Annotated in this window: 70 protein-coding genes and 1 other annotated feature (1 of these 71 running past the window's edge); of the genes, 62 read left to right on the top strand and 8 right to left on the bottom strand. The window is 40.6% G+C overall.

Annotated features, from left to right (window positions below; all coding sequences use genetic code 11):
* The 57 genes from COJ96_RS12560 to COJ96_RS12280 form a co-directional block, all read left to right on the top strand.
* Positions 1-291 carry the 3' portion of an NYN domain-containing protein gene (locus COJ96_RS12560; RefSeq protein ID WP_098573716.1) on the top strand. 219 nt of this gene lie to the left of the window's left edge, so the window shows 291 of its 510 coding nt (coding positions 220-510); its start codon lies beyond the left edge, outside the window; its stop codon occupies positions 289-291.
* 114 nt (positions 292-405) lie between these two features.
* Positions 406-1,011 carry an RNA polymerase sporulation sigma factor SigH gene (gene sigH, locus COJ96_RS12555; protein ID WP_257148501.1) on the top strand — a complete coding sequence of 202 codons (606 nt, stop codon included), beginning with the start codon at positions 406-408 and terminating at the stop codon, positions 1,009-1,011.
* A 112-nt stretch (positions 1,012-1,123) separates the two neighbouring features.
* Entirely contained in the window at positions 1,124-1,270 is a 147-nt protein-coding gene (gene rpmG / locus COJ96_RS12550; protein WP_098573712.1) for a 50S ribosomal protein L33, read from the top strand.
* Positions 1,271-1,315: 45 nt separating this feature from the next.
* On the top strand, positions 1,316-1,498 hold the full coding sequence (secE, locus tag COJ96_RS12545) for a preprotein translocase subunit SecE (RefSeq protein ID WP_098573710.1): 183 nt from the start codon (positions 1,316-1,318) through the stop codon (positions 1,496-1,498).
* A 136-nt stretch (positions 1,499-1,634) separates the two neighbouring features.
* Positions 1,635-2,168 carry a transcription termination/antitermination protein NusG gene (nusG, locus tag COJ96_RS12540; protein ID WP_026565508.1) on the top strand — a complete coding sequence of 178 codons (534 nt, stop codon included), beginning with the start codon at positions 1,635-1,637 and terminating at the stop codon, positions 2,166-2,168.
* Between the two features lie 179 nt (positions 2,169-2,347).
* On the top strand, positions 2,348-2,773 hold the full coding sequence (gene rplK, locus COJ96_RS12535) for a 50S ribosomal protein L11 (RefSeq protein ID WP_026565509.1): 426 nt from the start codon (positions 2,348-2,350) through the stop codon (positions 2,771-2,773).
* A gap of 157 nt (positions 2,774-2,930) precedes the next feature.
* A complete protein-coding gene (gene rplA, locus COJ96_RS12530) occupies positions 2,931-3,629 on the top strand; it encodes a 50S ribosomal protein L1 (RefSeq protein WP_098573708.1) in 699 nt (232 codons plus the stop codon).
* A 53-nt stretch (positions 3,630-3,682) separates the two neighbouring features.
* Positions 3,683-3,827, top strand: a sequence feature (ribosomal protein L10 leader region).
* A gap of 33 nt (positions 3,828-3,860) precedes the next feature.
* Positions 3,861-4,361 (top strand): 50S ribosomal protein L10, encoded by a 501-nt coding sequence (gene rplJ, locus COJ96_RS12525; RefSeq protein ID WP_098573705.1) that lies wholly within the window; start codon positions 3,861-3,863, stop codon positions 4,359-4,361.
* A gap of 203 nt (positions 4,362-4,564) precedes the next feature.
* On the top strand, positions 4,565-4,927 hold the full coding sequence (gene rplL / locus COJ96_RS12520) for a 50S ribosomal protein L7/L12 (RefSeq protein WP_098573702.1): 363 nt from the start codon (positions 4,565-4,567) through the stop codon (positions 4,925-4,927).
* A gap of 118 nt (positions 4,928-5,045) precedes the next feature.
* Entirely contained in the window at positions 5,046-5,648 is a 603-nt protein-coding gene (locus COJ96_RS12515) for a class I SAM-dependent methyltransferase (protein WP_098573701.1), read from the top strand.
* 252 nt (positions 5,649-5,900) lie between these two features.
* Positions 5,901-9,458 carry a DNA-directed RNA polymerase subunit beta gene (rpoB, locus tag COJ96_RS12510; RefSeq protein ID WP_098573700.1) on the top strand — a complete coding sequence of 1,186 codons (3,558 nt, stop codon included), beginning with the start codon at positions 5,901-5,903 and terminating at the stop codon, positions 9,456-9,458.
* A gap of 86 nt (positions 9,459-9,544) precedes the next feature.
* On the top strand, positions 9,545-13,144 hold the full coding sequence (gene rpoC / locus COJ96_RS12505) for a DNA-directed RNA polymerase subunit beta' (protein WP_098573698.1): 3,600 nt from the start codon (positions 9,545-9,547) through the stop codon (positions 13,142-13,144).
* A 135-nt stretch (positions 13,145-13,279) separates the two neighbouring features.
* Positions 13,280-13,528: a 50S ribosomal protein L7ae-like protein gene (locus tag COJ96_RS12500; protein WP_098573696.1), complete on the top strand. Its 249-nt coding sequence runs from the start codon at positions 13,280-13,282 to the stop codon at positions 13,526-13,528.
* A gap of 101 nt (positions 13,529-13,629) precedes the next feature.
* Positions 13,630-14,052 carry a 30S ribosomal protein S12 gene (gene rpsL / locus COJ96_RS12495; protein ID WP_026565517.1) on the top strand — a complete coding sequence of 141 codons (423 nt, stop codon included), beginning with the start codon at positions 13,630-13,632 and terminating at the stop codon, positions 14,050-14,052.
* Positions 14,053-14,093: 41 nt separating this feature from the next.
* The gene (gene rpsG, locus COJ96_RS12490; protein ID WP_098573694.1) at positions 14,094-14,564 is read left to right on the top strand and encodes a 30S ribosomal protein S7; all 471 of its coding nucleotides are present in this window, start codon (positions 14,094-14,096) and stop codon (positions 14,562-14,564) included.
* Positions 14,565-14,612: 48 nt separating this feature from the next.
* A complete protein-coding gene (fusA, locus tag COJ96_RS12485; RefSeq protein ID WP_098573691.1) occupies positions 14,613-16,694 on the top strand; it encodes an elongation factor G in 2,082 nt (693 codons plus the stop codon).
* A 131-nt stretch (positions 16,695-16,825) separates the two neighbouring features.
* Positions 16,826-18,013 carry an elongation factor Tu gene (gene tuf, locus COJ96_RS12480; RefSeq protein WP_098573688.1) on the top strand — a complete coding sequence of 396 codons (1,188 nt, stop codon included), beginning with the start codon at positions 16,826-16,828 and terminating at the stop codon, positions 18,011-18,013.
* 503 nt (positions 18,014-18,516) lie between these two features.
* Positions 18,517-18,825 (top strand): 30S ribosomal protein S10, encoded by a 309-nt coding sequence (gene rpsJ, locus COJ96_RS12475; RefSeq protein ID WP_075689935.1) that lies wholly within the window; start codon positions 18,517-18,519, stop codon positions 18,823-18,825.
* A 39-nt stretch (positions 18,826-18,864) separates the two neighbouring features.
* Positions 18,865-19,491 carry a 50S ribosomal protein L3 gene (gene rplC, locus COJ96_RS12470; RefSeq protein ID WP_098573686.1) on the top strand — a complete coding sequence of 209 codons (627 nt, stop codon included), beginning with the start codon at positions 18,865-18,867 and terminating at the stop codon, positions 19,489-19,491.
* A 28-nt stretch (positions 19,492-19,519) separates the two neighbouring features.
* On the top strand, positions 19,520-20,143 hold the full coding sequence (rplD, locus tag COJ96_RS12465; RefSeq protein ID WP_098573682.1) for a 50S ribosomal protein L4: 624 nt from the start codon (positions 19,520-19,522) through the stop codon (positions 20,141-20,143).
* A complete protein-coding gene (rplW, locus tag COJ96_RS12460) occupies positions 20,140-20,427 on the top strand; it encodes a 50S ribosomal protein L23 (protein ID WP_180230096.1) in 288 nt (95 codons plus the stop codon). The genes rplD and rplW overlap by 4 nt, the downstream gene beginning before the upstream one ends.
* Before the next feature lie 29 nt (positions 20,428-20,456).
* Entirely contained in the window at positions 20,457-21,287 is an 831-nt protein-coding gene (gene rplB, locus COJ96_RS12455) for a 50S ribosomal protein L2 (protein WP_098573676.1), read from the top strand.
* A 60-nt stretch (positions 21,288-21,347) separates the two neighbouring features.
* On the top strand, positions 21,348-21,626 hold the full coding sequence (gene rpsS / locus COJ96_RS12450) for a 30S ribosomal protein S19 (RefSeq protein ID WP_098573673.1): 279 nt from the start codon (positions 21,348-21,350) through the stop codon (positions 21,624-21,626).
* A 17-nt stretch (positions 21,627-21,643) separates the two neighbouring features.
* Positions 21,644-21,985 (top strand): 50S ribosomal protein L22, encoded by a 342-nt coding sequence (rplV, locus tag COJ96_RS12445; RefSeq protein WP_042453964.1) that lies wholly within the window; start codon positions 21,644-21,646, stop codon positions 21,983-21,985.
* A gap of 3 nt (positions 21,986-21,988) precedes the next feature.
* On the top strand, positions 21,989-22,645 hold the full coding sequence (rpsC, locus tag COJ96_RS12440) for a 30S ribosomal protein S3 (protein ID WP_098573671.1): 657 nt from the start codon (positions 21,989-21,991) through the stop codon (positions 22,643-22,645).
* Between the two features lies 1 nt (position 22,646).
* On the top strand, positions 22,647-23,081 hold the full coding sequence (gene rplP / locus COJ96_RS12435) for a 50S ribosomal protein L16 (protein WP_026565529.1): 435 nt from the start codon (positions 22,647-22,649) through the stop codon (positions 23,079-23,081).
* Positions 23,071-23,271: a 50S ribosomal protein L29 gene (rpmC, locus tag COJ96_RS12430; RefSeq protein ID WP_026565530.1), complete on the top strand. Its 201-nt coding sequence runs from the start codon at positions 23,071-23,073 to the stop codon at positions 23,269-23,271. The genes rplP and rpmC overlap by 11 nt, the downstream gene beginning before the upstream one ends.
* Positions 23,272-23,293: 22 nt before the next feature.
* A complete protein-coding gene (gene rpsQ, locus COJ96_RS12425; protein ID WP_088084990.1) occupies positions 23,294-23,557 on the top strand; it encodes a 30S ribosomal protein S17 in 264 nt (87 codons plus the stop codon).
* 40 nt (positions 23,558-23,597) lie between these two features.
* Complete coding sequence (rplN, locus tag COJ96_RS12420) at positions 23,598-23,966, top strand: 50S ribosomal protein L14 (protein WP_026565532.1); 369 nt, start codon at positions 23,598-23,600, stop codon at positions 23,964-23,966.
* 36 nt (positions 23,967-24,002) lie between these two features.
* The gene (gene rplX / locus COJ96_RS12415; protein ID WP_098573668.1) at positions 24,003-24,311 is read left to right on the top strand and encodes a 50S ribosomal protein L24; all 309 of its coding nucleotides are present in this window, start codon (positions 24,003-24,005) and stop codon (positions 24,309-24,311) included.
* Positions 24,312-24,339: 28 nt separating this feature from the next.
* Positions 24,340-24,879 carry a 50S ribosomal protein L5 gene (gene rplE / locus COJ96_RS12410; RefSeq protein ID WP_026565534.1) on the top strand — a complete coding sequence of 180 codons (540 nt, stop codon included), beginning with the start codon at positions 24,340-24,342 and terminating at the stop codon, positions 24,877-24,879.
* A gap of 24 nt (positions 24,880-24,903) precedes the next feature.
* A complete protein-coding gene (gene rpsN, locus COJ96_RS12405; RefSeq protein WP_007085277.1) occupies positions 24,904-25,089 on the top strand; it encodes a 30S ribosomal protein S14 in 186 nt (61 codons plus the stop codon).
* Between the two features lie 29 nt (positions 25,090-25,118).
* On the top strand, positions 25,119-25,517 hold the full coding sequence (rpsH, locus tag COJ96_RS12400) for a 30S ribosomal protein S8 (protein ID WP_098573665.1): 399 nt from the start codon (positions 25,119-25,121) through the stop codon (positions 25,515-25,517).
* Positions 25,518-25,548: 31 nt separating this feature from the next.
* Positions 25,549-26,085, top strand: coding sequence for a 50S ribosomal protein L6 (gene rplF / locus COJ96_RS12395; protein WP_098573663.1), 537 nt, complete (start codon positions 25,549-25,551; stop codon positions 26,083-26,085).
* A gap of 32 nt (positions 26,086-26,117) precedes the next feature.
* On the top strand, positions 26,118-26,480 hold the full coding sequence (rplR, locus tag COJ96_RS12390) for a 50S ribosomal protein L18 (RefSeq protein WP_098573661.1): 363 nt from the start codon (positions 26,118-26,120) through the stop codon (positions 26,478-26,480).
* Positions 26,481-26,504: 24 nt separating this feature from the next.
* Positions 26,505-27,017 carry a 30S ribosomal protein S5 gene (gene rpsE / locus COJ96_RS12385; protein ID WP_098573658.1) on the top strand — a complete coding sequence of 171 codons (513 nt, stop codon included), beginning with the start codon at positions 26,505-26,507 and terminating at the stop codon, positions 27,015-27,017.
* A gap of 1 nt (position 27,018) precedes the next feature.
* The gene (gene rpmD / locus COJ96_RS12380; RefSeq protein ID WP_026565539.1) at positions 27,019-27,201 is read left to right on the top strand and encodes a 50S ribosomal protein L30; all 183 of its coding nucleotides are present in this window, start codon (positions 27,019-27,021) and stop codon (positions 27,199-27,201) included.
* Between the two features lie 32 nt (positions 27,202-27,233).
* Complete coding sequence (gene rplO, locus COJ96_RS12375) at positions 27,234-27,674, top strand: 50S ribosomal protein L15 (protein WP_098573656.1); 441 nt, start codon at positions 27,234-27,236, stop codon at positions 27,672-27,674.
* The gene (secY, locus tag COJ96_RS12370) at positions 27,674-28,969 is read left to right on the top strand and encodes a preprotein translocase subunit SecY (protein WP_098573654.1); all 1,296 of its coding nucleotides are present in this window, start codon (positions 27,674-27,676) and stop codon (positions 28,967-28,969) included. Before rplO ends, secY begins: the two co-directional genes overlap by 1 nt.
* A gap of 57 nt (positions 28,970-29,026) precedes the next feature.
* The gene (locus COJ96_RS12365) at positions 29,027-29,677 is read left to right on the top strand and encodes an adenylate kinase (protein WP_098573651.1); all 651 of its coding nucleotides are present in this window, start codon (positions 29,027-29,029) and stop codon (positions 29,675-29,677) included.
* 280 nt (positions 29,678-29,957) lie between these two features.
* Positions 29,958-30,176 carry a translation initiation factor IF-1 gene (infA, locus tag COJ96_RS12360; protein ID WP_007085268.1) on the top strand — a complete coding sequence of 73 codons (219 nt, stop codon included), beginning with the start codon at positions 29,958-29,960 and terminating at the stop codon, positions 30,174-30,176.
* Positions 30,177-30,214: 38 nt separating this feature from the next.
* Positions 30,215-30,328 carry a 50S ribosomal protein L36 gene (gene rpmJ / locus COJ96_RS12355; RefSeq protein WP_000868344.1) on the top strand — a complete coding sequence of 38 codons (114 nt, stop codon included), beginning with the start codon at positions 30,215-30,217 and terminating at the stop codon, positions 30,326-30,328.
* A 24-nt stretch (positions 30,329-30,352) separates the two neighbouring features.
* Entirely contained in the window at positions 30,353-30,718 is a 366-nt protein-coding gene (gene rpsM, locus COJ96_RS12350) for a 30S ribosomal protein S13 (RefSeq protein WP_026565543.1), read from the top strand.
* Between the two features lie 21 nt (positions 30,719-30,739).
* Entirely contained in the window at positions 30,740-31,129 is a 390-nt protein-coding gene (gene rpsK / locus COJ96_RS12345; RefSeq protein WP_024027886.1) for a 30S ribosomal protein S11, read from the top strand.
* Positions 31,130-31,304: 175 nt separating this feature from the next.
* Complete coding sequence (locus COJ96_RS12340) at positions 31,305-32,249, top strand: DNA-directed RNA polymerase subunit alpha (RefSeq protein WP_098573648.1); 945 nt, start codon at positions 31,305-31,307, stop codon at positions 32,247-32,249.
* Between the two features lie 55 nt (positions 32,250-32,304).
* Positions 32,305-32,667, top strand: coding sequence for a 50S ribosomal protein L17 (gene rplQ / locus COJ96_RS12335; protein WP_098573645.1), 363 nt, complete (start codon positions 32,305-32,307; stop codon positions 32,665-32,667).
* 381 nt (positions 32,668-33,048) lie between these two features.
* Positions 33,049-33,888, top strand: coding sequence for an energy-coupling factor ABC transporter ATP-binding protein (locus tag COJ96_RS12330; RefSeq protein ID WP_098573642.1), 840 nt, complete (start codon positions 33,049-33,051; stop codon positions 33,886-33,888).
* Positions 33,864-34,733, top strand: a complete 870-nt coding sequence (locus COJ96_RS12325; RefSeq protein ID WP_098573639.1) for an energy-coupling factor ABC transporter ATP-binding protein — start codon at positions 33,864-33,866, stop codon at positions 34,731-34,733. Before COJ96_RS12330 ends, COJ96_RS12325 begins: the two co-directional genes overlap by 25 nt.
* Positions 34,730-35,527: an energy-coupling factor transporter transmembrane component T family protein gene (locus tag COJ96_RS12320; protein WP_098573636.1), complete on the top strand. Its 798-nt coding sequence runs from the start codon at positions 34,730-34,732 to the stop codon at positions 35,525-35,527. Before COJ96_RS12325 ends, COJ96_RS12320 begins: the two co-directional genes overlap by 4 nt.
* A gap of 12 nt (positions 35,528-35,539) precedes the next feature.
* Positions 35,540-36,280: a tRNA pseudouridine(38-40) synthase TruA gene (truA, locus tag COJ96_RS12315; RefSeq protein ID WP_098573633.1), complete on the top strand. Its 741-nt coding sequence runs from the start codon at positions 35,540-35,542 to the stop codon at positions 36,278-36,280.
* A gap of 255 nt (positions 36,281-36,535) precedes the next feature.
* Complete coding sequence (gene rplM, locus COJ96_RS12310; protein ID WP_098573631.1) at positions 36,536-36,973, top strand: 50S ribosomal protein L13; 438 nt, start codon at positions 36,536-36,538, stop codon at positions 36,971-36,973.
* Between the two features lie 20 nt (positions 36,974-36,993).
* Positions 36,994-37,386: a 30S ribosomal protein S9 gene (gene rpsI / locus COJ96_RS12305; protein ID WP_026565721.1), complete on the top strand. Its 393-nt coding sequence runs from the start codon at positions 36,994-36,996 to the stop codon at positions 37,384-37,386.
* Between the two features lie 193 nt (positions 37,387-37,579).
* Entirely contained in the window at positions 37,580-38,851 is a 1,272-nt protein-coding gene (locus COJ96_RS12300) for a cation:dicarboxylate symporter family transporter (protein WP_098573628.1), read from the top strand.
* 21 nt (positions 38,852-38,872) lie between these two features.
* On the top strand, positions 38,873-40,309 hold the full coding sequence (aspA, locus tag COJ96_RS12295) for an aspartate ammonia-lyase (RefSeq protein WP_098573625.1): 1,437 nt from the start codon (positions 38,873-38,875) through the stop codon (positions 40,307-40,309).
* A gap of 129 nt (positions 40,310-40,438) precedes the next feature.
* Positions 40,439-42,133 (top strand): NAD-dependent malic enzyme, encoded by a 1,695-nt coding sequence (locus tag COJ96_RS12290; RefSeq protein ID WP_306460591.1) that lies wholly within the window; start codon positions 40,439-40,441, stop codon positions 42,131-42,133.
* 131 nt (positions 42,134-42,264) lie between these two features.
* The gene (locus COJ96_RS12285) at positions 42,265-43,563 is read left to right on the top strand and encodes a sensor histidine kinase (RefSeq protein ID WP_098573622.1); all 1,299 of its coding nucleotides are present in this window, start codon (positions 42,265-42,267) and stop codon (positions 43,561-43,563) included.
* A gap of 4 nt (positions 43,564-43,567) precedes the next feature.
* Positions 43,568-44,500: a response regulator gene (locus tag COJ96_RS12280; protein WP_098573619.1), complete on the top strand. Its 933-nt coding sequence runs from the start codon at positions 43,568-43,570 to the stop codon at positions 44,498-44,500.
* A gap of 103 nt (positions 44,501-44,603) precedes the next feature.
* Here COJ96_RS12280 and COJ96_RS12275 read toward each other — a convergent pair whose 3' ends face one another.
* The 6 genes from COJ96_RS12275 to COJ96_RS12250 form a co-directional block, all read right to left on the bottom strand.
* A complete protein-coding gene (locus COJ96_RS12275; RefSeq protein WP_142332995.1) occupies positions 44,604-45,701 on the bottom strand; it encodes a CotH kinase family protein in 1,098 nt (365 codons plus the stop codon).
* 128 nt (positions 45,702-45,829) lie between these two features.
* Positions 45,830-46,471: a response regulator gene (locus COJ96_RS12270; RefSeq protein ID WP_098573616.1), complete on the bottom strand. Its 642-nt coding sequence runs from the start codon at positions 46,469-46,471 to the stop codon at positions 45,830-45,832.
* A gap of 14 nt (positions 46,472-46,485) precedes the next feature.
* Positions 46,486-47,598: a GAF domain-containing sensor histidine kinase gene (locus COJ96_RS12265; RefSeq protein ID WP_098573613.1), complete on the bottom strand. Its 1,113-nt coding sequence runs from the start codon at positions 47,596-47,598 to the stop codon at positions 46,486-46,488.
* 177 nt (positions 47,599-47,775) lie between these two features.
* Complete coding sequence (locus COJ96_RS12260) at positions 47,776-48,804, bottom strand: S-adenosylmethionine:tRNA ribosyltransferase-isomerase (RefSeq protein ID WP_098573611.1); 1,029 nt, start codon at positions 48,802-48,804, stop codon at positions 47,776-47,778.
* Complete coding sequence (locus COJ96_RS12255; RefSeq protein WP_098573608.1) at positions 48,804-49,520, bottom strand: SDR family NAD(P)-dependent oxidoreductase; 717 nt, start codon at positions 49,518-49,520, stop codon at positions 48,804-48,806. Before COJ96_RS12255 ends, COJ96_RS12260 begins: the two co-directional genes overlap by 1 nt.
* Before the next feature lie 437 nt (positions 49,521-49,957).
* Positions 49,958-50,887 (bottom strand): nuclease-related domain-containing protein, encoded by a 930-nt coding sequence (locus COJ96_RS12250; RefSeq protein ID WP_257148497.1) that lies wholly within the window; start codon positions 50,885-50,887, stop codon positions 49,958-49,960.
* Between the two features lie 156 nt (positions 50,888-51,043).
* On the opposite strand from COJ96_RS12250, the gene COJ96_RS12245 reads away from it, so the two are divergent.
* The 3 genes from COJ96_RS12245 (at position 51,044) to COJ96_RS12235 (ending at position 53,628) form a co-directional block, all read left to right on the top strand.
* Positions 51,044-51,487, top strand: coding sequence for a YbaK family protein (locus COJ96_RS12245; RefSeq protein ID WP_098573605.1), 444 nt, complete (start codon positions 51,044-51,046; stop codon positions 51,485-51,487).
* Between the two features lie 84 nt (positions 51,488-51,571).
* The gene (gene cwlD, locus COJ96_RS12240; RefSeq protein WP_306460590.1) at positions 51,572-52,297 is read left to right on the top strand and encodes an N-acetylmuramoyl-L-alanine amidase CwlD; all 726 of its coding nucleotides are present in this window, start codon (positions 51,572-51,574) and stop codon (positions 52,295-52,297) included.
* A gap of 275 nt (positions 52,298-52,572) precedes the next feature.
* Positions 52,573-53,628, top strand: coding sequence for an Mrp/NBP35 family ATP-binding protein (locus COJ96_RS12235; RefSeq protein WP_098573599.1), 1,056 nt, complete (start codon positions 52,573-52,575; stop codon positions 53,626-53,628).
* A gap of 82 nt (positions 53,629-53,710) precedes the next feature.
* Here COJ96_RS12235 and gerD read toward each other — a convergent pair whose 3' ends face one another.
* Positions 53,711-54,319 carry a spore germination lipoprotein GerD gene (gerD, locus tag COJ96_RS12230; RefSeq protein ID WP_098573596.1) on the bottom strand — a complete coding sequence of 203 codons (609 nt, stop codon included), beginning with the start codon at positions 54,317-54,319 and terminating at the stop codon, positions 53,711-53,713.
* Positions 54,320-54,469: 150 nt separating this feature from the next.
* Between gerD and COJ96_RS12225 the strand changes: the two genes are divergently transcribed.
* A complete protein-coding gene (locus COJ96_RS12225; RefSeq protein ID WP_098573593.1) occupies positions 54,470-55,150 on the top strand; it encodes a KinB-signaling pathway activation protein in 681 nt (226 codons plus the stop codon).
* Between the two features lie 19 nt (positions 55,151-55,169).
* Here COJ96_RS12225 and pdaB read toward each other — a convergent pair whose 3' ends face one another.
* Positions 55,170-55,919, bottom strand: coding sequence for a polysaccharide deacetylase family sporulation protein PdaB (gene pdaB / locus COJ96_RS12220; RefSeq protein WP_098573590.1), 750 nt, complete (start codon positions 55,917-55,919; stop codon positions 55,170-55,172).
* A gap of 137 nt (positions 55,920-56,056) precedes the next feature.
* Between pdaB and COJ96_RS12215 the strand changes: the two genes are divergently transcribed.
* Positions 56,057-56,287, top strand: a complete 231-nt coding sequence (locus tag COJ96_RS12215; protein ID WP_026565703.1) for a hypothetical protein — start codon at positions 56,057-56,059, stop codon at positions 56,285-56,287.
* Positions 56,288-56,528 lie beyond the last annotated feature (241 nt).

The following is a 56,528-nucleotide window of genomic DNA, read 5'->3' as shown; positions in this document are numbered from 1 at the left end:
ACGAAAGAAAATGAAACAGCAGATGAGCGGATAGAAAAATTGGCCATTAGCCTAAGTAATCGGAGAACGCAAATACATGTCGCCACCTCCGATTATACAGAGCAATGGGCGATCTTTGGACAAGGAGCATTAAGAAAATCCGCTCGGGAGCTGCTCATTGAAATGTCCTCCATTGAAAGGGGCATCGAACAGAAAGTGAAAAAGATTCAAGAAAAAAAACCTGTCTCGAAAATCAATATGAGTGATGAAATGGCAGAAATTTTCGAAAAATGGCGCAGGGGTCAAAAGTGAGCGTGGACACTAGAAAAATTGTCATGTATACTATTACTAACTATGCTTGTTCGGTGGAGGGGATCTACTTTGAGTACGGACTTCGGAACAAAGGTCAACCAGCAGTTTCTCGTAATGGAAGATGAAGAAATTGTTTATTTGGTACACCACGGTGACAGTGAAGCATTGGATTATTTAATCCACAAGTATCGTAATTTTGTGCGTGCAAAAGCAAGGTCCTATTTTTTAATTGGTGCTGATAAAGAAGATATTGTCCAAGAAGGGATGATTGGACTGTACAAAGCCATTCGTGACTTCAGAGAGGACAAGCTGACATCCTTTAAGGCATTTGCCGAGCTATGCATTACTCGTCAAATTATAACAGCCATTAAAACCGCAACACGGCAAAAGCATATTCCGTTAAATTCTTATGTTTCTTTGGACAAGCCGATTTATGATGAAGAGTCCGATCGAACATTAATGGATGTTTTGTCAGGGGCAAAGGTACTTGACCCTGAAGAGCTAATCATTAATCAAGAAGAATTTGACCATATTGAATTTAAAATGACTGAATTATTAAGTGACTTAGAAAGAAAGGTATTGGCCCTCTACTTAGATGGTCAATCCTATCAAGAAATTTCAGAAGAACTCAATCGTCATGTGAAATCCATTGATAATGCTCTGCAGCGAGTGAAAAGAAAATTGGAACGATATCTCGAACTTCGCGAGTTTTCGCTGTAATAACCTACCTTAATGGCATAAATTTGAACCGTTTTCAAGGGATATTGACAATAATTAGGGTACATGGTACATTTTTAAGGATATAATAGAAAATTGGGTAAAGGTGTCGAAAATGAGTAAAAAAGTTATCCTTGCATGTGCAGTCTGCGGTTCTCGAAACTATTCGACAATCAGCAAGCAGACACAAACAGAGCGATTAGAATTAAAAAAATTCTGCAAAACGTGCACCACCCATACCATTCATAGAGAAACAAAATAGTCATCCTATATTCTTATAGTTATTTTATTTTGGGGGTTACTTAACATGCAGCGCATAACAAAGTTCTTCAGTGATATATTCCGTGAGATGAGGAAAGTTAGCTGGCCAAAACGAGGAGAACTAACACGCTCGACGATTACTGTATTAACGACTGTTGTCTTTTTTGCAGCGTTCTTTGCAGTTCTTGATTTAGGAATTTCAAAATTGATTCGTTTAATTCTTGAATAATAAATCAATTTTCATGGTATAATGGTGATTAATAAAGGAATTTTTATCTAAAAGCCCGTATAACGGGTTTTTTATTTGTTTAAAAAATAGTCTATGACTAATAAATAGGGAGGGACGGACGTTCTAGTCCTCTTAAATGGAAAAAAATTGGTATGTGTTACATACTTACTCCGGTTATGAAAATAAAGTAAAAGCAAATTTAGAAAAACGGGTCGAATCAATGGGGATGCAAGATAAGATATTTCGAGTAGTTGTCCCTGAAGAAGAAGAAACCGAACTAAAAAACGGCAAGAAAAAAGTAGTAAAGCGCAAAGTGTTCCCTGGTTATGTACTAGTAGAAATTGTGATGACAGATGATTCATGGTATGTGGTGCGTAATACACCTGGAGTAACAGGTTTTGTTGGCTCATCAGGATCAGGTTCTAAACCGACTCCATTACTTCCAGAAGAAGTTGTCGTTATATTAAAACGAATGGGTGTTACCGAAACTCGTGTCGATGCTGATTATGAAATTGGCGAAACAGTTCGCGTCAAAGAAGGTCCATTTGCTAACTTTACAGGATCAGTAGAAGAGATGGATAAAGACAAGGCGAAACTGAAAGTTCTTGTTAATATGTTCGGCCGTGATACCCCTGTAGAACTTGATTTTACCCAGATTGAAAAACTTTAATATAAAAAAACTTGAAATCATTTTGAAAAAGTGGTAATATTTCATAGGTCAGTATGTCTCTATATGAGACAAGACTTATGTCAAGTTCTTTATGATCAATAGATAAAGACAGATGCCTGAGTGGGAGGGTTCCTAAAAAACCCTATTACCACATCACGGACTTTAAGGAGGTGTGTCTCGTGGCTAAAAAAGTAATTAAAGTCGTTAAATTACAAATTCCTGCTGGGAAAGCAAACCCTGCGCCACCAGTTGGTCCTGCACTAGGTCAAGCCGGTGTTAACATCATGGGATTCTGTAAAGAATTTAACGCTCGTACAGCAGATCAAGCTGGTTTGATCATCCCTGTTGAAATTACGGTATTTGAAGACCGTTCATTTACATTTATTACGAAAACTCCTCCTGCTGCCGTTCTTTTGAAAGTAGCAGCTGGAATTCAGTCAGGTTCTGGTGAACCTAACCGTAATAAAGTAGCAACAGTTAAGCGTAATACAGTACGCGAGATTGCGGAACAGAAAATGCCTGACCTAAACGCAGCTAGCGTTGAAGCAGCAATGCGTATGGTTGAAGGTACTGCTCGCAGCATGGGTATCGTCATCGAAGACTAATCCATGTAACTGATTGTTTTTTGTAAAATGAAGGGGTTGCGACGTTATAAACACTCGCAACCTTTTTCGTGGGCTAGCTGCGGCGCCTGTTCAAGGCGCCTCCGCTTTGCCGTGGGAGAATTATTCGCTAAAACCACAATTCTAGGAGGAAATTAAAATGGCTAAAAAAGGTAAGAAGTATTTAGAAGCTTCAAAGCTTGTAGATCGCCTAAAAGCATATCCAATTGCTGAAGCAATTGATCTTACAAAACAAACAAACTTCGCTAAATTTGATGCAACTGTTGAAGCAGCATTCCGTTTAGGCGTTGACCCTAAGAAAGCTGACCAACAAATCCGTGGTGCAGTAGTGCTTCCAAACGGAACTGGTAAAACGCAACGCGTTCTAGTTTTCGCTAAAGGGGAAAAAGTTAAAGAAGCAGAAGCAGCAGGCGCTGATTATGTGGGCGATGCTGAATACATCAACAAAATCCAACAAGGTTGGTTTGAATTTGATGTAATCGTAGCAACTCCTGACATGATGGGTGAAGTTGGTAAATTAGGTCGTGTATTAGGACCTAAAGGCTTAATGCCAAACCCTAAAACTGGTACAGTTACATTTGATGTAACTCGTGCAATCAATGAAATTAAAGCAGGTAAAGTTGAATACCGCGTTGACAAGTCTGGTAACATCCACGTGCCAATCGGTAAAGCTTCTTTCGAAAACGAAAAGCTTGTTGAAAACTTTAACACTGTATTTGAAACTTTGCTAAAAGTGAAGCCTTCTGCTGCAAAAGGTACTTACATGAAGAACGTAACTGTTGCTTCTACAATGGGACCTGGCGTTAAAGTTGATCCTTCATCAGTAGCTGTTAAATAAATTTTACCAATTGACAATATAAAATAGATTTTATATAATCTATTTTGTTGTTTAAAATAATAACATTTGTACTGTAGACAGCAGGTGTGCCAAGTGCACTTAATTTCCTGCCGAGGTAATGCGATATAAATAACTGAGAGATCGGTTGTTATCCTGCCTCCATGTCACCGTTCGATATGGAGGCGTTTATTTGCCTGGTATAAATGTAGAAATTCTACAGGAGGTGTAAAGATGAGCAGTGCAATCGAATTAAAGCAACAAATCGTTAGCGAAATTTCTGATAAATTAAAGAGCAGCGTATCAACCGTTGTTGTTGATTACCGTGGTCTTTCTGTTTCAGAAGTAACTGAACTTCGTAAACAACTTCGTGAAGCTGGTGTGGAATTCAAAGTTTACAAAAACTCTATGACACGCCGTGCGGCTGAAGCAGCTGGTCTTGCTGATTTAAACGCTGCATTAACAGGTCCAAACGCAATTGCGTTCAGTACTGAAGATGTAGTAGCACCAGCTAAAATCTTGAACGACTTTGCGAAAAAGCATGAAGCACTTGAACTTAAAGCAGGTGTAATTGAAGGGAACGTTGCAACAGCTGAAGAAATTAAAGCTCTTGCTGACCTACCATCACGCGAAGGTTTACTATCTATGTTACTCAGCGTACTACAAGCTCCAATCCGCAACCTTGCTCTTGTTACAAAAGCAGTTGCAGAACAAAAAGAAGAACAAGGCGCGTAAGCTAGAAATGCTGAAGCGACCGTTTAGCAGCGTATGGACTGGAGCGCTTCAACCGAGATAAAGGAAACACGGAGAGCGACAGCGAACCGATGTTGACTTATCGTAGGGCGAAGAGCGAAGGACACTAGCTGCTGGGAGCTGAAGCTGGACAATCTTAGCGTCACACTAATAAATTCGAACGAAAACTAAGGAGGAAATTAATCATGACTAAAGAACAAATCATTGAAGCAGTTAAAACTATGACTGTTTTAGAACTTAACGATCTAGTAAAAGCAATCGAAGAAGAATTCGGCGTAACTGCTGCTGCTCCAGTAGCAATGGCTGGCGGCGCTGGTGCTGCTGCTGTTGAAGAAAAAACTGAATTTGATGTAATCCTAGCTGGCGCTGGCGATCAAAAAATCAAAGTTATCAAAGTTGTACGTGAAATCACTGGTCTTGGTCTTAAAGAAGCAAAAGACCTTGTTGACAACACTCCAAAGCCAGTTAAAGAAGGCGTTTCTAAAGATGAAGCTGAAGCAATCAAAGCTAAGCTTGATGAAGTTGGAGCAAACGTTGAAGTTAAGTAATAATCTCAAAAACGAGCTCGCTGTATAAGCGGGCTTTTTTTGGCTTAATAGAATTTAGATTTTTAGTTTCTTTTCCTCGTCTATCTTCAATTATTAATCTTCCTCGGAGGTGAGTCAGTTGTCTGAACACTACTATTCTCGAACACAAAAGGTCGAAAGTGACCCGAAATTTTGGGACTACACTTTAAAAAATAACTCTTTTCGTTTTAAAACGGACAACGGTGTGTTTTCAAAAAGAGAAGTAGATTTCGGCTCACGTTTATTAATTGAGTCTTTTGAAATGCCAAATGCAGACGGATTCCTCCTGGATGTTGGCTGCGGCTATGGGCCAATAGGTCTGTCGCTTGCAAAATATTATCATGAACGTATGATTCATATGGTTGATGTTAATGAGCGGGCAATTGAATTGGCAAAGGAAAATGCAGAATTAAATCGGATCCAGAATGTTAAAATCTATGAGAGTGACCGGTTGTTGAATGTGAAGGAAAACACATTTGCAGCAATTTTAACAAATCCACCGATTAGAGCAGGAAAGAAAACAGTTCATGACATTTTTGAACAAAGCTTTGATCATCTCGTGTCACAAGGGGAGCTCTGGGTTGTCATTCAAAAGAAACAAGGTGCACCATCCGCGATAGAAAAATTAAATAATTTATTTAACCACGTCGAAACTATTGACAAATCCAAAGGTTATTTTGTCATAAGGGCACAAAAAAGTTGACTTGAAAATGTCACTATGATAGCATTATAAAATGCCATCATAATAATTTCCGAATTATTCCTATAAATACTTGATTATCTTGTATAAAAAAGGGATATTAAGGAAATGATGACAAAATAATAGTCTAAATGTGAAAATGTGGTTTTTAACTAAAAACCCTTTTTCTTTTTGTTTACTGGAAGAGAAGTCATTTTCTATTCCATAAACGTTAATAGATTTTAATAATAACGCTTGATTTGAGGGGTGAATCAGTTGACAGGTCAACTAGTTCAGTATGGACGACACCGCCAACGAAGAAGTTACGCACGAATCAGTGAAGTTTTAGAATTACCAAATCTTATTGAAATCCAAACCTCTTCTTATCAATGGTTTCTTGATGAGGGTTTGCGTGAAATGTTCCAGGATATTTCACCAATCGAGGACTTTACTGGTAACCTATCACTAGAATTTATTGATTACAGTCTTGGCGATCCAAAGTATTCAGTAGAGGAATCAAAAGAACGGGACGTTACATATTCTGCTCCATTGCGTGTAAAAGTACGTCTTGTGAACAAAGAAACAGGTGAAGTAAAAGATCAAGATGTATTTATGGGTGATTTTCCACTTATGACTGAGACTGGTACGTTTGTCATTAACGGGGCAGAACGTGTTATTGTTTCACAATTAGTGCGCTCTCCGAGTGTTTACTATAGTGGGAAGTTCGATAAAAATGGAAAGCGGGGCTTTTCTGCTACTGTCATTCCGAACCGCGGCGCTTGGCTCGAATATGAAACAGATGCTAAAGATGTCGTTTATGTGAGAATAGATCGTACTCGGAAACTGCCCGTTACGGTTCTTTTGCGTGCACTTGGTTTCGGCTCTGATCAAGAAATCATTGAATTGATTGGGGATAACGAATACATCCGCAATACACTTGAGAAAGACAATACGGAAGGTGTCGAAAAGGCCCTTTTAGAAATTTATGAGCGTCTTCGTCCAGGTGAACCACCTACCGTTGAAAATGCAAAGAGCTTATTAGTGTCACGTTTCTTTGACCCTAAGCGCTATGACCTTGCTAATGTAGGCCGTTATAAAATTAATAAAAAGCTTCATATCAAAAATCGTTTATTCAACCAACGCTTAGCAGAGTCCCTTGCGGATCCTGAAACTGGTGAAATTATTGCCGAGAAAGGATTAGTTCTAGATAGAAGAAATCTGGATAGAATTCTCCCTGCTCTTGAAAAGAATATTAATTTCAAAGGCTATAATCCATATGGCGGTGTTGTAGAGGATGAGATTACACTTCAGGATATTAAAATTTATGCTCCTGGTGATGATAATGAAAAGGTAATTAATGTCTTAGGTAATGCCTATGTGGAAGAACCAATTAAAAATATTACACCAGCTGATATCATTGCATCGATTAGCTACTTCTTTAATCTATTGCACGGTGTCGGTGACACGGATGATATCGATCACTTAGGTAACAGACGTCTTCGTTCTGTTGGAGAATTGCTTCAGAATCAATTCCGGATTGGGTTATCCCGTATGGAGCGTGTGGTTCGTGAAAGAATGTCCATTCAAGACACAGCGACAATTACTCCACAGCAACTGATTAACATTCGTCCAGTCATTGCGTCTATTAAAGAATTCTTTGGCAGCTCGCAATTATCACAGTTCATGGACCAAACCAACCCGCTTGCTGAATTAACGCATAAGCGTCGTCTCTCTGCATTAGGACCTGGTGGTTTAACACGTGAACGTGCTGGAATGGAAGTTCGTGACGTTCACTACTCCCACTATGGCCGGATGTGTCCGATTGAAACACCAGAGGGTCCAAACATTGGTTTGATTAACTCGCTTTCTTCATATGCGAAAGTTAACCGATTTGGATTTATCGAAACACCATACCGCAGGGTTGACCCTGATACTGGTAAGGTAACTGCTCGGATCGATTACTTAACAGCTGACGAAGAAGATAACTATGTAGTAGCCCAAGCGAACTCTCGCTTAGATGAAGACGGATCATTCTTGGATGAGGAAGTTGTTGCTCGTTTCCGTGGTGAAAATACGGTTGTTAAACGTGAACGTATTGACTATATGGATGTATCGCCAAAGCAAGTCGTGTCTGCGGCAACAGCATGTATTCCGTTCCTTGAAAATGATGACTCCAACCGTGCCCTAATGGGTGCGAACATGCAGCGTCAAGCCGTACCTCTCATGCAGCCAGAAGCCCCTCGTGTTGGAACAGGTATGGAATATGTATCTGGTAAAGACTCGGGTGCAGCGGTGATCTGTAAGCACGAAGGTATTGTTGAACACGTGGAAGCACGTGAGGTATGGGTGCGTCGTATTAATGTGGTTGACGGTCAAGAGGTAAAAGGAAATCTTGATAAATACCGCATGTTAAAATTCATCCGTTCTAACCAAGGAACATGTTATAACCAACGTCCGATCGTTGCAGTGGGTAACCGTGTAACTAAAGGTGAAATTCTTGCTGATGGTCCATCCATGGAATTAGGAGAATTAGCCCTAGGCCGTAACGTCCTTGTTGCCTTTATGACATGGGATGGTTATAACTATGAAGATGCGATTATTATGAATCAACGTCTTGTAAAAGACGATGTATATACTTCGATTCATATTGAAGAATATGAGTCAGAATCCCGTGATACTAAACTAGGGCCTGAAGAAATTACACGTGATATTCCGAACGTCGGGGAAGATGCACTTCGTAATTTGGATGAGCGCGGTATCATTCGTACTGGTGCTGAAGTGAAAGATGGTGACTTGTTAGTTGGTAAAGTAACACCAAAAGGAGTTACAGAATTAACAGCAGAAGAACGTCTTTTACATGCAATCTTCGGTGAAAAAGCTCGTGAAGTTCGTGATACTTCACTTCGTGTGCCACATGGCGGCGGCGGGATTGTCCTTGATGTTAAAGTCTTTAATCGTGAAGATGGTGATGAACTGCCACCAGGCGTGAATCAACTTGTCCGTGTCTACATCGTTCAGAAACGTAAGATTTCTGAAGGTGATAAAATGGCGGGACGTCACGGTAACAAAGGGGTTATCTCAAGAATTTTACCGGAAGAAGATATGCCGTTTTTACCAGACGGAACACCAGTGGATATCATGTTAAATCCACTAGGGGTACCATCACGGATGAACATTGGACAGGTGCTTGAACTCCATCTTGGAATGGCAGCCCGTTACCTAGGTATTCATGTTGCATCTCCAGTATTTGACGGAGCGCGTGAAGAAGATGTTTGGGGAACAATTGAAGAAGCAGGTATGGCTCGTGATGCGAAAACGGTCCTTTATGATGGCCGTTCTGGGGAACCATTTGATAACCGTGTCTCTGTAGGTGTCATGTATATGATTAAACTTGCACACATGGTTGATGATAAACTCCACGCCCGTTCAACTGGACCATACTCATTAGTTACGCAGCAGCCATTGGGTGGTAAAGCTCAATTTGGTGGTCAGCGTTTTGGTGAGATGGAGGTTTGGGCACTTGAAGCATACGGTGCAGCATACACACTTCAAGAGATCCTTACGGTTAAATCCGATGACGTGGTTGGTCGTGTAAAAACGTACGAAGCGATTGTCAAAGGTGAAAATGTTCCGGAACCAGGTGTTCCAGAATCATTCAAAGTATTAATTAAAGAACTTCAGAGTCTAGGAATGGATGTAAAAATTCTTTCAGGAGACGAAGAAGAAATTGAAATGCGCGATACGGAAGATGACGATGACTTACAACAAGTCGATACGTTAAACATTGTTCCTGAACAAGCATTTGAATCAGAAAAAGTCGGTTCAAAAGAGTAACTATATATGAGTAGGAGCGCACTATGCGCTCCCACTTTTGTACGTCATAAGGGTAAAACCTGGATATCAAAAGGGAGGTAGGCCCCTTGCTGGATGTTAATAATTTTGAGTTTATGAAGATTGGTCTTGCTTCACCGGATAAGATCCGTTCATGGTCCTTCGGAGAAGTTAAAAAACCAGAAACGATTAACTATCGTACATTAAAGCCTGAAAAAGACGGCTTATTCTGCGAACGTATTTTTGGTCCAACAAAGGATTGGGAATGTCATTGTGGAAAGTATAAGCGTGTCCGTTATAAAGGTGTCGTTTGTGATCGCTGTGGTGTGGAAGTCACACGAGCAAAGGTTCGTCGTGAACGTATGGGGCATATTGAGCTTGCTGCGCCAGTTTCACATATATGGTACTTTAAAGGAATTCCAAGCCGAATGGGTCTTGTATTAGATATGTCTCCAAGAGCTTTGGAGGAGATCATTTACTTTGCTTCCTATGTTGTAACGGAATCAGGAGATACTGCTCTTGATAAGAAGCAGCTATTATCTGAAAAAGAATATCGTGCATATCGTGAAAAGTACGGAAACAAATTCCAAGCTGCCATGGGTGCAGAAGCAATTAAAAAACTTCTTTTCGATATCGATTTAGACAAGGAAGTAGACGGTTTAAAAGAGGAATTAAAAAGCGCGCAAGGTCAGCGTCGTACACGTGCGATCAAACGCCTTGAAGTATTAGAAGCATTCCGCGGTTCTGGAAATGAGCCATCTTGGATGATTCTTGATGTTCTACCTGTTATCCCTCCAGAACTTCGTCCAATGGTTCAATTGGATGGCGGTAGATTTGCAACATCTGACTTAAATGATTTATATCGCCGTGTTATTAACCGTAATAACCGTTTAAAACGTTTATTAGATTTAGGTGCACCAAGCATTATTGTTCAGAATGAAAAACGTATGCTTCAAGAAGCTGTTGATGCCTTGATTGATAACGGCCGCCGTGGACGTCCTGTTACAGGACCGGGTAACCGTCCGTTGAAATCACTTTCTCATATGTTAAAAGGTAAACAAGGCCGTTTCCGTCAAAACTTGCTTGGTAAGCGTGTTGACTATTCAGGGCGTTCGGTTATCGTTGTAGGGCCAAACTTGAAAATGTTCCAATGTGGACTTCCAAAAGAAATGGCACTAGAACTATTCAAACCTTTCGTTATGAAGGAATTAGTTGAAAAAGGGTTAGCACATAACATTAAATCTGCAAAACGTAAAATAGAAAGAGTATCCCCAGATGTTTGGGATGTACTCGAAGATGTCATTAAAGAGCATCCAGTATTATTAAACCGTGCTCCTACACTTCATAGACTTGGGATTCAAGCCTTTGAACCAACTCTAGTTGAAGGCCGGGCCATCCGTTTGCATCCGCTTGTATGTACTGCATACAATGCCGATTTTGATGGTGACCAAATGGCGGTACACGTACCGTTATCATCAGAAGCGCAAGCAGAAGCAAGACTATTAATGCTTGCAGCACAAAATATCTTGAACCCTAAAGATGGTAAGCCAGTTGTTACTCCTTCCCAAGACATGGTTTTAGGAAACTATTACTTGACTCTAGAAAGAGAAGGCGCAGTCGGCGAGGGTATGGTTTTTAAAGATACAAGTGAAGCGATTCTCGCATATCAAAATGGCTACGTTCATTTGCATACACGTGTAGCAGTGCATGCAGGTTCATTAGGAAATGAAACTTTCACAGAAGAACAAAACAATAAGCTATTAATTACTACAGTTGGTAAGCTTATTTTCAATGAAATTCTGCCGAAATCCTTCCCGTACATTAATGAACCGACTAGACAGAATCTAGAAGTGGAAACACCTGTAAAATATTTCGTTGAAAAGGGCGAAGATATTAAGGCGAAAATTCAGTCGATGCCATTGATTGATCCATTTAAAAAGAAAATCCTTGGAAATATCATTGCTGAAGTGTTCAAACGTTTCAAGATTACAGAAACGTCTAAAATGCTTGACCGCATGAAGGATTTAGGATTTAGACATTCAACTAAAGCAGGTCTTACTGTTGGTGTTGCTGACATTGTCGTACTTCCTGAGAAGCAGGAAATTCTTCATGAGGCACAAGGTAAAGTAGATAGCGTTATGAAGCAATTCAGACGTGGTCTCATTACCGAAGATGAGCGTTACGACCGCGTAATTGCCATTTGGAGTGCTGCAAAAGATACCATTCAAGGTAAACTAATGCAATCATTGAATAAATCGAATCCAATCTTTATGATGAGTGATTCCGGAGCCCGTGGTAACGCATCGAACTTTACGCAGCTTGCTGGTATGCGTGGTCTGATGGCCAACCCGGCTGGACGGATCATTGAGTTACCAATTAAATCAAGTTTCCGTGAAGGGTTAACGGTATTAGAGTACTTTATCTCGACACACGGTGCCCGTAAAGGTCTTGCTGATACAGCACTTAAGACGGCGGACTCTGGTTACTTAACACGTCGACTTGTTGACGTTGCTCAGGATGTTATTGTTCGTGAAGACGATTGTGGCACAGACCGCGGCTTCACAATAAGCGCCCTTAAAGATGGCACAGAAATCATTGAAGGCTTAGACGAACGTTTAATTGGCCGATATGCACGTAAGGCCATTAAACATCCTGAAACAGGAGAAGTCTTCGTTCCTGAAAATGGTTTAATTACAGAAGATTTAGCTGAAGCAATTGTGAATGCTGGCATTGAAACTGTAAAAATCCGTTCTGCATTTACATGTAATACCCGTCATGGTGTTTGTAAAAAATGTTATGGCCGCAACCTGGCAACAGGTCAAGAGGTTGAAGTTGGGGAAGCAGTTGGTATTATTGCTGCCCAATCTATCGGTGAACCAGGTACACAGTTAACAATGCGTACATTCCATACAGGCGGGGTGGCCGGTGACGATATTACACAAGGTTTACCACGTATCCAGGAAATTTTTGAAGCGCGTAACCCTAAAGGGCAAGCGGTTATTTCTGAAATTGACGGGGTTGTCGTTGGTATTAACGAAGGCCGTGACCGCCAGCATGAAATTGTTATTCAGGGTGAAGTTGAATCCAGAACATACAATGCACCATATACTGCCCGCTTAAAAGTGGCTGTAAATGATAATGTGGCTCGTGGGGAAGAATTAACGGAAGGTTCTATTGATCCGAAAGAATTAATTAGAGTTAAAGACGTTACATCTGTCCAAGAGTACTTATTACGAGAAGTTCAAAAGGTTTATCGTATGCAAGGGGTAGAAATTGGCGATAAGCACGTAGAAGTAATGGTTCGTCAAATGTTGCGTAAAGTACGTGTTGGTGATGCGGGTGAAACAGATGTACTACCGGGTACACTTCTGGATATTCACCAGTTTACTGATGCGAACGAAAAGGCATTGTTATCAGGAAAAATGCCTGCAACAGGACGTCCAGTCTTACTTGGTATTACAAAAGCGTCGCTTGAAACTGATTCATTCCTTTCTGCTGCATCCTTCCAAGAAACCACAAGGGTTCTTACAGATGCTGCCATTAAAGGCAAACGCGATGAATTACTTGGCTTAAAAGAAAATGTTATCATTGGTAAGCTTGTACCAGCTGGAACAGGAATGCAGCGTTACCGCAAAGCAGAGCCTGTCCTTCGTGATACAACCTCCGAAGAAACAGTTACAATTGATTAATAAAAGTAAGGGATCTGCTAACTAGCAGATTCCTTATTTTAAGAAAATATTAAAAGTCGTGTTGACATCTAATTGTTAAGATGGTACTATATCAAAGGTGCTCCTATTCACCTGATACTTTGGAGGATATGAACGATGTCTTATGAAAAAGTATTACAGGCACAAAAGTTCGTTATAGGAACAAAACAAACAGTAAAGGCACTTAAAGAAGGTAATGTGAAAGAGTTAATTATCGCTAACGACGCTGATCCAAAGTTAACGTCAAAAGTGGTTGATGAAGCTCTTGAAATAAATGTTCCTATCCTTTATGTGGATTCGATGAGAAAACTCGGAAAAGCATGTGGGATTGAAGTTGGTGCTTCAACTGTTGCAATTATCAGCTAAAAGCGTTTTTGTAGATAGAAAGTCTGCAAAAACTTTGTTTTTGCAAAAAAATGAACCACCTGGATGTGTGGGCTTACAAATAATGAAGGGAGGAAACATAAATGCCTACTATTAACCAATTAGTGCGTAAACCTCGTCAATCAAAAGAGGAAAAGTCAAAATCACCAGCACTTAACAAAGGTTATAACAGCTTCAAAAAATCACAAACTAATGTATCTTCACCACAAAAACGCGGTGTATGTACTCGTGTTGGTACAATGACTCCAAAGAAACCAAACTCAGCGTTACGTAAATATGCTCGTGTACGTTTGACAAATGGTATCGAGGTGACAGCATACATTCCTGGTATTGGACACAATCTACAAGAGCACAGCGTTGTTCTTATTCGTGGAGGACGTGTAAAAGACTTACCAGGGGTACGTTATCACATCGTACGTGGAGCGCTTGATACTGCTGGTGTAAACAACCGTATGCAAGGTCGTTCTAAATACGGTACGAAGAGACCAAAAGCAGCTAAAAAATAATTACAACTTAAATAGAAGCTTCGTTGAAAGGAGGAAAAAATATGCCACGTAAAGGTCCTGTAGCAAAGAGAGACGTGTTACCAGATCCACTTTACAATTCAAAATTAGTTACTCGTTTAATCAACAAAATGATGGTTGACGGTAAAAGAGGGAAATCTCAAGAAATTCTTTACTCTGCATTCAATACAATCCGTGAGCGTTCTGGTAAAGAACCAATGGAAGTATTTGAAGCAGCTATGAAAAATATCATGCCTGTACTAGAAGTTAGAGCTCGCCGTGTAGGTGGAGCGAACTACCAAGTACCAGTTGAGGTGCGTCCTGACCGCCGTACAACTCTTGGTCTTCGTTGGTTAGTGAACTATTCACGTAACCGTGGAGAGAAAACAATGGAAGAGCGTTTAGCTAATGAAATCATGGATGCAGCAAACAACACAGGTGCATCTGTTAAAAAGCGTGAAGATACACACAAAATGGCTGAAGCAAACAAAGCGTTTGCTCACTATCGTTGGTAATCTAACCTTCAATATAAAAACTTTCAAACTAGGAAGGAGAAAGACCCAATGGCAAGAGAGTTCTCCTTAGCAAATACTCGTAATATCGGTATCATGGCTCACATTGATGCCGGTAAAACGACTACCACTGAGCGTGTTCTTTATTACACTGGCCGTATCCATAAGATCGGTGAAACACATGAAGGTGCGTCTCAGATGGACTGGATGGAACAAGAACAAGAACGCGGAATCACAATTACTTCCGCAGCAACAACTGCACAATGGCATGGCCATCGTGTAAACATCATTGATACACCAGGACACGTAGACTTCACAGTTGAAGTTGAACGTTCATTACGTGTACTTGATGGTGCAGTAGCTGTACTTGATGCTCAATCTGGTGTTGAGCCTCAAACTGAAACTGTATGGCGCCAAGCAACAACTTACGGTGTACCGCGTGTTGTATTCGTAAACAAGATGGACAAAATTGGAGCTGACTTCTTATATTCTGTAGGAACAATCCATGACCGTCTTCAAGCGAATGCACATCCAATTCAGTTACCAATCGGTGCTGAAGATCAGTTTGAAGCAATCATTGACCTAGTGGAAATGAATGCAGTATTTTACGGGAATGACTTAGGAACTGACATTGAAGTTCGTGAGATTCCAGAAGAATACATGGCTCAAGCTGAAGAATACCGTGAGAAGTTAGTAGAAGCAGTTGCTGAGTTAGATGAAGAATTAATGGAAAAATACCTTGGTGGAGAAGAAATCTCTAAAGAAGAGCTTAAAGCAGCAATTCGTAAAGGTACTGTTAATGTAGAATTTTATCCAGTAATCTGTGGATCAGCATTCAAAAACAAAGGTGTTCAGTTAATGCTTGATGCAGTTATTGACTACCTTCCATCTCCATTAGATGTACCTGCAATCAAAGGTCACGCTATTGATGATGAGAATGAAGTTATTGAGCGTCATTCAAGTGATGAAGAACCGTTTGCTGCTCTTGCGTTTAAAGTTATGACTGACCCTTATGTTGGTAAATTAACGTTCTTCCGCGTTTACTCTGGTACTCTAGAGTCTGGATCATATGTCCAAAACTCAACAAAAGGCAAGCGTGAACGTATCGGACGTATCCTGCAAATGCATGCAAACAGCCGTCAAGAAATCTCAAAGGTTTATGCTGGTGACATTGCTGCTGCTGTAGGTTTGAAAGATACAACTACTGGTGATACTTTATGTGACGAGAAAAACCTTGTTATCTTAGAGTCTATGCAATTCCCTGAACCGGTAATTCAACTTTCAGTTGAACCAAAATCAAAAGCAGATCAAGACAAGATGACAACTGCACTACAAAAGCTTCAAGAAGAAGATCCAACTTTCCGTGCACACACTGACCAGGAAACTGGACAGGTTATCATCGCTGGTATGGGTGAACTTCACCTTGATATCATCGTTGACCGTATGCGTCGTGAATTTAAAGTTGAAGCTAATGTAGGTGCGCCTCAGGTTGCGTACCGCGAAACTTTCCGTGCATCTGCACAAGTTGAAGGTAAATTCGCACGTCAATCTGGTGGTCGTGGACAATACGGACATGTTTGGATCGAATTCTCTCCTAACGAAGAAGGTAAAGGATTCGAATTCGAAAACGGTATTGTCGGTGGTGTTGTTCCTCGTGAATACATCGCTCCAGTTCAAGCTGGTCTTGAAGATGCATTACAACGCGGTGTTCTTGCTGGATATCCACTAGTTGATATTAAAGCAAGACTATTTGATGGTTCATACCATGATGTTGACTCCTCTGAAATGGCGTTTAAAATTGCCGCATCTATGGCACTTAAAAATGCTGCTTCTAAGTGTAGTCCTGTTATCCTTGAACCAATGATGAGAGTAGAAGTAGTTATCCCAGAAGAATATCTTGGTGATATCATGGGACAAATCACTGCTCGCCGTGGACGTGTTGAAGGTATGGAAGCACGTGGTAATGCACAAGTAGTACGTTCAATGGTTCCACTTTCAGAAATGTTTGGTTACGCGACTGCACTTCGTTCTAGTACACAAGGACGTGGAGTATTCTCCATGCACTTCGACCACTATGAGGAAGTACCAAAATCAGTTTCTGAAGAAATCATCAAAAAAAATAAAGGTGAATAATTGATTTTCATCCTTTGTTAAAGTATAACTACTATGTAAGAAGTGGAAGTCGTGGGTTCGGGACAACCTTACTCACGGCTTACATAAAATAATTTTAATTAAATTTTTATAATTTAGAGGAGGATTTCCTAATGGGTAAAGCTAAATTCGACCGTTCTAAGCCACACGTTAACATTGGTACAATCGGACACGTTGACCATGGTAAAACAACTTTAACTGCAGCAATCACTTCTGTACTTGCTAAATCTGGTAAAGCAGAAGCTCGTGCATACGATCAAATCGATGGTGCACCAGAAGAAAAAGAACGTGGTATCACAATCTCTACTGCACACGTAGAGTATGAAACAGATAACCGTCACTACGCACACGTAGACTGCCCAGGACACGCTGACTATGTTAAAAACATGATCACTGGTGCTGCGCAAATGGACGGCGGTATCCTTGTAGTATCTGCTACTGATGGCCCAATGCCACAAACTCGTGAGCACATCCTTCTTTCTCGTCAGGTAGGCGTACCTTACCTTGTTGTATTCATGAACAAGTGTGATATGGTTGACGACGAAGAGCTTCTTGAATTAGTAGAAATGGAAATTCGTGATCTATTATCTGAATACGATTTCCCTGGCGATGACACTCCAGTTATCAAAGGTTCTGCTCTAAAAGCATTAGAAGGCGAAGCTGAATGGGAAGAAAAAATCTTCGAACTTATGAGTGCTGTTGATGAGTTCATCCCAACTCCAACTCGTGACACTGATAAGCCATTCATGATGCCAGTTGAGGATGTATTCTCAATCACTGGTCGTGGAACAGTTGCTACAGGACGTGTTGAGCGTGGTGTAGTTAAAGTTGGTGACGTAGTTGAAATCGTTGGTTTCACTGAAGAGCCAAAATCTACTACTGTAACAGGAGTAGAAATGTTCCGTAAACTTCTTGACTTCGCTGAAGCAGGAGACAACATTGGTGCGCTTCTTCGTGGTGTAGCTCGTGAAGATATCGAACGTGGTCAAGTATTGGCTAAACCAAAGTCAATCACTCCACACACAAAGTTCAAAGCACAAGTTTACGTATTATCAAAAGAAGAGGGTGGACGTCACACTCCATTCTTCTCTAACTACCGTCCGCAATTCTATTTCCGTACTTCTGACATCACTGGTATCTGTATGTTACCAGAAGGTACTGAAATGGTTATGCCTGGTGACCACATCGAAATGACAGTTGAACTTATCGCTCCAATCGCGATCGAAGAAGGAACTAAGTTCTCTATTCGTGAAGGTGGACGTACAGTAGGTTCAGGTTCAATCACTACAATCACTGAGTAATTTGAAACTACAGCTCCTTTGGTGCTGAGTCGAAAGTGATCAAAGATATGAAAGCAGATGGATGACGATCCATCTGCTTTTTTGTTGCTCAATAATTGAAATTGGAATATATAATATCCGAGTTTCTTCTATTAAATATAGAACTTTAATTTACGAACTTTCAGAAAAATAGATAGAGTTAATTGCAATTGTATAAATGGGTTTTGGTCAAAGCTTTGCAGCGTCTCTATTTAGGATATTTCTGGAGATTAATAATAACTGTTGAAAAAGTGAATATCAGCCGCTATAATAGGAAAAGTGTTCGAAACAGAAACATAAAAAAAACTTCACAATAGGTGTTGCGTTTGCTTTATGTTTTATGTATAATAGACAATGTTGGTCTTTGACTGCGATGATGTGAAAGGTTGCTGACACACCCGGCCGCTTTGCCATGGCGAGTGTGTGAGGGAAATTTTCACTGAGAATGTCTATTTAGAAAATAGGCGAATAAAGGAGGGAAAATAATGGCAAAACAAAAAATCCGTATCCGTTTAAAAGCGTATGATCACAGAATCCTTGATCAATCTGCAGAAAAAATCGTTGAAACAGCAAAACGTTCAGGTGCGTCAGTATCGGGTCCAATTCCGTTACCAACTGAAAAGACTGTTTACACAATCCTTCGTGCGGTTCATAAGTACAAAGATTCTCGTGAGCAATTCGAACAACGGACACATAAGCGTCTAATCGACATCGTTAACCCAACTCCACAAACTGTTGATGCGTTAATGCGTTTAGACTTACCATCTGGTGTTGATATCGAAATTAAACTTTAATCAAAATAAAACACAAATATATTAGGAGGTGTGACTTAAATGACCAAAGGAATCTTAGGAAGAAAGATTGGTATGACTCAAGTATTTGCTAGTAATGGTAACTTAATTCCTGTAACTGTAGTTGAGGTAGCTCCAAACGTAGTACTTCAAAAGAAATCAGTTGAAAGCGACGGTTATGTTGCAGTTCAAGTTGGTTTTGAAGACAAACGTGAAAAGTTAGCTAACAAACCAGAAAAAGGGCATGTTGCTAAAGCTAATACTGCTCCTAAGCGCTTCGTTCGCGAATTCCGCGGGGATGACTTAGCAAGCTATGAAGTTGGTCAAGAAGTCAAAGTTGATATTTTCGCTGCTGGAGATATCGTAGATGTAACAGGAATCTCAAAGGGTAAAGGTTTCCAAGGTGTAATTAAACGCCACGGACAATCACGCGGACCAATGGCTCACGGATCTCGTTATCACCGTCGTCCAGGTTCAATGGGACCTGTTGCTCCAAACCGCGTTTTCAAAGGTAAATTATTACCAGGACGTATGGGTGGAGAACAAATCACTGTACAAAACCTTGAAATCATTAAGGTTGATACAGAGCGTAACTTACTTTTAATCAAAGGTAACGTTCCAGGCGCTAAAAAAGCATTATTAAAAATCAAAGGTGCAATTAAAGCATAGTCACCCTTTTAGAAAGGAGGAACAAAGAATGCCTAAAGTAGCATTATTAAACCAAGCTGGATCTCAAGTTGGAGATATCGAACTTAATGATTCTGTATTTGGTATTGAGCCAAACCAACACGTATTATTTGAAGCAATTGTTATGCAAAGAGCTTCATTACGTCAAGGAACTCATAAAACTAAAATTCGTTCTGAAGTACGCGGCGGTGGTCGTAAGCCATGGCGTCAAAAAGGAACTGGACGTGCTCGTCAAGGGTCTATCCGTTCTCCACAATGGCGCGGAGGTGGTACTGTATTCGGTCCAACACCACGCAGCTACGCTTACAAATTACCGAAAAAGGTTCGTCGTTTAGCAATCAAATCTGCACTTTCTTCTAAAGTATTAGAAGAGAACATCTTAGTGTTAGATTTATTAACTTTCGATGCTCCAAAAACAAAAGAATTCAAGACTGTTCTAAATGGTCTTTCTGTAGAGAAAAAAGCGTTAATCGTTACAGCAGATCTTGACGAAAACGTAGCATTATCTGCACGCAACATTCCTGGCGTTACAGTAGTAACTGCTGACGGAATTAACGTATTAGATGTTGTTAATCATGAGAAATTAATCATGACTAAAGCAGCGGTTGAAAAAGTAGAGGAGGTGCTTGCATAATGGATTCACGCGATATCATTAAGCGCCCCGTTATCACTGAACGTTCTACTGACCTAATGGCTGAGAAAAAATATACTTTTGAAGTAGATGTTAGAGCTAACAAGACACAAGTTAAAGATGCTATCGAAGAAATCTTTAGCGTAGATGTTGAGAAAGTAAACATCATGAACTACAAAGGTAAATTCAAGCGTATGGGAAAATTCGGTGGTTACACAAATAAACGTCGTAAAGCAATTGTAAAATTAACTGCTGATAGCAAAGAAATCGAATTCTTTGAAGCATAAGAACCTATCAAGAAGAGGAGGGAAATAAAATGGCGATTAAAAAGTACAAACCTACCTCCAATGGTCGTCGCGGAATGACTACTTCTGATTTCGCAGAAATCACAACTAGTACTCCAGAAAAATCTCTTTTAGCTCCAGTTAAGAGAAAAGGCGGCCGTAATAACCAAGGTAAGTTAACTGTTCGTCATCAAGGTGGCGGTCATAAACGTCAATATCGTATAATTGACTTTAAACGTAACAAAGATGGCATTCCAGGACGCGTTGCTACAATCGAGTATGATCCAAACCGTTCTGCAAATATCGCATTAATCAATTACGTGGATGGAGAAAAGCGTTATATCTTAGCTCCTAAAAATCTAGTAGTTGGCATGGAAGTAATGTCTGGTCCAGAGGCAGATATTAAAGTGGGTAACGCACTTCCATTAGCAAACATTCCTGTTGGTACTGTAGTACACAACATCGAATTAAAACCAGGAAAAGGCGGCCAGTTAGTTCGTTCTGCTGGAACAAGCGCACAAGTACTAGGTAAAGAAGGTAAATACGTATTAGTACGTTTAAATTCTGGTGAAGTTCGTATGATTCTTGCTGAATGCCGCGCTACTGTTGGTCAAGTAGGTAATGAACAACACGAATTAATCAACATTGGTAAAGCAGGTCGTTCTCGTTGGTTAGGTAAACGTCCAACAGTTCGTGGATCTGTAATGAACCCTAACGATCACCCACACGGTGGTGGTGAAGGACGTTCACCAATCGGACGTAAATCACCAATGTCTCCATGGGGTAAACCAACTCTTGGATACAAAACTCGTAAGAAGAAAAACAAATCAGATAAATTTATCGTACGTCGTCGTAAAAAATAACGTGATATTCCTACGGTTCAAAGAAAGAACCGTAGAACAGTCACGAAGGGAGGTTCCTTCATGGGTCGCAGCTTAAAAAAAGGACCATTTGTTGATGATCATTTAATGGTTAAGGTAGAAAAGTTGAACGAGACTGATAGCAAACAAGTTATTAAAACTTGGTCACGCCGTTCTACAATCTTCCCACAATTTATTGGCCACACTATCGCAGTATATGATGGTCGCAAACATGTGCCTGTATATGTTACAGAAGACATGGTAGGACACAAGCTTGGAGAGTTCGCTCCAACTCGTGCTTACAAGGGCCATGGTAATGATGACAAGAAAACAAGACGTTAAGAGAGGAGGGCATCCAAATGCAAGCTAAAGCTGTTGCAAGAACAGTTCGTATTGCTCCTCGTAAAGCACGTTTAGTCGTTGATTTAATCCGAGGTAAGCAAGTTGGTGAAGCTGTGGCGATTTTAAATCTCACTCCTAAGGCTGCTTCTCCAATCGTAGAAAAAGTATTAAAATCAGCTATGGCAAACGCTGAGCACAACTATGAAATGGACGTTAATAATCTAGTTGTTGCACAAGCATTTGTTGACGAAGGACCAACTTTAAAACGTTTCCGTCCTCGCGCTATGGGCCGTGCAAGCCAAATCAACAAACGCACTAGCCACATCACAATCGTTCTATCAGAAAAGAAGGAGGGATAATCTGTGGGTCAAAAAGTAAATCCAGTCGGTTTGCGTATCGGAATCATCAAAGATTGGGAATCTAAGTGGTACGCAGGTAAAGACTTCGCTACTCTTTTACACGAAGACCTTAAAATTCGTGAGTACATCACGAAGCGTTTGAAGGATGCTTCTGTTTCTAAAGTTGAAATCGAACGTGCGGCAAACCGTGTGAATGTAACAGTTCATACTGCTAAGCCTGGTATGGTTATTGGTAAAGGCGGTACTGAAGTTGAAGCACTTCGTAAAGCATTAAATCAATTAACTGGCAAACGAGTTCACATCAACATCCTTGAAATCAAGAGAGCTGACGTTGATGCGAAATTAGTTGCTGAAAATATTGCTCGTCAATTAGAAAACCGTGTATCTTTCCGTCGTGCACAAAAGCAAGCAATTCAACGTGCTATGCGCGCTGGTTCAAAAGGTATTAAAACACAAGTATCTGGTCGTCTTGGCGGTGCAGATATCGCTCGTGCTGAACATTACAGCGAAGGAACTGTTCCACTTCATACACTTCGCGCTGATATCGACTATGCTACTGCTGAAGCCGATACTACTTATGGTAAGCTTGGCGTAAAAGTATGGATCTATAAGGGAGAAGTCCTTCCTACTAAGAAGAAATCTGTGGAAGGAGGCAAATAATATGTTATTGCCAAAACGCGTAAAATATCGCCGTCAACATCGTGGTAACATGCGTGGTAACGCAAAAGGCGGTACAGAAGTGACATTCGGTGAATTCGGCCTACAAGCTTTAGAAGCTTCATGGATTACGAACCGCCAAATCGAAGCAGCACGTATTGCGATGACACGTTACATGAAACGTGGCGGTAAAGTTTGGATTAAAATTTTCCCTCACAAGCCTTACACTGCTAAACCTCTAGAAGTACGGATGGGTTCCGGTAAAGGGGCACCTGAAGGCTGGGTAGCTGTTGTTAAGCCTGGAAAAATCATGTTCGAAATCGCTGGCGTTTCTGAAGAAATCGCTCGTGAAGCACTTCGACTTGCAATGCACAAACTTCCTGTTAAGTGTAAGTTTGTAAAACGAGAAGAAATTGGTGGTGAATCAAATGAAAGCTAATGAACTTCGTGACCTTACCACTGCTGAAATTGAACAAAAAGTAAAATCCTTAAAAGAAGAACTTTTCAACCTTCGCTTTCAATTGGCGACAGGACAACTTGAAAACACTGCTCGCATACGTGAAGTACGTAAAGCGATCGCTCGTATGAAAACAGTTGTTCGTGAAAGAGAAATCAACGTTAACAAGTGATTATTGAAGGGAGGTTCACACAATGAGTGAACGTAACCAACGTAAAGTTTACACAGGACGCGTTGTTTCTGACAAGATGGATAAAACCGTAACAGTTCTTGTTGAAACTCAAAAAAAGCATCCTTTATATGGTAAACGCGTTAAGTACTCTAAAAAGTATAAAGCTCATGATGAGCAAAACGAAGCAAAAATCGGCGATGTAGTTCGTATTATGGAAACTCGTCCGCTTTCAGCTACTAAGCGTTTCCGTTTAGTTGAAGTTGTAGAAAAAGCAGTTATTATTTAATTGTTCGGATTAAGCTTCATTCCGAAGGGAGGTTACACACATGATTCAACAAGAATCACGTTTAAAAGTTGCTGACAACTCTGGTGCACGTGAGGTACTAACGATTAAAGTTCTTGGTGGTTCAGGTCGCAAATTTGCTGGTATTGGTGATGTTATCGTTTGTACAGTAAAACAAGCAACACCAGGTGGCGTTGTTAAAAAAGGTGACGTTGTTAAAGCAGTTATCGTTCGTACAAAGAGCGGTGCTCGTCGTCCAGACGGTTCATACATTCGTTTCGATGAAAACGCATGTGTAATTATCAAAGATGATAAGAGCCCACGTGGAACTCGTATTTTCGGACCTGTTGCCCGTGAACTTCGCGACAACAACTTTATGAAGATTGTTTCTCTTGCTCCAGAAGTATTATAATTTTAAAATTAATTGCCTTTAAGGAGGTGCTTACTGATGCATGTAAAAAAAGGTGATAACGTCAGAGTTATTTCTGGCAAGGATAAAGGCAAAACAGGTGTGATCCTAGCTGCTTATCCTAAAGACAGCCGTGTACTAGTTGAAGGTGTAAACATTGTGAAAAAACACTCTAAACCTTCTCAAGTGAATCCACAAGGCGGAATTATCAGCTTTGAGGCTCCTATCCATGTATCAAACGTTATGCCTATCGATCCTAAAACTGGTAACCCAACTCGTGTAGGTTCCACAACGGTTGATGGCAAGAAAGTACGCGTAGCAAAATCCGGTGAAGTTTTAGATAAATAGTTTAAAATTTAGAAGGGAGGTACAATAAGTGAACCGCCTAAAAGAAAAATTTGTAAAAGAAGTTACTCCTGCTCTTATGAGCAAGTTCAACTATAAATCAGTTATGGAAGTTCCTAAACTTGAGAAAATCGTTGTGAATATGGGCGTTGGTGACGCAGTTGCAAACGCAAAGGCACTCGATAATGCAGTTGAAGAACTTTCAACTATCACAGGTCAAAAACCTGTCGTTACACGTGCGAAAAAATCTATCGCTGGCTTCCGTCTTCGTGAAGGTATGCCAATCGGTGCTAAGGTTACTCTTCGCGGTGAACGCATGTACGAATTCTTGGATAAATTAGTTTCCGTTTCATTACCTCGTGTACGTGACTTCCGTGGTATTTCTAAAAAAGCATTCGACGGTCGTGGTAACTACACTCTAGGTGTTAAAGAACAATTAATCTTCCCTGAAATTGATTACGATAAAGTAAGCAAAGTTCGTGGTATGGATATCGTTATCGTAACAACTGCAAAAACTGATGAAGAATCTCGTGAACTTTTAACTCAATTTGGAATGCCATTCCAAAAGTAATCCTTAAATAAGGGAGGCGAAAACGTGGCTAAAAAGTCAATGATTGCGAAACAACAACGCACGCCTAAATTCAAAGTACAAGAGTATACACGCTGCGAACGTTGTGGTCGTCCACACTCTGTATATCGTAAATTTAAGCTTTGCCGTATTTGTTTCCGTGAATTAGCATACAAAGGACAAATTCCTGGTGTCAAAAAAGCTAGCTGGTAAAACCCAAGTCTGGGAAGGAGGTAAAAATAATGGTCATGACAGATCCAATTGCTGATTTGCTTACTCGCATTCGTAATGCGAACATGGTGCGTCACGAAAAGTTAGAAGTGCCTGCTTCTAATATGAAAAAAGAAATTGCTGAAATTTTAAAGCGCGAAGGTTTCGTACGTGACGTCGAATTTATTGAAGACAACAAACAAGGTATCATCCGTATCTTCTTAAAATACGGTGCTAGTAACGAACGTGTTATTACTGGTCTTAAGCGCATAAGCAAGCCTGGACTTAGAGTTTACGCAAAATCAACTGAGGTACCACGCGTTCTTAACGGTCTTGGTATCGCATTAGTATCAACATCACAAGGTGTTATTACAGATAAAGAAGCTCGTGCAAAACAAATCGGCGGAGAAATTTTAGCTTACGTTTGGTAATTGAGCTTTTGAATGAATGGAGGTGCACTAAATGTCTCGCGTAGGAAAAAAACCAATTGTTATTCCAGCAGGAGTAACAGTAACTTTAAATAACAACACTGTTACAGTTAAAGGACCTAAAGGTGAACTTACTCGTACTTTCCACTCAGATATCACTATCAGTGTGGAAGAGAATCTTGTAACAATCACACGTCCTTCTGATGTGAAAGAACACCGCGCATTACATGGTACAACTCGTGCCGTTCTTGCGAACATGGTTGAAGGTGTATCTACTGGCTTCTCTAGAGGCCTAGAGTTAATCGGGGTTGGATATCGTGCTCAAAAGCAAGGTAACAAACTTGTATTAAACGTTGGATACTCTCATCCAGTTGAGATCGAAGCTGAAGAGGGACTTGAAATCGAAGTTCCTGCAAACACAAAAATCGTTATCAAAGGTACTGACAAAGAACGTGTTGGTGCATTAGCAGCGAATATTCGCGGAGTTCGTCCTCCAGAGCCGTATAAAGGCAAAGGAATTCGTTACGAAGGTGAATTTGTTCGTCGTAAAGAGGGTAAAACCGGTAAGTAATGCCGCATAGGTAAACGAAAGGAGTGACGTAAATGATTACGAAGCAAGATAAAAACGCTACTCGCAAGAAAAGACATGCTCGTGTTCGTGCGAAACTTAGCGGTACTTCTGCTCGTCCACGTCTAAATGTGTTTCGTTCTAACAAACATATTTATGCTCAAGTAATTGATGACATTAACGGAGTAACTTTAGCAAGTGCTTCTACTTTAGATAAAGACTTTGGTTTAGAATCTACAAACAACGTTGAAGCTGCACAAAAGGTCGGAGAATTAGTCGCTAAACGTGCTGTAGAAAAAGGTATCACTTCTATTGTCTTTGACCGTGGCGGATACCTATACCATGGACGTATTCAAGCATTAGCTGATGCTGCCCGTGAAAACGGCTTACAATTCTAATAGACAAAGGAGGGACACAAAAAGATGCGTCGTATTGATCCAAACAAACTTGAACTAGAAGAACGCGTAGTCACGGTTAACCGTGTTGCGAAAGTTGTGAAAGGTGGACGTCGTTTCCGCTTTACAGCCCTTGTTGTTGTAGGCGATAAAAACGGCCACGTTGGTTTCGGTACTGGTAAAGCTCAAGAAGTACCTGATGCTATTCGTAAAGCCATCGAAGATGCAAAGAAAAACTTAGTCGAGGTACCAATGGTTGGAACGTCTATTCCACACCAAGTAATTGGACGCTTTGGTGCTGGCGAAATCCTTCTAAAACCTGCTTCTGAAGGTACAGGAGTTATCGCTGGTGGACCAGTTCGTGCCGTACTAGAATTAGGCGGAGTTGCTGACATTCTTTCTAAATCATTAGGAACTAACACTCCAATTAACATGGTACGTGCTACAATTGACGGTTTAAAACAATTAAAACGTGCTGAAGACGTAGCAAAACTACGTGGTAAATCAGTAGAAGAACTGTTAGGATACGGGGGGAAATAAAATGGCAAATAAACTATCAGTTACCCTCACTCGCAGTTTGATTGGCCGTCCAGGCGATCAACGTGAAACAGTTAAAGCTCTTGGATTACGTAAATTAAATCAAACAGTTGAGCACCCAGATAACGCTGCTATTCGCGGTATGATTACCAAAGTTGCTCACCTTGTTACAGTAAAAGAACAATAATTGATTGTTTTCTTTCATAAGGAGGTGCCAATATGAAACTTCATGAATTAAAACCTGCTGAAGGTTCTCGTAAAGAGCGCAAGCGTTTAGGTCGTGGTATCGGATCTGGTCAAGGTAAAACTGCTGGTAAAGGTCACAAAGGTCAAAATGCTCGTTCTGGTGGCGGTGTACGTCTAGGTTTTGAAGGTGGTCAAACACCTTTATACCGTCGTTTACCAAAACGTGGATTTACAAACATCAGCCGTAAGGAATATGCAATTGTAAATCTTGATACGTTAAATCGCTTTGTTGAAGGTACAGAAGTTACTCCAGAACTTCTTATCGAATCAGGCGTAGTAAGTAACGAAAAAGCGGGAATCAAGGTTCTTGCAAAAGGGACACTAGAGAAAAAGTTGACTGTAAAAGCTCACAAATTCTCCTCTGCTGCTAAGGAAGCTATCGAAGCTGCTGGTGGAAACACTGAGGTGATCTAATGTTCCAGACATTCTCCAATTTTATGCGCGTGGGTGAGATAAGACGTAAGATCATATTCACCCTTTTAATGTTAGTCGTATTCCGATTAGGTACATTTATCCCAGTACCCAATGTAAATGCTGATGTTCTAGCAAACCAAGATAAGCTCAGTGTTTTCGGTATATTAAATACTTTTGGCGGTGGAGCATTAAAACAATTCTCCATCTTTGCAATGGGTATCATGCCGTACATTACAGCCTCTATCATTATTCAACTCCTTCAAATGGATGTTGTACCGAAGTTTACAGAATGGTCTAAGCAAGGTGAATCAGGCCGTCGTAAGATTGCCCAATTTACTCGTTATTTTACAATCGTGCTTGGATTTATCCAGGCATTAGGAATGTCCTACGGTTTTAATAACTTAGCTAGCGGCCAGTTGATTGAAAATCCTGGAATTGGTACTTATTTATTGATTGCTGTTGTATTAACCGCTGGTACAGCATTTTTAATGTGGTTAGGGGAACAGATTACCGAAAAAGGTGTTGGTAATGGAATTTCTATTATCATCTTTGCCGGGATCGTGGCTGGAATGCCATCCACTATTAATCAAATTTATGTTCAACAATTTGAGAATGCTGGGGAAGCATTATTCTTACGTATTGTTACGGTAATTCTAATCGCACTTGCGGTTGTTGCTATCGTAGTTGGTGTTATCTTTATCCAACAAGCAAATCGTAAGATACCTATTCAATATGCAAAGCGCGTTGTTGCTGGACGTAATCCAGTTGGAGGACAATCTACTCACATGCCATTAAAAGTTAATGCTGCGGGTGTTATTCCTGTTATCTTTGCCGTTTCATTTATTGTAACGCCTAGAACAGTTGCGTCATTCTTCCCAACGAATGATGTAACTCTTTGGATTACTAAGGTCTTTGACTATTCTCATCCAATCGGGATGACCTTATATGCAGCATTAATTATCGCGTTCACTTATTTCTATGCTTTTATTCAAGTTAACCCTGAACAAGCAGCGGAGAACCTACAAAAGCAAAGCGGCTATATTCCTGGTATTCGTCCAGGAAAGAGTACGCAAGAATACTTAACGCGTGTCTTATATCGTTTAACTTTTGTTGGTGCAATCTTCCTTGCTGTTATTGCGGTATTGCCAATGTTATTTATTTCAATAGCTAACCTTCCGCAATCAGCGCAAATTGGCGGAACAAGTTTGTTAATCGTTGTCGGTGTTGCACTTGATACGATGAAACAACTTGAAGCACAACTAGTTAAACGTCATTATAAAGGATTTATTAAGTAATGGTTTTAGGGGCCATAGCTCCCTAAAACCCATTTATAGCACGAGGGGGGAACACGTGTGAATTTAGTATTAATGGGGCTACCAGGTGCCGGTAAAGGTACTCAAGCTGAAAGAATCGTCGAGCAATACGGCATCCCTCATATCTCTACTGGCGATATGTTCCGTGCAGCGATGAAAGAAGGAACAGAACTAGGTTTACAAGCGAAATCATTCATGGATAAAGGCGAACTTGTTCCTGATGAAGTAACAATCGGCATTGTTCGTGAGCGGCTAAGCAAGGAAGATTGTCAAAAAGGATTCCTTTTAGATGGCTTCCCTAGAACTGTACCTCAAGCAGATGCGTTGGAAAATCTATTAGTTGATTTAAATAAAAAAATCAACTATGTAATTAATATTAATGTAGATAAAGAATTATTAATGGCGCGTTTGACTGGACGTCGTATCTGTAAAGAATGTGGATCTACGTATCATTTAGAGTTTAATCCTCCTAAACAAGAGGGTGTATGCGATCGCTGCGGCGGTGAGTTATACCAAAGAGCGGATGATAATGAAGAAACAGTTCAAAATCGTTTAGACGTAAATATCAAACAACAAGAACCATTATTAACTTTTTATGAAACTAAAGGATATCTTCGTACAATCGATGGACAGCAGGATATTAACAAAGTATTCGCTGATATCGAGCATTTACTTGGGGACTTACATTAATGACCGTAAGTAAATCCGTACGAACGGCTCTCGACCATCTCTTCATTTTGATTCAAAAATATGTGAAAGCATATCGCTTTTCTATTGTACGGAGTATGTAGGACCGAGAGTTGGGTAAGACTTACATGTGGAACTAATTTATTCCTAAATATGTAGTATTTACTTGCGGACAGAAGAAGAACAATATGTTACTATTATAAGGTTGCTATTTGTGTACGAATAAGAAGAGTTATATTGTTTTGTATTCACAATTTTTGAATTGAGAAGGGAGACGAGATCGATGGCCAAAGATGATGTAATTGAAATTGAAGGTAAAGTCATTGAAACATTGCCAAATGCAATGTTTAAGGTAGAATTAGAAAATGGTCATACCGTGCTAGCGCATGTTTCTGGTAAAATACGAATGCATTTCATTCGGATCCTTCCGGGTGACAAAGTGACTGTTGAGCTTTCTCCATATGACTTAACACGCGGAAGAATTACTTACCGCTTTAAATAATGCTTGCACTCCGTACTACTAAGGAGGTTAGGATAATAATGAAAGTAAGACCATCTGTTAAACCGATCTGCGAAAAGTGTAAAGTTATCCGTAGACGCGGCAAAGTTATGGTTATCTGTGAAAACCCTAAACATAAACAAAAACAAGGTTAATTTTGAAGGAGGTGCGCATTTTCTATGGCACGTATTGCTGGTGTAGATATTCCACGTGAAAAACGTGTAGTTATCTCTTTAACATACATTTATGGAATTGGTAAAAACACTGCACAAAAAGTATTAGCAGAAGCTGGTGTTTCTGAAGATACACGTGTACGTGATTTAACAGAAGACGAATTAAACAAAATCCGTGACATCATCGACAAGTTAAAAGTTGAAGGTGACCTTCGCCGTGAAATTTCTCTTAACATTAAGCGTTTAATGGAAATCGGCTGCTACCGCGGATTACGTCATCGTCGTGGTTTACCAGTTCGTGGACAAAATACGAAAAACAACGCTCGTACTCGCAAAGGTCCTCGTAAGACTGTAGCGAACAAGAAGAAGTAATCGGCAAAGGAGGTAATTTAAATGGCACGTAAAACAAATACACGTAAACGTCGTGTTAAAAAGAATATTGAATCTGGTATTGCTCATATTCGTTCAACTTTTAACAATACGATTGTAACTATTACTGATGTTCATGGTAATGCAATTTCATGGTCAAGTGCAGGTGCGCTTGGATTTAGAGGTTCTCGTAAATCTACACCATTTGCAGCACAAATGGCAGCTGAAACAGCAGCTAAGACTTCTATTGAACATGGTATGAAAACTCTTGAAGTTACTGTTAAAGGACCTGGTGCAGGACGTGAAGCAGCAATCCGTGCTCTTCAAGCTGCTGGTCTTGAAGTAACTGCTATCAAAGACGTTACACCTGTTCCTCATAATGGATGCCGTCCACCAAAACGTCGTCGTGTTTAATTTTTCTGTATAGATTTTGTATCATATGTCTATAATGGGATATGATATTAATTTTTTGCACTCTTACAGAAGATTTATTCCAGTTGTTGTGCACAATACGGGAACATATACATGGGGACTTTAATTAGTATACAAGCTAATTTGAAGTTTCGACGTTTTGAAGGAGGGTTATTTGATGATCGAAATAGAAAAACCAAAAATCGAAACGATTGAGATCAACGACGATGCCAAGTACGGCAAATTTATCGTAGAGCCACTTGAGCGTGGATATGGTACCACTTTGGGTAACTCCTTACGTCGTATCCTATTATCTTCACTCCCAGGTGCCGCGGTTACATCGATTCAAATCGATGGGGTACTTCATGAGTTCTCAACAATTGAAGGCGTCGTGGAGGATGTAACATCCATCATCCTAAACATTAAAAAACTAGCTTTAAAAATCTACTCTGATGAAGAGAAGACGCTAGAATTTGATGTGCAAGGTGAGGGACCAGTTTTAGCTGGCAATATCACTCATGATAGTGATGTTGAAGTGTTAAATCCAGATCTTCATATTGCAACTTTAGCGTCAAATGGTCATCTTCGCATGCGTTTAACGGCGAAACGTGGACGTGGTTACACTCCAGCTGTTCAAAACAAAAGAGAAGACCAGCCTATTGGTGTGATTCCAATTGATTCTATCTTTACACCAGTTTCACGTGTCATGTTCCACGTAGAAAATACACGTGTTGGTCAAATGTCCAATTTTGATAAATTGACACTTGATGTGTGGACAGATGGAAGCACTGGACCAAAAGAAGCAATTGCTCTTGGTTCGAAAATTTTGACTGAGCATTTGAATATTTTCGTTGGCTTAACTGATGAAGCTCAAAATGCTGAAATTATGATCGAAAAAGAGGAAGACCAAAAGGAAAAAGTTCTTGAAATGACTATTGAGGAACTCGATCTTTCTGTTCGTTCTTATAACTGCTTAAAACGTGCTGGCATCAACACTGTTCAGGAATTAGCAAATAAGACTGAAGAAGATATGATGAAAGTTCGTAACTTAGGCCGTAAATCACTTGAAGAAGTGAAGGCAAAACTAGAAGAGCTTGGATTAGGCTTACGTAAAGACGACTAGTCTTTCGTTAGGCAATTATTCCGACTTATGACTTCAACAAAGGAGGGAACCCTTCATGGCATACAGAAAGTTAGGACGCACAAGTGCACAGCGTAAAGCTATGCTACGTGATTTAACTACAGATTTAATTATCAACGAGCGTATTGAAACAACAGAAACTCGTGCGAAAGAAATTCGTGTGACTGTTGAAAAAATGATCACTTTAGGTAAACGCGGTGATTTACATGCTCGTCGTCAAGCTGCTTCATATGTACGTAACGAAGTTGCTGATGCTGAAAACAATACAAGTGCATTACAAAAACTTTTCGCTGATATCGCTCCACGTTATACTGAGCGTCAAGGTGGATATACTCGTATTATGAAAATTGGACCACGCCGCGGTGACGGTGCACCAATGGTTATTATCGAGTTAGTTTAATAGCTATCAACAGACAACAAGGGCGCTGGACAGTTTTGTAACAAACTTGTTCTTTGCCCTTTTTCTGTAAATGAACTCTATATCATGTTAGACCCAAGCCCAAAAGAGTGTTATGATGAGCGTAACTCCAATTAGTTGGAGAATTAAAAAGTTTAATTGTCCCCTTTTTGTGGACTGTTTTAAATAAGCTTTTTTCTGCCGCATCTATGGATGTGTGATTTGAATTACGACTCGTCTAGCTCATGCACCTCCTCCCATTTCTTTGATGAAATTCCTTTTTTGCAGTTAAGACGTAACTGCATAGGGACGAGGTGCAGGCTTTTTTTTATATGTAAAAACATTTGAGCAGAGAATAGTCTAGCTGAGAGGAGGCATATCCCGATGAAAAATCCAATTGTTACTCTTGATGGAGTTTCTTTTCAATACGATACACAAGAACGCTATGCTCTGAATAATGTCTCTTTTGATATATATGAGGGGGAATGGCTGGCGATTGTCGGTCATAATGGTTCTGGGAAGTCGACAATGGCCAAACTACTAAATGGGCTTCAATTTCCTCAATCAGGTGAACTACAGGTTTGTGGTATTAAACTTGATGAAGAATCAATATGGGATATCCGAAAAAAAATTGGGATGGTTTTTCAAAATCCTGATAACCAATTTGTCGGTACAACAGTACAGGATGATGTGGCTTTTGGTTTAGAAAATAATGGCATTCCTAGAGAGGAAATGGTCAAAAGAGTCGAGGATTCGTTAAAGAGGGTCAAGATGGATAAGTTTCTACATCAAGAGCCCCACCATCTATCTGGAGGCCAAAAGCAGCGTGTGGCAATAGCAGGTGTTCTTGCGCTAAGGCCGTCAATTATCATATTAGATGAGGCAACATCAATGCTTGATCCCAAAGGCCGGGAAGAGGTATTGGAGACGGTTCGTTTATTAAAAGAAGAGAAATCTTTAACCGTTATATCTATTACTCATGACTTAGATGAAGCTGCCAAAGCGGATCGGATTATTGTGATGAACAAAGGAGAAGTTTTTCGTGAAGGGATACCGGAAGAAATTTTCTCCATGGATGAACAATTAGTTCAATTAGGTTTGGATATTCCTTTTTCAGTAAAAATGGCGAAATCATTTCGGGACAAGGGTGTTCAACTAACGAGACATTATTTATCGGAAGAAGAGTTGGTGACAGAGCTATGGACATCTCGCTCAAACATGTAGATTATCGATATCAAACAAATACTCCTTTTGAACGATTGGCCATTGCGGACGTTTCGATTGATATTCCGACAGGGGTGTATATGGCTATAATTGGCCATACCGGCTCAGGAAAGTCCACCGTCCTCCAACATTTAAATGCACTTTTGCAGCCAACAAAAGGATCAGTTTCGATTGGTGATCAAGAAATTAAGGCTGGACTGAAAAATAAAAATTTGAAGAAGATCCGTCAAAAAGTTGGGATCGTTTTTCAATTCCCTGAACATCAATTATTTGAAGAAACCGTTGAAAAGGATATTATGTTCGGGCCCATGAATTTTGGCGTTTCTGAGAGTGATGCAAAGGAACGGGCACGGATTGCCTTACATCAAGTGGGCTTAGGCGAAGAAGTCCTTCAAAAATCCCCATTTGATCTCTCTGGGGGCCAAATGCGCCGCGTGGCTATTGCAGGTGTACTCGCTATGGAACCTGATGTTATTGTCCTGGACGAGCCTACTGCAGGGCTAGACCCTAGAGGCCGTAAAGAGGTCATGGATATGTTTTACGATCTTCATAAAGAAAGAAAGCTTTCTACCATACTTGTCACACATAGTATGGAGGATGCTGCAAGATATGCAGACCAAATTGTCATAATGCAGCAAGGGAAGGTTGTTCAAAGAGGGACACCGGAAGAGATTTTCTCAGCACCGGGTGAACTTGTTGAAATGGGACTGGATGTACCCGAAGTGGTTCGTTTTCAACTGAAACTTGAGGACAAATTAGGGATTAAATTAGAGAAAATGTTCCTAACCATTGATGAACTGTCTGCTGCTGTCACTAAGGTGTTAAGTAGAGGTGTTCGCTTATGATGGATAAAATGATTTTTGGGCGCTATGTCCCGGCTGATTCGGTTCTTCATAAGATGGACCCTCGCTCTAAAATATTGATTATCTTTCTTTTTGTCTGTATTATTTTTCTGGCAAATAATGTGGTGACCTATGCACTTATTGGTATTTATACTTTTTTTATGCTCGGATTGTCGCGAGTCCCCGTGCGCTTTTTGTATGGCGGCTTGAAACCGGTTATTTGGCTCGTCCTTTTTACATTTATTCTACAGTTGTTTTTTACTAGAGAAGGTGCCCTTTTATATGAACTAGGGCCAGTTAAGATTTATGAGGAAGGGTTAAGACAAGGGATTTTTATTTCGTTACGATTCTTCTTCCTAATTCTAATGACGTCTTTGTTGACACTGACAACCACTCCGATTGAAATTACGGATGGTTTGGAAACACTTTTACATCCTTTAAATAAGGTTCGTTTTCCTGTCCATGAGATGGCGTTAATGATGTCCATTTCATTGCGGTTTATTCCCACGCTTATGCAGGAAACGGATAAAATTATGAAGGCGCAAATCGCCAGAGGCGTAGAGTTTGCGAGCGGACCGTTTAAGGAACGGATTAAAGCCGTCATTCCACTGCTAATCCCTTTGTTTGTCAGTTCATTTAAACGGGCAGAAGAATTAGCCGTTGCGATGGAAGCAAGGGGTTATCGAGGCGGAGAAGGCAGAACAAAGTATCGGGAGTTATCTTGGAAAAAAGCTGATTCCTTTCAGATGGTTCTTTTAGTTCTTGTAACGATCTTATTATTCTTATTACGTTCATAATGGAGCGAGGCTATGCCAAGGTATAAATGTATCATTTCTTATGATGGTTCTGGATTTTCAGGTTATCAGGTTCAGCCTAATAAGCGGACCGTTCAATCTGTTTTAGAAACTGTATTAACAAAAATGCATAAGGGTGAACCGGTGAAGGTATTCGCTTCTGGACGAACGGATGCCGGCGTACATGCAAAAGGACAAGTCATTCATTTTGATTCGCCGCTCCATATTCCGGAAGAAAAGTGGGGAAGAGCGTTGAATTCAATGCTTCCAGGCGATATTTCTGTCCTTTCTGCTGTGACGGTCGATGAGTCGTTTCATGCCCGCTTTGATGCTAAAGGGAAGGAATACCGCTATAAGCTCCATTTATCTTCAAATAGGGATCCTTTTTTGCGGAAATTTGCTTACCAATATCCATATCGTCTCGATTTGAATGCAATGGAACAGGCAAGTAATTTTTTCTTAGGTACACATGACTTTTCTAGCTTCTGTGCTGCGAAGACAGAAGTGGAAGACAAAGTGCGAACGATTAAAGCGATTGATTTTTCACGCGAGAATGAGATGTTAACCATCCGTTTTGTTGGAAATGGCTTTTTATATAATATGGTCCGTATTTTAGTGGGAACTTTATTAGAAGTTGGATCTGGTGATCGAAGCCCAGAAGAGATCCCGAATCTATTGGCTCAGAAGGATCGGACTTTGTCTGGAAAAACGGCACCTGGCCACGGTTTATACCTTTGGGAAGTATATTATGAGTAAATAATTTTTAATACAACACAACCTGGTGTAACATTTTCTTGACATATAGCCCTGAAGTATTTATTATATTATATGTGCGTGTTTTTAATCCCACGATAAAGCCCCGGAAAGTCTTCATCGTGATTGAAAATATATGAATACAAACTTAACCGCACAAGGGTAGTAGATGTTCATTCCCGGAACAGAATTGAACACTAATTGCTTTAAAAGTGCGAAGACAATAATCTTTTTGGATTTAAATTAGGAGGGAAACTCATGCGTACAACGTTTATGGCAAATGCCAACACTATCGAGCGTAAATGGTACGTAATTGATGCTGAGGGCAAAACTCTTGGACGTCTTGCTTCTGAAGTAGCATCAATTTTACGTGGTAAAAACAAACCAACTTTTACACCACATGTTGACACTGGTGATAATGTAATCATTCTTAACGCTTCTAAAGTAGAACTTACTGGTAAGAAATTAACTGACAAGATTTACTACCGTCACACAAATCACCCAGGTGGTTTAAAACAAAGAACTGCTCTAGAAATGCGTACTAACTATGCTGAGAAAATGATCGAGCTTGCTGTTAAAGGTATGCTTCCAAAGAATTCTCTTGGCCGTCAAATCATCAAAAAATTACACGTATATGCTGGCAGCGAACATCCGCACCAAGCACAACAACCTGAAGTTTACGAACTTCGCGGTTAATAAAGAGGGAGGGAATTAACTTGGCACAAGTTCAATATATCGGTACAGGTCGCCGTAAGAGTTCTGTCGCACGTGTGCGTTTAGTACCAGGCACAGGTAAAATTATTGTTAATGGTCGTGAAATCGAAGATTATATCCCATTTGAAGCATTACGTGTTGTTGTAAGACAACCATTAGTAGCTACTGAAACTGTTGGAAGCTACGATGTTCTTGTAAACGTAAGCGGTGGTGGATACACTGGTCAAGCTGGAGCAATCCGTCATGGTGTTGCTCGTGCATTATTACAAGCTGACCCTGAATTCCGCCCAACATTAAAACGCGCTGGATTATTAACTCGTGATCCACGTATGAAAGAACGTAAGAAATACGGTCTTAAAGGTGCTCGTCGTGCGCCTCAGTTCTCAAAACGTTAATTTTTACGTTTCAAAGACTCTCAACCAAATTGGTTGGGGGTCTTTTTTTTGTATAGGAAATTATGGATTCTCGCAGTAATTTGTTCTTTTAAATTTTTTTTAATCGTTTTGTAGATTTTTGTAGGGTTTTGTTGTTTTACTTATAAACTTATTTAAGTATTCAAAATTGGAAGCGTTAACAAGGGGGATGGACATGAAAAAGTTTGGATTAGCTGCGCAGATTTTTATTGCACTTATTTTAGGTATAGTGGTTGGGGCTGCTACTTATGGGAACAATACAGCAATTGCCTACATTGCGCCAATCGGTGATATTTTCATTCATTTAATTAAAATGATCGTTATGCCGATTGTAATAGCAGCACTTGTTGTTGCGGTGGCGGGTGTAGGTGATATAAAAAAATTAGGTAAGCTTGGCGGCAAGACAATACTTTATTTTGAAATCATTACAACGATAGCGCTGGGGATTGGATTGCTGGCTGCAAATGTGTTCCATCCAGGTTCTGGTGTAGATATGAGCCATCTGGCAAAAGGAGATATCTCAGCATACGAACAAACAGCAAGCGCTACACAAAACAAAGGCTTTGCGGAAACAATCGTTCACATCGTTCCAAAAAATGTGTTTGAATCAATGGCGCAAGGGGATCTATTACCGATTATTTTCTTCAGTGTTCTATTCGGCCTAGGGGTCGCGGCAATCGGGGACAAAGGAAAGCCGGTACTTCATTTCTTTGAAGGTGTATTAGAAGCAATGTTTTGGGTAACAAATCAAGTAATGAAGGCTGCTCCGTTCGGAGTATTCGCTCTTATTGCAGTGACGGTGGCCCATTTCGGAGTGAGCACATTGCTTCCGCTTGGAAAACTTGTATTGGCTGTGTATGTAACTGTATTGTTTTTCGCTATTGTGATTTTAGGTATAAACGCGAAAATGACAGGAACAAATATTTTTACACTTATTAAGATTTTAAAGGAAGAACTTATCATTTCTTTTACAACAGCGAGTTCTGAGGCAGTTCTCCCGAACATCATGAAAAAGATGGAGCAATTCGGTTGTCCGAAGGCGATTGTTTCTTTCGTCATTCCGACAGGATACACATTCAATCTGACAGGATCAGCAATTTATCAGGCACTTGCTTCGCTGTTTGTTGCGCAAATGTATAACGTACACATGTCATTGATGGAGCAAATCACATTGTTATTTGTACTTATGATGACTTCAAAAGGTATGGCAGGCGTCCCAGGTGCATCGTTTGTCGTTGTACTGGCGACACTCGGATCTATGGGATTACCGTTAGAGGGAATTGCTTTGATTGCTGGAATCGATCGTATTTTAGATATGATTCGCTCAGCTGTAAACGTTTTAGGAAACTCATTGGCTGCCATCTCAATGGCGAAATGGGAGGGCGAATTTGATAAAGAAAAAGCTCAGGACTATTTGGATTCTGTTAAAGAAACAAAGGCTGCATAAAGGGATAGGAGGAGAAATGTAATGACAGTAACTGAAATAAAAGGAAATGTTCGGATTGAAAAGGATTTTTTAGGGGAAAAAGAGGTGCCTGTAAATGCCTATTACGGCATCCAAACATTGCGCGCTGTCGAGAACTTCCCTATTACAGGATATACAATTCATGAAGAACTAATTAAAGCTTTGGCCCTTGTCAAGAAAGCGGCGGCTCTTGCCAATATGGAAACAAAGCGCCTGTATGAAGGGATGGGCAAAGCCATAATAGAGGCCGCTCAAGAAATCATCGACGGCAAGTGGCATGATCATTTCATTGTCGACCCGATTCAAGGCGGCGCAGGTACATCAATGAACATGAATGCGAATGAGGTCATTGCCAATCGTGCGCTTGAATTAATTGGGAAAGAAAGAGGAGACTACTTCCATATTAGTCCGAACAGCCATGTGAATATGGCTCAGTCTACGAATGATGCTTTTCCGACCGCGATTCACATCGCAACATTGAATATGTTAGAAAAATTATTAGACACAATGGAATCTATGCATGGCGTATTCGAGCAAAAAGCAAAGGAATTTGACCGGGTCATCAAAATGGGCCGTACTCATCTGCAGGATGCTGTACCGATTCGATTAGGTCAAGAGTTTGAAGCATACTCCCGCGTAATTGCCCGCGATATCAAGCGCATCAAACAATCACGCCAGCATTTATATGAGGTGAACATGGGCGCTACGGCGGTGGGAACGGGCTTGAACGCAGATCCTCGCTATATTGAGCGTGTAGTGGAGCATCTTGCCGATATTAGCGGCTTATCGCTCGTGGGAGCCGAGCACCTTGTGGATGCAACCCAAAACACAGATGTTTACACGGAAGTATCGGCAGCACTTAAAGTATGCATGATGAACATGTCCAAAATTGCCAATGATTTGAGATTGATGGCCTCCGGTCCTCGCACGGGATTAGGCGAGATAACATTGCCTTCCCGTCAGCCTGGTTCTTCCATTATGCCGGGGAAAGTCAACCCTGTAATGGCTGAGGTCATTAATCAAGTGGCGTTTCAAGTTATTGGAAACGACCATACGATTTGTCTTGCATCTGAAGCAGGGCAGCTGGAACTGAATGTTATGGAGCCTGTTCTCGTATTTAATTTACTTCAATCCATCAGTATTATGAATAATGCATTTCGTGCATTTACAGACTATTGTTTAAAGGGAATTGAAGCAAATGAAGAAAGAATGAAGGAATATGTAGAAAAGAGTGCCGGGATTATTACGGCGGTAAATCCGCATATCGGCTATGAGGTTGCTGCACGTATTGCGAGGGAAGCTATTTTAACCGGTCAGCCGATTCGCGAATTATGCTTGAAATATGACGTATTATCAAACGAAGAGCTTGATCTAATTTTGGACCCTTATGAAATGACTCACCCTGGTATTGCAGGCGCAGTTCTTTTAAATAGACAGTAAACTTGTACATGTCAAGCAAAGGAGGGCGGAGCGGCCCTTTTTTGTTTGACATAAGGGATAGAACTTCGAGGCTGCCTTATTTTTATTGAGAATCAACAGCAGAGGTTGATTGGAAAAGGAAGGGATTATATGTATAAATTCAAGGTTGGTCCGAATGGGGATGTGGAAACTGCCTTACGAGGTGCGGAATTAATGGCTATACCGTTGTTGAATAAGGGGGTTGCATTCACGGAGGAGGAGAGACAGGAGCTGAATTTAACAGGATTATTGCCGCCGGCAGTACTAACGCTTGATGAGCAGGCACGCCGCGCTTATGAACAATTCTGCTCGCAGCCGAACGATTTGCATAAAAATGTTGCGTTATCGGCACTGCATGACCGAAACGAGGTATTGTTTTACCGGGTGCTGACGGACCATTTACCAGAAATGCTTCCAATCATATATACACCGACAGTCGGGTTAGCAATCCAGCGTTACAGCATTGAATACCGCCGGCCGCGCGGGGTGTATTTATCTATTAATGATGCAAGCGGCATTGAACAAGCATTTAAAAACTTCGGGGCGAGTGCGGAAGATATCGATTTAATCGTTATTACCGATGGGGAAGGCATTTTAGGGATCGGTGACTGGGGTGTTGGCGGTATTAATATCGCGATTGGTAAATTAGCTGTTTATACAGCCGCAGCAGGAATCGATCCCGCACGTGTCATGCCTGTAATCTTAGATGTGGGCACTGATCGTGAAGAGCTTCTGAACAACCCGTTCTACATCGGTAATTGCCATCCCCGTGTTCGGTATGGGCGGTATGATGAATTCATTGAGCAGTTTGTAAGTACGGTGGCGAGAATGTTTCCTAATGCTTTGCTGCATTGGGAGGATTTCAGTTCCCAAAATGCGCGAAGCATTTTAGAAAAGTATCGAGATAAAGTGTGTACATTCAATGATGATATACAAGGTACAGGGGCTGTATCGCTTGCTGCTGTGCTGGCGGCAGTGCGCGCTTCCGGTATTCCGCTCAGTGAGCATCGTGTTGTCGTATTTGGGGCGGGTACAGCCGGTATTGGAATTGCTGATCAGGTGCGCGATGCCATGGTACGGGAGGGGCTTTCATGGGAATCGGCGAACCAAAGATTTTGGTGCATTGACCGGAATGGTTTACTGGCAGATGATATGGACGTATTGTACGACTTCCAGCGCCCATATGCGCGTCCTGCTGAAGAAAAAAATGCAGGATCAGGCTTAGCTGAAGTCGTTCGACAAGTACATCCAACTATTTTGATCGGAACTTCAACGGTTGCGGGGGCATTCACTGAGGATATTGTGAAAGACATGGCAGCGTACGTTGAAAGACCGATAATTTTACCTCTGTCCAATCCGACTCCGCTTGCGGAAGCAAAGCCTGCTAATCTAATCCATTGGACAGAGGGAAGAGCACTCGTAGCAACAGGAAGTCCGTTTTCTCCTGTTACATATAACGGAACAGAATATGAAATCGGACAATCCAATAACGCTCTTATTTTCCCGGGGCTTGGACTTGGAACAAACGTCTCCCGTGCCAGTATCATCACTGACGGCATGTTTGCTGCAGCAGCAGAAGCTGTGGCGGGAATGATCGATGTAAGCAATCCAGGTGCGCCTTTACTTCCGCAGATTGAGAATCTTCGTGCCATTTCAGAAATTGTCGCGATAGAAGTGGCAAAGGCGGCTGTTGCCGATGGTGTGGCACGAATAAAACATGACGATATTAAGCAAGCAGTTCGAAATTCAATGTGGGAACCGGTGTATCGGCCTATAAAAGCGGCGAAAGAAACAGTTATGGTATAATGGGCGAAAATACAGCTTGTTTTGATAAACAAGCTGTATTTTCTTATATAACTAGTAGTGTATGGGGGTCAATTGTGTTTATAACTACAAGGCGGCGGTTTGTTAGTAGCAAAAATCAGGAAGTGGCGGATTTGAGAACGGATCAACTGCAAAGCAAAGATACCTGGATCGTTATTGCTCTTATGGTTATAGTACCAATCGCGGGTGAATTGAACTTTCATCCATTCGATAATGTATTTCGTGTCAGTTTCGGAACACCTATTTTCTTCTTTTCTTTATTGTTCTTTCGTAAAATTTCACCTGTAGTCATGGGGCTGCTAGTAGGAACGTCAGTATCGGCGTTCCGGGTTTTATTGGATTGGATGGCGTCGGCAGACTTTAGCCTGGCAGTATCTCTTACCGAACGTTATCCGACGTTTTTCTACTATTTTACATATGCCTTCCTGTTTTATTTGATGAGGGTGAATCGTTTTCAACATCCTTTGCTGATTGGATGTTTCGGTATTACAATTGAAATCACATCCAGTCTTATTGAACTAATGCTTTTTCATCTTTTTGTATTGGGAACGGCTGTGACGATAGGGGCATTGAATAAAATCATTATTATCGCAGTGTTTCGAAGCTTTTTTGTTTTGGCCTTCATCAATATGATGAAACTGTACGAACTACGACTGAAAGAATCGCAAACTCGGAGGGAGAATGAGAATATGCTCATGCACCTTTCCAATTTGTATGTAGAGTCTGTTTATTTGAAAAAGACGCTGCAAAATGCAGAAACCATCACAAAAGAATCCTACAATCTATATCGAAACATGATTGATTTTAAACAAGGCCAAGGACTTCCCATTGAAAATTGGGGGAAAAAAGCTTTACGGATAGCCGGAGAGGTGCATGAAATAAAAAAGGATAACCAAAGAATCTTTGCGGGACTTTCAAAGCTCATATCAAGCGAAAGTCTGCCGGAATATATGAATGTACATGAATTAGCGTACATAATAGTTCGAATCAATCAGAAATATGCAGAGCTGTTAGGGAAGAAAATCAAATTTATTTCGCAGATTAGGGGAGAGCATCCAAATTATCACATTTACCTTATGCTGTCTTTTATCAACAATTTAGTCGCGAACGCAGTAGAAGCGATTGAAAATACAGGCACAATCACCATTTCAATAGATAAAGAGGATAATTGGCTCGAGTGTAAAGTGATTGACGACGGTCCGGGCGTTCCTTCTAAATATAAACATCTCATTTTTAAACCGGGGTTTACTTCTAGATATGGAGAAGATGGAACACCGTCCACGGGAATCGGTCTATCTTTTGTAAAAGAAATGTCAGAGGAATTGGGAGGAGAGGTAACACTCCAAACGAGTGGGAAAGGATGCATTTTCATTATCCGGCTGCCGATCCTCTGTCTTGCCGAGAAAGGGTGAGTTTATGTTTTTTTATATTACGGATGATGATGAAGTCTTTCGATCTATGCTATCACAAATTATAGAGGATGAAGAATTGGGTGACGTTGTAGGAGAAGCGGATGATGGTTCATTACTAGATGCACATACGCTGGCAATGAAGCATGTCGATATTTTATTCATTGATTTACTGATGCCGATCCGGGACGGAATTGAAACCATTCGTGGCATTGCGCAGTCATTTAAAGGGAAAATCATTATGATTTCCCAAGTAGAGTCTAAAGAACTGATCGGGGAGGCTTATTCACTTGGAATCGAATATTACATCACGAAGCCGCTGAACAGAAATGAAGTATTATCGGTTGTACAGAAGGTCATGGAACGCATTCGTTTGGAGCAGTCTATACAAGACATTCAAAAATCACTCAGCAATGTATTTGATTGGAATTCCGCCAAGGAACAAAAGTCTGCCTCCGAGGAAAAGAAAATTACAGATTGGGGGCAAGTTCTTTTATCCGAACTCGGCATAGCCGGTGAAAATGGAAGCAAGGACTTGCTGGAAATCATCGATTATTTATACCATTATGAGAAAAAACTAGCATTTGAGACGGGATTTCCTATTTTAAAGGATATCTTCACCCATATCAGCTTAAAAAAATTAGGAACGGCCGCTTCGCAAGATGAGGTTGACAGGGAGAGAAAAGCGTCCGAACAGCGTGTTCGCCGAGCAATTTACCAATCATTGAACCATTTGGCCTCTCTTGGCCTCGCTGATTTTGCGAATCAGAAATTTGAGAATTACGCGTCGAAGTTTTTTGATTTTACAACAGTGCGTCAACGAATGACGGAATTGAAACAAGCATCTTTAATTTCATCAACGCATACGCGGATTAATGCCAAGAAGTTTATTCAGGTGTTGTATTTTGAAGCAAAACAGCTGGTAGATGAGGGGTATTAGAATGTAAATAGGAGCCTGGGATAGCAGCATGGTTCCAACTATTATTGGTACTTTCAAAGGCCCCCAACCATATTGGTTGGGGGTCTTTTTTTGCCTAACTTTGCTAGGAGTCTAAATACTTGAGTCTTTTTTTTAAATAGGCAGATCTATCACGAATGAATTGAAAAATCACTTCCGGTTCCCCATCAAATAATTCGATATCCTTCTTTTTAAACGGATCTTGCAGGATATGCGGCCGTAAAGCTTGATGCATAGAAGTAACTTTATTTTCTAAATAAGGAACTGTGAACTGAGTTTCTAAGATTTCTTCTAATATGTTTCTGTAAAGCGTGCGAAACTCAGGTACTTGCAGGAGAAGAAATGAAAGATGGTTGGTATTTCTACCTCCAATAGGAACATAATCGTACTTCATAATACCCCCGCTAATTTTCCGGCCCCAGGTGCCATCATAATCCCAAGGAATGAATTCAAACAACCCTGTTTGGCTGTTACGATAAAGGGCATAGTTATGGGTGAATCCATCATTATTCATGGTGCAAACCGCGCATGCCAGCCACTGTGCGTATTTATTTATGTCAATGAGTTTGAAAATGATCCGGGGGAAGTCGGAGAGTGGGATACTATTGACTTTTTCTACTAGTTCGATGAGGTATTTATAATCGGATTCATTCCCAAATGCTTTTTGGTAGCCTGAAGTAAGAGACTTCTTCTGTTTGCCCTTTTTGTACAGTGAAAAGTTGGCGCCATTACCTACAGCATATAAAATCGGCCCTAAAGGGAGTCCTCTTCTTCTCAAGAACATTTCATCCACGGATTCTAATTGTAGATACACCCCTTTTAAAGAGCCATTTCTTATTAAATTAACATGCTTACTTTCCGGCGATAAGACACCAATGTCTTGAAAAAAGTCGAGAGAAAGTTTGTTGCGGAGGAGTGAGGGATCTCTGTATTCTGCATTAAGGTGAATGACATGTGCATCCGAAACGGTTTTTGGTTCTATGAACTTGATCATATATGATTTTTTACGGAATTCCCGGGTATAGGAACCTCGGTAGCAAATATCAACATTATAGCGGGTATCACCCACCTGTAAACAGGCAGGAACAGGGTCATCGCTCCAAATATCATTCCTAAGATCTTTTAGATCCGCTTTTTTTATTTCTAAAAAATATGATGGAATTTGGTAGGGTATTTGTTCCATAAAAAACACATCCTTAATAAGCTTAATTCATCCTATTAAAGGCGTGTATAAAATGCTCAAGATATTGCTCAATTCCTTGCAATTTAATTTTCAAACAAAGCAGATGTAGTTTCTCCCCGCATCCGCTCTTAGTTGACTAGTTGGTTTTTAACTGCATACAGGGCGGCCTGTGTCCGGTCCGCCAGTTCAAGCTTTGCTAAAAGGTTCGATACATGAGTTTTAACCGTCTTTTCGGTAATAAATAATGCGGCAGCAATTTCCTTATTGCTTTTTCCTTTCGCGATTTCTTTTAACACATCTAACTCCCGCTTGGTTAATTCCTCTAGTAAATTCTTTTCCTGCTTGCTTTTATTGGACAAATTGGCGAGTAAATGTGAGGTAGCTTTTGGGTGAAGCTGATTTTCCCCGCTGATGATTTTTTTAATCGATGTGACCAGCTCATCAGGCTGAATGTCTTTTAATTGGAACCCGGAAGCACCAGCTTCGAGCGCGGGAATGACCTGATCTTGGTCCGAAAAACTCGTCAGCATCATAATTTTAATTTCGGGCTGCTTTTCTTTTATGATCTTTGTTGCCTGGATTCCGTCCATTTCCGGCATGACGAGGTCCATTAAAATAATATCTGGCTTTAACAACTGGGCCTGTTGAACGGCTTCTTTGCCATTGGCGGCTTCCCCGATAATTTCAAGGCCTTTTTGTGTTCGAAGGAAAAAGACCAGGCCTCTTCTGACGACATGATGGTCGTCAGCTATTAGGATGCGTATACACATGTGAATTCTCCTCTCTAAAAAGGTATGCGGACCTCTATCGCTGTCCCGCTACCTGGTCTACTCTTTATGAAAAATTGTCCGTTAAGCGATTCTGTCCGTGTTCTTATGTTTTTTAACCCTAATGAGAGAATTTCAACATTTTCTCCGTAATGGAAGCCGCATCCTTGATCCTTAATGGTCATCACAACGAGGTCCTTAGCGGCATGAAACATCAAGGTCACATCGGTGGTCTGGGAATGCTTCTTACAATTGGCTAACGCCTCCTGACCGATGCGCCACAATGCTTCCTCGACTTTTCCAGGAACGCTCGCTGCTCCTGTAATCTCGGTATCGATGGATAGGCCAAGCATTTCAGCATAACTTCTCAAGGCGCTAACGATGCCATTCTCTAGACCAAGCGGGCGCAGCTGCCAAATCAATGCTCGCATCTCACCAAGCGCTTCCTGAGCTAAGTCCTTAATATAGACGAATGTATGTTTCACTTCTTCTTGTTCAGTCATTTCCACTCCTGCCCTTGCTGTTAAGCTGAGGGAAAATAACAGTTGATTAACGGAATCATGAAGATCTCTTGCCAGCCGGTTGCGTTCCGCCACAAGTGCGGTTTCTTGTTCCCTCTGGGTAAGTTTTATGCGTTTTAGCGCCGTGCCGATTTGATAGGCAACAGCTTCAAGTAATGCAAGTTCATTTTTGTTGAAATGTGTCTTATAAGGCGATCCAACATTTAAGATTCCAAATCGTTCATCTCCAGCCCCTAGCGGAACGGTGGCATGATGGGTCAGTCCGCAAGTTTCACCAGCATGTTCTTCGATCGCTTCCTCAATTCGTTTACATTCCATAATATTCGTAGCTTTAGTTAATTTTTTATTATTGTATTTATTGACGCACCAACACCCGCCCTGGCACATTCGTTCTTTTTGGTTAGCTGCCAAAGCAGGGGGCAGAGATTCGTCGGCTGCGAGGTGATGCGTCCCTTGCTCATCCATTAAAAAAATCCATCCAGTCTGTAAACCAGTTACTTGGAGAAGTCTTTTCAATACGCCGGACAGCACATTGTTTGTATCCGTTCCTTCATTTAATAACTCAGCGATTTCTTTTAAAATCCCAATATCATTATTCTTCTCAGACATTCTATTCTCCTCCACTGTCTGCATTTACTGTAATTATAACTTAATGGATGGAAGGTTGACGTTAAAAACTTGACTTTGAACGTCATGGAACAGGCTTAGCTTGTAAGCAATCGACTCCTCGAGATTATCAACTTTAAAACCATAATGGTGGAAACACACGTTCGGTGAAACCTTGGATTATATGATTAAATTCATATCGCCAAACTCGTGCCATAAATAACCTGCGACGATGGCATGATTGTATGCTTGCAGCAAATGCTGCTCTGATACAAAGGCGGACAGCATATCAAGGTGGCTCGCTTGGGGTTCATGAAAACCAGTAATGATTCCATCGGCTATTTTTAAAGGATATTGCTGATCGATATAGAGATTGGTTGTGCCCGATAGGACTCCGCTTTTGGCTGCACTTTCAAGAGCACGAACAACGGTGGTGCCAACCGCAATGACTCGTTTGCCAGCGGCTTTTGTCTGGCGAATCCGATCCATGGTTTGTTCAGAGATTTGGTACTCTTCGATATTTTCTTCAGGTGACTGCTGATAGGTATCGTCGATTAAATAACTTAGTCCTGTATGCAGTTGGATAAAGTCGAAATGGATGTTCAATCGCTTTAATTTGAAAATTAGCTCCCAACTGAACGCTCTGCCTGCTGAGGGCATTTCCACAGAACCGGGATGACTGGCAAAAATGGTTTGATAGTAATCAAGATCCCATGGCTTCTCGATATATTCATAACGAATCGGCTCTCCAAGGGCATAAATACTATTAAATAATTCCGTACCTTGTTTTGTAAATTCAATGATTTTTAATGGAGAATTACCTTTTTCTGCAATTACGATTGCAGAAAATTCTGATGAAAACTCGAGTATGTCACCTGGTTTTACGGGAGCGGCAACGATTAATGCCTCCCATAGAGCTTCCTGGCATCGTCTGGCCAGACGCACTTCAACATGGGGTATGATGGGTTCTGTGTCTCGAATACAATTGGCGTGTAAGACCGCGGGGATAGTTCGACTGTTATTGGCAATAAGCAGGTCGCCGGGCTCGAGATAATCTGCAAGCTGGAAAAAATTATCATGCTTGATGTATCCGGTTGCCCGGTCGAGAACCATCATCCGGACATGATCCCTTCGCACACCGCGTTTTTCAGGGGGGAGGGACGCATTTAATTCATTAGGCAGGTAAAAATCTAATGCTCTTGTTGCCATCACAATTCCTCCTCTGCTTGAGCCTCAAAGCGCTGGCCATTTATTGCGGCTGCCTTATCTGATGCTAGATAAAGAAAGATTTCGATGACATCTTCTGGCTTAGCTAATGGGTAATTGCAATTTGGGACTGCTAATTGATGCATATCTGTGTCCATTTCACCGGGATCGACCATGTTTACCCGAATATTCGTCTCCTTTAATTCGTCTGCCCAAGTCTGGGTGAGGCCTTCCACGGCGAACTTAGAAATTCCGTACGCACCCCATCCTGCATAACCCGTATGGCCAGCTTCCGATGTTACATTGATAATTGAACCTTCGTTCCGTTCGAGCATCCCTGGAATAACCCTTCTTGTCACAAGAAAGGGCGAAACTGCATTTACTCGCAGCACCTCCGCAAAGTCTTCCTCTGGGTAATCGAGCAGTAGAGGCATTGGACTGGGGCCAAGGATCGAGGCATTATTAATTAAGACGTCAATGTGGCCAAATGCCTCCTCAGTCATCGCAATGAATCGTTCTACATCACGTGATTTGGAAATATCCGCGGTAACTGCGAGAACCTCCGCACCTAATTTTTTAACTTCTTCTTTCACTTTTAAGAGTTTTTCTGGTGTCCTTGAGCAGATGGCCAGTTTAGCTCCTTCCTTTGCAAAAGCCAGTGTCAACGCTCTGCCCAGCCCCTTAGACGCGCCAGTAATCATTACAACTTTATTATTCATATCGTCTCTCCCCTTTGTTTCTTGATGTTTTAAGCATAAAGGTTTTTGTAAAATCATCCTTCGGAAAAAAGCTTGAAGTTTATCTACAACTTTAGGATGAGAAATTGAAGAAATAGCGAGTGAATTGATGTCATTGACGATCGAGCAAGGGAAAAAAGAGTCGCTAGGGTAGTCAATAAGGGAGATTGATGACCTAGCAAGGGGAAAAAAGAGTCTCCAGGGTAGTCAATAAGGGAGATTGATGACCGAGCAAGGGAAAAAAGAGTCGCTAGGGTATACAAAAGGGGCGATTGAAGACCGAGCAAGGGAAAAAAAGAGTCTCCAGGGTAGCCAATAGGAGCGATTGACGACCGAGCAAGGGGGAAAAAGAGTCCCAGGGTATTCAATCAGTCAATCGTCCCTACCCTTATGAACGAAAAAGAGTTGCCTTGGTAAATCTATTCATAATAAGTCCATTGCCCAAACCCCATCAAAGTATAGTTTTGTTTAAGGATTCGACGTATTTGCTTCTTAGACCCAACCCCACACCACTCAAAAACCAGATTCGTTGTAATTTTAATACCAGGAAAAAGCAACACTAATTCCTCCACACACCGTAATACAGCAGAATCGATTGTTTCTATGTGCCCGCATTTACTACAGACAATCATCTTCCCTTCATCAGGAATGATCAACAAGTGGCAATTTCCACAAATAACTCCCTTTTTCAGGTGACCAAAGTTATAAGCGGGATAACGGGTAAAAGGATTGTCCGTTTGGTGCAATGAGATTAGTTGATCAGCAAGTATTTTGTGGCGGTTCGTTAGTTTTGAAGGAATCTCGTTTAATTTTTTCATCAGACTGTTTAGCTGAGTGGGGTGAATAATTGGCTCTTTTAATGGGGCTTGGTATAAGGTGAAATTGGGGTGTACAAAGGTTACGTCGCCTTCAATAGGTAAGTAAAAACCAAGATCTTTAAGTAATGGACGAAGGAGCAACTTACTTCGTTCTAATTGATGTAAAGGATTACTAATTTCATCCTTGGATGATTTGGGGTAGAAATTTCCCGATTCATATCGATAATCCCCCTCATAGTTTTTTATTTCATATGGATAAATCGTATGTTGAGAAATAATAAGTGTATCAATTTGAAAAAAAGATTTATTCTGCTCAAGGCTTAAATCATTTAAAATGTATAAATCATTTTTTAACTCCGAAGTTAGCTGGTCAAAGAACACCTCCCCCTGGTATCCCTTTTCAAGGTAAGCAAGACGCTGCTTGTCCTTGAAAGGCAACTCCATTCGTACATTCAATGAACTCAGAACTCGTAATTCCTTTGACCTCACACGAGACTTATAATGCGGCATGTGCCACTTCCTCTCCATCATTTTTTGGAACCACCTCTTATTTTACAAAGAACCGCATACTAATGGTTTGAATTCTTTGTTAACAATTTAGAGTCACACCCGATAAAAATTGGCAACTTAATTCTTTGCATTTCTTCTGAACCCCAGATAAAGAATAGTTCTAAGAGGTGAAAAGAAGTGACAGTCATTACGACCTTTAAGGAAAAAAAACGGGAAAAACAAATAAAATATGAACGATCAGTCCTTCGGGAATTATCGATCAATACATTAAAAGAACGAGTCCAACAATACTTTGGCTCCACCAAAATTGTTTCCAGCCTCATCATGAATACAGGAATTGAAGAAGCATGTTATGATATCGCACTTGAAGCTTTTTTATTGGGGGCAAAATATAGCAAGTTTGGTTATCATGGTGAAACCTTAGATGATGTTCGAAAACGCTGCTACCGAGAAGAAAAACATCTTATTGATACGTTATATAACTTTTTCCTTTATTGGGGGAGCGGTGAAGAAGGCGTCATGAGTGAATCACTTTACTATTTATGTGAGCAGTATATCCATATCTGGTGGAGAGAGGGCTATGAAAAAGGGCAAAGACGCCACAAGCTCCGTCTGCACTAAGGTCTGGCATTTCTTCCTGTTCTAATTCCCCCCTTTGTCCCATATAGTTTAGAGAATAGGGACGAGCGGGAAGGAATGATAGGGGTGTCAAAACGAAGACTGAAAATAATTAGTTTTATTGTAGGCTTATTTGTCTTATTTTTCGTTTTACAATATGACTTTGCTGAAGATGACTCATTGAATGCGTGGAATCTTCCGTTGTCAGGAAAAATCATTTTGCTTGACCCGGGCCACGGCGGACCAGATGGCGGCGCAGGAACGGGTCAAACCTTAGAAAAAGACATTGCCTTAGAGATTACCAAAAAAGTTCGGGATTACTTGCAAATGCAAGGTGCCCTTGTCATTATGACCAGAGAAACAGATACCGATTTAGCAGCATCTGATACAAGAGGCTACAGTCGAAGAAAAGTGGAGGATTTAAAAACTAGACTGAAGATGATTAACGACGGTGATAATGATTTTTTTGTCAGTATTCATTTAAATGCCATTCCATCTTCCAAATGGAGCGGAGCTCAAACCTTCTATGCACCACAATATAAAGAAAATGCAGAGGCGGCCAAGTTTATCCAAGACGAGCTGCGGACAAATTTAAAGAACACCACACGTAGAGCGAAACCTATTAATAATGTCTATATCTTAAAAAACGCGAAGAAACCTGGCGTTTTAGTGGAAGTTGGCTTTTTGTCCAACCCTGCAGAAAAGGAAAAGTTAAAAAAGGATTCCTACCAGGAGAAAGTTGCCGTTTCCATCTATCAAGGTATCACTCGATATTATACGAATGAAAAAGAACTCGTCGAGCCAGAGTATTGAAGGTGGAAAAACACCTTCTATTTTTTTGAATGTCTAGCTCCAGCCCCCTAGCGGCTAGTGTCCTTCGCTCTCCGCCCTACGATAAGTCAAGCACGAATGCGCCTCCGGCTCTTCGTGTTTCCTTTATCTCGGTTGGAGCGCTCCAGGCCATACGCCGCTGACCAGGGGGCTTACGCTTTTCTAATTAAAAATACCTGTGATTCATTTAACTGTTTCTTAACTTGGATATGATATACTGAGAGATGGAAACGAATTCAAAATGTGAGGTGCTTTTTATGTTAACAGAGGAAAGAATCTATGAGGTTCTAGGCAGCCTGAAGGAACCATTTTTACATAAAACATTAGCTGAATTAAATGCTATTGTGGAAATAAAGATCAAAGAAGAAAAGAACCATGTAAGCGTAAAAGTGGCAATCGCAAAAACTGGTACAGCGGAGCAGCTCCAATTACAAACACAAATTGTTAATTTGTTAAAAGAAGCTGGGGCGGCAACGGTGGGAATCCGCTTTAGCGAACTACCTGAAGAAGTATTAGCAGCAAATCGCCATGCGGAACCAGAAAATAATGAGACAAATTTGCTTCATTCAAATAAAACCACTTTCATTGCCATTGCCAGTGGAAAGGGCGGCGTTGGTAAATCAACGGTGTCGGTGAACCTTGCTGTCGCGCTGGCGCGTCTAGGCAAAAAGGTTGGATTAATTGACGCCGATATTTATGGCTTTAGTGTACCTGATATGATGGGAATTACCCAGAGACCTGTAGTTAGGGGAGAAAAGATCATCCCTGTCGAACGTTTCGGTGTCCAAGTTATCTCCATGGGCTTTTTTGTGGAAGACAATTCACCAATTATTTGGCGTGGACCCATGTTAGGAAAAATGTTAAACAGCTTCTTTAGTGAAGTAGAGTGGGGCGATATCGATTATCTATTATTAGATTTGCCGCCAGGTACTGGGGACGTGGCTTTAGATGTTCATACCATGCTGCCGGCATGTAAAGAAATTATCGTTACTACTCCACATCCAACTGCTGCGTTTGTTGCAGCGCGTGCGGGTGCAATGGCACTGAAAACTGACCATGAAGTTCTTGGTGTCATTGAGAACATGGCCTACTTTGAAAGTAAGCTGACTGGTGAAAAGGAATATGTATTTGGACAAGGCGGGGGAGATAAATTAGCGGAGGAATTGAATACCGAAGTTCTTGGCCGTTTGCCGCTTAACCAGCCCGATTGGAACGACGAAGACTTTGCACCATCAATTTATCAAGAAGACCATCAGACTGGAAAAATTTATTTAGAAATCGCTGAAAAAGTAACTGCCTTACTTAAAAAATAAAAAGATGCAAAAAGAGAAGCCCTTTCCTCCTGGAAAAGGCTTCTCTTCATTAGATAGTATGGGTCAAGATAAAAAATTCACCTCAGCTTCCTGTATCGGTCTTACTGCCGCTGTCGGAACTTTGGCTTTTACCAGCGGATTTACTAGCCGCTTCTTCTGCTGCCTTTAAGAGCAATTCTTGTATTTTTGCTTTAAACAAGGGGCTATCTAGTGTTTCTGTTATGACTTTTTGTAGATGTGCTCGGTACTCTTTGCTTTTTAATGCATCTGCCATCTCTTTTTGGATTTCCGGCTCTTTAAAAACCTCAATCATCATTCCTCTATATTCGGGGTCATTCATTAATTCCTTCAGTAATTTTTTGTTTTCAGACTTCAAGTTTTTTGAAACGCTTTGTGCGAATTTAGGATCACTAAACGTTTTTTTCCAATAATCTTTTGCCTTATCCGATGTGAGAGTTTGCTGGATCGTATCAGAGACAACTTTTTGATCCATTACCAGCTTTTCCTTCATGCCATCACTGGACATTACTTCTTGGAGTGCTTTTTTCCCATCATCCGTTTTAAGAATATCAACAACCATCTTTTTCGTTTGTTCGTAATCAACTTGTCCTCCGCCGCTGGATTCATTGGCTGAACAGCTTGTCAAGAACACCAAGATGGGCAGGAGGCACAATATGCTTTTTGCTTTCATTAATAAGCCCCTTTCACATAAAAATCCTTAAGTTTAGCATGTTGTAACTTGTGAAAGATTATTCGTACAGAATCATAAATTATGGATTTTTCAAATTTGGCTTGGTACAATCATAATGTTGATTATTTTTGTATTCTGGAGGTTTATAGTGTGACAAGCCGTAATTGGGTAAAATTATTTTTAAGCACATTATTAGTGGGCGGAATCACAACGGCTATTGTGGGCTTTATTGTTCGCTGGAATGAGTTTGAGCCCTATTTTACTGAATTTAAACTCATTGATATTTTGTCGACCTTGATTTGGTTAATTGTCATGGGCTTTTTGTTTAGTGTTATTAGCCAAATGGGCTTTTTTGCATATTTAACGGTTCACCGTTTCGGTTTAGGGATCTTTAAATCTGTTTCCTTGTGGAATGCTGTACAAATTGTTCTTATTCTATTTGGTTTATTTGATTTAGTTTATTTGCGGTACGACAATTTTGCTGACCCGGGTGATTCTGTTCTTCCATACTTTGGTCCCGCTATCATCCTGTTAATAGTTGCGTTAGCGGCAGCATGGTATAAAGTAAAACAGACCAATCGGGATGCGTTTATTCCTGCCGTATTTTTTATGATTGTGGTTACTTTAGTTGAGTGGGTACCAGTCCTTCGTGTAAATGAACATAGCTGGCTTTACCTCATGATGTTTGCATTAATGGCGTGTAATGCTTACCAACTTTTGATTTTGCATAAATTAAACATTCAATCACAGCAGGAGAGACAAAAGAGGGAAAACCAAGCCCAAAGTAATAAACCTGTAACTAAGAAAAAGACAAAAAAACCGTCCATTTAAAGTTGGACGGTTTTTTGTGTTATCTAATTTCCTTTGAACTGGCCTCACCGTTAGCTATTAATTCTGATACAGAAACAAGTTTAAATCCTTTTTGGCGAATTTCCTTTAAAATCAATGGCAATGCTTTGGCTGTTTGCTTTGCTGAATCGGAAGCGTGAAGCAAAACGATATCGCCTTTGTCTGCTTTACCAACGTTCTTGACAATGGCTGGAATCCCTGGATTATTCCAGTCCTTTGAATCGACACTCCAATGGACTACTGTATATCCATATCTTTTGGCGATTTTTAAAGTCCGCTCATCGAAGTGACCGGTTGGAGCTCGGAGCAACTTAATATCCTTCACATTTAGTTTTCTGAAGGCTTCTTGTGCTTTTGAGATATCTTGGCCGATTTTTACATCTTCCAAGTCCCGATAGTCTTTGTATTCGTAGCCAAGAATACCGATTTCATAACCATCCTTTATGATTCGATTAACAATGTCTGGGTGTCGCTCGGCCCATGAACCAGCTAAGAAGAAAGTAGCTGCTTTTACATTTTCCCTCTTTAAGGTATCTAAAATAGGCTCTGCCTTTTCATCACCCCAACCGATATTAAAAGTAAGAGCAAGACCCTTTTCCCCTCTATAAATTGCTTTCGGACCATCCTTTGTTGAAAAGACAGGAATTTGCGTAAGGTTCTCTATGTAGAGAAACCATGCCGTAAAAAACGCTGCAATTAAAATAAGTGAAATGTTCTTCAAAGACTTCCCGTTAACTACAAAAAATTTCATCGTCCCCACCTCGTCCAATACTGTCCTTGTCTCAACCTATGCGGACTTTTTTTAAAATATGAATAGAAAATCTTATAATAAAATCTCAAAAATTGGAAAAGACTACAATTACTAGATATTACGCTGGAGGTTATTCAATGTTTGGACTTCTAATAAATGATAAGGAAGTAAAAGAAATGGAATACCTTATTAAAAGAGAAATGGATGAAATTCTTTTTGATTTAAGAGATGATCGTATAGATCACATAGTAAAGAGAGCGATGGAAGAAAGATATAAAGTATTATTTACCCTTTTTCGAAGAGTAGCTTCACCACATGATTGTCTAAAGTATATGAGGAGAGGAAAGAAGGATAGGAAAAAGGGATAAAAAAAGATTCTTTTTTTATGCAAGAACCGTTGACAATAAATAAGTATCTTGGTATATTAATAAACGTCGCTGCTGACATAAATAAAACTTCAAAAAAGTTGTTGACATTATGTTTTGCAGGTGATATATTAATAAAGTCGCTTTTGAGCGATACAACAAATTGCTCTTTGAAAACTAAACAAACAAAATCGTGCAAACAAACAATAACTTTTAGTTTCAGAAATGAAACTAAGCCAACGTA

The organism is Bacillus sp. AFS073361 (assembly GCF_002567005.1).
Classification (GTDB): Bacteria; Bacillota; Bacilli; order Bacillales; family Cytobacillaceae; genus Neobacillus.
Note: the sequence above shows the minus strand (reverse complement) of the source record. Positions and strands in the feature narration are given on the sequence as shown.

Bases quoted from the DNA above. Each gene is read 5' to 3' on its own strand.
- COJ96_RS12215 (WP_026565703.1), top strand. From the start codon at position 56,057: ATGTTTGGACTTCTAATAAATGATAAGGAAGTAAAAGAAATGGAATAC.
- rplR (WP_098573661.1), top strand. From the start codon at position 26,118: ATGATTACGAAGCAAGATAAAAACGCTACTCGCAAGAAAAGACATGCT.
- rplJ (WP_098573705.1), top strand. From the start codon at position 3,861: ATGAGCAGTGCAATCGAATTAAAGCAACAAATCGTTAGCGAAATTTCT.
- rplP (WP_026565529.1), top strand. From the start codon at position 22,647: ATGTTATTGCCAAAACGCGTAAAATATCGCCGTCAACATCGTGGTAAC.
- COJ96_RS12320 (WP_098573636.1), top strand. From the start codon at position 34,730: ATGATGGATAAAATGATTTTTGGGCGCTATGTCCCGGCTGATTCGGTT.
- rpsQ (WP_088084990.1), top strand. From the start codon at position 23,294: ATGAGTGAACGTAACCAACGTAAAGTTTACACAGGACGCGTTGTTTCT.
- rplM (WP_098573631.1), top strand. From the start codon at position 36,536: ATGCGTACAACGTTTATGGCAAATGCCAACACTATCGAGCGTAAATGG.
- rpmD (WP_026565539.1), top strand. From the start codon at position 27,019: ATGGCAAATAAACTATCAGTTACCCTCACTCGCAGTTTGATTGGCCGT.
- COJ96_RS12250 (WP_257148497.1), bottom strand. From the start codon at position 50,887: ATGATGGAGAGGAAGTGGCACATGCCGCATTATAAGTCTCGTGTGAGG.
- rplV (WP_042453964.1), top strand. From the start codon at position 21,644: ATGCAAGCTAAAGCTGTTGCAAGAACAGTTCGTATTGCTCCTCGTAAA.
- rpsM (WP_026565543.1), top strand. From the start codon at position 30,353: ATGGCACGTATTGCTGGTGTAGATATTCCACGTGAAAAACGTGTAGTT.
- rpmC (WP_026565530.1), top strand. From the start codon at position 23,071: ATGAAAGCTAATGAACTTCGTGACCTTACCACTGCTGAAATTGAACAA.
- gerD (WP_098573596.1), bottom strand. From the start codon at position 54,319: ATGAAAGCAAAAAGCATATTGTGCCTCCTGCCCATCTTGGTGTTCTTG.
- COJ96_RS12300 (WP_098573628.1), top strand. From the start codon at position 37,580: ATGAAAAAGTTTGGATTAGCTGCGCAGATTTTTATTGCACTTATTTTA.
- nusG (WP_026565508.1), top strand. From the start codon at position 1,635: ATGGAAAAAAATTGGTATGTGTTACATACTTACTCCGGTTATGAAAAT.
- COJ96_RS12235 (WP_098573599.1), top strand. From the start codon at position 52,573: ATGTTAACAGAGGAAAGAATCTATGAGGTTCTAGGCAGCCTGAAGGAA.
- rpsE (WP_098573658.1), top strand. From the start codon at position 26,505: ATGCGTCGTATTGATCCAAACAAACTTGAACTAGAAGAACGCGTAGTC.
- fusA (WP_098573691.1), top strand. From the start codon at position 14,613: ATGGCAAGAGAGTTCTCCTTAGCAAATACTCGTAATATCGGTATCATG.
- COJ96_RS12340 (WP_098573648.1), top strand. From the start codon at position 31,305: ATGATCGAAATAGAAAAACCAAAAATCGAAACGATTGAGATCAACGAC.
- rplC (WP_098573686.1), top strand. From the start codon at position 18,865: ATGACCAAAGGAATCTTAGGAAGAAAGATTGGTATGACTCAAGTATTT.
- secE (WP_098573710.1), top strand. From the start codon at position 1,316: ATGCAGCGCATAACAAAGTTCTTCAGTGATATATTCCGTGAGATGAGG.
- secY (WP_098573654.1), top strand. From the start codon at position 27,674: ATGTTCCAGACATTCTCCAATTTTATGCGCGTGGGTGAGATAAGACGT.
- tuf (WP_098573688.1), top strand. From the start codon at position 16,826: ATGGGTAAAGCTAAATTCGACCGTTCTAAGCCACACGTTAACATTGGT.
- rplA (WP_098573708.1), top strand. From the start codon at position 2,931: ATGGCTAAAAAAGGTAAGAAGTATTTAGAAGCTTCAAAGCTTGTAGAT.
- COJ96_RS12265 (WP_098573613.1), bottom strand. From the start codon at position 47,598: ATGTCTGAGAAGAATAATGATATTGGGATTTTAAAAGAAATCGCTGAG.
- COJ96_RS12270 (WP_098573616.1), bottom strand. From the start codon at position 46,471: ATGTGTATACGCATCCTAATAGCTGACGACCATCATGTCGTCAGAAGA.
- rpsG (WP_098573694.1), top strand. From the start codon at position 14,094: ATGCCACGTAAAGGTCCTGTAGCAAAGAGAGACGTGTTACCAGATCCA.
- rplQ (WP_098573645.1), top strand. From the start codon at position 32,305: ATGGCATACAGAAAGTTAGGACGCACAAGTGCACAGCGTAAAGCTATG.
- rplN (WP_026565532.1), top strand. From the start codon at position 23,598: ATGATTCAACAAGAATCACGTTTAAAAGTTGCTGACAACTCTGGTGCA.
- COJ96_RS12325 (WP_098573639.1), top strand. From the start codon at position 33,864: ATGGACATCTCGCTCAAACATGTAGATTATCGATATCAAACAAATACT.
- rpsL (WP_026565517.1), top strand. From the start codon at position 13,630: ATGCCTACTATTAACCAATTAGTGCGTAAACCTCGTCAATCAAAAGAG.
- COJ96_RS12500 (WP_098573696.1), top strand. From the start codon at position 13,280: ATGTCTTATGAAAAAGTATTACAGGCACAAAAGTTCGTTATAGGAACA.
- sigH (WP_257148501.1), top strand. From the start codon at position 406: ATGGAAGATGAAGAAATTGTTTATTTGGTACACCACGGTGACAGTGAA.
- COJ96_RS12255 (WP_098573608.1), bottom strand. From the start codon at position 49,520: ATGAATAATAAAGTTGTAATGATTACTGGCGCGTCTAAGGGGCTGGGC.
- rplX (WP_098573668.1), top strand. From the start codon at position 24,003: ATGCATGTAAAAAAAGGTGATAACGTCAGAGTTATTTCTGGCAAGGAT.
- COJ96_RS12260 (WP_098573611.1), bottom strand. From the start codon at position 48,804: ATGGCAACAAGAGCATTAGATTTTTACCTGCCTAATGAATTAAATGCG.
- rplD (WP_098573682.1), top strand. From the start codon at position 19,520: ATGCCTAAAGTAGCATTATTAAACCAAGCTGGATCTCAAGTTGGAGAT.
- COJ96_RS12290 (WP_306460591.1), top strand. From the start codon at position 40,439: ATGTATAAATTCAAGGTTGGTCCGAATGGGGATGTGGAAACTGCCTTA.
- rplF (WP_098573663.1), top strand. From the start codon at position 25,549: ATGTCTCGCGTAGGAAAAAAACCAATTGTTATTCCAGCAGGAGTAACA.
- rpmJ (WP_000868344.1), top strand. From the start codon at position 30,215: ATGAAAGTAAGACCATCTGTTAAACCGATCTGCGAAAAGTGTAAAGTT.
- rplO (WP_098573656.1), top strand. From the start codon at position 27,234: ATGAAACTTCATGAATTAAAACCTGCTGAAGGTTCTCGTAAAGAGCGC.
- rpsS (WP_098573673.1), top strand. From the start codon at position 21,348: ATGGGTCGCAGCTTAAAAAAAGGACCATTTGTTGATGATCATTTAATG.
- COJ96_RS12275 (WP_142332995.1), bottom strand. From the start codon at position 45,701: ATGGAACAAATACCCTACCAAATTCCATCATATTTTTTAGAAATAAAA.
- COJ96_RS12280 (WP_098573619.1), top strand. From the start codon at position 43,568: ATGTTTTTTTATATTACGGATGATGATGAAGTCTTTCGATCTATGCTA.
- COJ96_RS12330 (WP_098573642.1), top strand. From the start codon at position 33,049: ATGAAAAATCCAATTGTTACTCTTGATGGAGTTTCTTTTCAATACGAT.
- rpmG (WP_098573712.1), top strand. From the start codon at position 1,124: ATGAGTAAAAAAGTTATCCTTGCATGTGCAGTCTGCGGTTCTCGAAAC.
- pdaB (WP_098573590.1), bottom strand. From the start codon at position 55,919: ATGAAATTTTTTGTAGTTAACGGGAAGTCTTTGAAGAACATTTCACTT.
- rpsJ (WP_075689935.1), top strand. From the start codon at position 18,517: ATGGCAAAACAAAAAATCCGTATCCGTTTAAAAGCGTATGATCACAGA.
- rplB (WP_098573676.1), top strand. From the start codon at position 20,457: ATGGCGATTAAAAAGTACAAACCTACCTCCAATGGTCGTCGCGGAATG.
- aspA (WP_098573625.1), top strand. From the start codon at position 38,873: ATGACAGTAACTGAAATAAAAGGAAATGTTCGGATTGAAAAGGATTTT.
- infA (WP_007085268.1), top strand. From the start codon at position 29,958: ATGGCCAAAGATGATGTAATTGAAATTGAAGGTAAAGTCATTGAAACA.
- rpsH (WP_098573665.1), top strand. From the start codon at position 25,119: ATGGTCATGACAGATCCAATTGCTGATTTGCTTACTCGCATTCGTAAT.
- truA (WP_098573633.1), top strand. From the start codon at position 35,540: ATGCCAAGGTATAAATGTATCATTTCTTATGATGGTTCTGGATTTTCA.
- rpsK (WP_024027886.1), top strand. From the start codon at position 30,740: ATGGCACGTAAAACAAATACACGTAAACGTCGTGTTAAAAAGAATATT.
- rplL (WP_098573702.1), top strand. From the start codon at position 4,565: ATGACTAAAGAACAAATCATTGAAGCAGTTAAAACTATGACTGTTTTA.